General features: G+C 62.5%; 63 protein-coding genes (1 of these 63 running past the window's edge). 36 read left to right on the forward strand and 27 right to left on the reverse strand.

From position 1 onward, the window contains the following. On the forward strand, window positions 1–197 hold a 197-nt coding region (locus NKI58_RS27930), incomplete at its 5' end, for a hypothetical protein (RefSeq protein WP_352853979.1). Between the two features lie 94 nt (window positions 198–291). On the opposite strand, the gene tyrS is transcribed toward NKI58_RS27930, so the two are convergent. Next, window positions 292–1,545: a tyrosine--tRNA ligase gene (gene tyrS / locus NKI58_RS27935; RefSeq protein ID WP_023674679.1), complete on the reverse strand. Its 1,254-nt coding sequence runs from the start codon at window positions 1,543–1,545 to the stop codon at window positions 292–294. A gap of 385 nt (window positions 1,546–1,930) precedes the next feature. On the opposite strand from tyrS, the gene NKI58_RS27940 reads away from it, so the two are divergent. Beyond that, complete coding sequence (locus NKI58_RS27940; RefSeq protein ID WP_031211231.1) at window positions 1,931–2,659, forward strand: glycosyltransferase family 2 protein; 729 nt, start codon at window positions 1,931–1,933, stop codon at window positions 2,657–2,659. After that, window positions 2,652–2,984, forward strand: coding sequence for a lipid-A-disaccharide synthase N-terminal domain-containing protein (locus tag NKI58_RS27945; RefSeq protein WP_023674681.1), 333 nt, complete (start codon window positions 2,652–2,654; stop codon window positions 2,982–2,984). The genes NKI58_RS27940 and NKI58_RS27945 overlap by 8 nt, the downstream gene beginning before the upstream one ends. 41 nt (window positions 2,985–3,025) lie before the next feature. Here the strand turns inward: NKI58_RS27945 and NKI58_RS27950 are convergent, their stop codons facing one another. Both NKI58_RS27950 and NKI58_RS27955 read right to left on the reverse strand, forming a co-directional pair. Beyond that, entirely contained in the window at window positions 3,026–3,676 is a 651-nt protein-coding gene (locus tag NKI58_RS27950) for an FMN-binding negative transcriptional regulator (protein ID WP_023674682.1), read from the reverse strand. A gap of 6 nt (window positions 3,677–3,682) precedes the next feature. Next, window positions 3,683–4,357: an alpha/beta hydrolase gene (locus NKI58_RS27955; protein ID WP_023674683.1), complete on the reverse strand. Its 675-nt coding sequence runs from the start codon at window positions 4,355–4,357 to the stop codon at window positions 3,683–3,685. 290 nt (window positions 4,358–4,647) lie between these two features. Here NKI58_RS27955 and NKI58_RS27960 point away from each other — a divergent pair, with 290 nt between their 5' ends. The 7 genes from NKI58_RS27960 (at window position 4,648) to NKI58_RS27990 (ending at window position 11,808) form a co-directional block, all read left to right on the forward strand. Next, window positions 4,648–5,826 (forward strand): cysteine desulfurase family protein, encoded by a 1,179-nt coding sequence (locus NKI58_RS27960; RefSeq protein WP_023674684.1) that lies wholly within the window; start codon window positions 4,648–4,650, stop codon window positions 5,824–5,826. 188 nt (window positions 5,827–6,014) lie between these two features. Beyond that, complete coding sequence (gene sufB, locus NKI58_RS27965; protein WP_023674685.1) at window positions 6,015–7,532, forward strand: Fe-S cluster assembly protein SufB; 1,518 nt, start codon at window positions 6,015–6,017, stop codon at window positions 7,530–7,532. Next, a complete protein-coding gene (locus tag NKI58_RS27970) occupies window positions 7,529–7,945 on the forward strand; it encodes a hypothetical protein (RefSeq protein WP_352590646.1) in 417 nt (138 codons plus the stop codon). Before sufB ends, NKI58_RS27970 begins: the two co-directional genes overlap by 4 nt. After that, window positions 7,938–8,693, forward strand: coding sequence for a Fe-S cluster assembly ATPase SufC (gene sufC / locus NKI58_RS27975; protein WP_352590649.1), 756 nt, complete (start codon window positions 7,938–7,940; stop codon window positions 8,691–8,693). Before NKI58_RS27970 ends, sufC begins: the two co-directional genes overlap by 8 nt. 25 nt (window positions 8,694–8,718) lie before the next feature. Beyond that, on the forward strand, window positions 8,719–9,990 hold the full coding sequence (gene sufD / locus NKI58_RS27980) for a Fe-S cluster assembly protein SufD (protein ID WP_352590652.1): 1,272 nt from the start codon (window positions 8,719–8,721) through the stop codon (window positions 9,988–9,990). 178 nt (window positions 9,991–10,168) lie between these two features. Continuing rightward, window positions 10,169–11,410: a cysteine desulfurase gene (locus tag NKI58_RS27985; RefSeq protein WP_352788477.1), complete on the forward strand. Its 1,242-nt coding sequence runs from the start codon at window positions 10,169–10,171 to the stop codon at window positions 11,408–11,410. Between the two features lie 5 nt (window positions 11,411–11,415). Next, window positions 11,416–11,808, forward strand: coding sequence for an SUF system Fe-S cluster assembly protein (locus NKI58_RS27990; protein ID WP_352853980.1), 393 nt, complete (start codon window positions 11,416–11,418; stop codon window positions 11,806–11,808). Window positions 11,809–11,810: 2 nt separating this feature from the next. Here NKI58_RS27990 and NKI58_RS27995 read toward each other — a convergent pair whose 3' ends face one another. Then, window positions 11,811–12,347, reverse strand: a complete 537-nt coding sequence (locus NKI58_RS27995; RefSeq protein ID WP_352788481.1) for an STM3941 family protein — start codon at window positions 12,345–12,347, stop codon at window positions 11,811–11,813. Window positions 12,348–12,477: 130 nt separating this feature from the next. Here NKI58_RS27995 and sufA point away from each other — a divergent pair, with 130 nt between their 5' ends. Further along, entirely contained in the window at window positions 12,478–12,864 is a 387-nt protein-coding gene (sufA, locus tag NKI58_RS28000) for a Fe-S cluster assembly scaffold SufA (RefSeq protein ID WP_352474720.1), read from the forward strand. 11 nt (window positions 12,865–12,875) lie between these two features. Continuing rightward, the gene (locus NKI58_RS28005) at window positions 12,876–13,409 is read left to right on the forward strand and encodes a DUF2199 domain-containing protein (protein ID WP_352788484.1); all 534 of its coding nucleotides are present in this window, start codon (window positions 12,876–12,878) and stop codon (window positions 13,407–13,409) included. Here the strand turns inward: NKI58_RS28005 and NKI58_RS28010 are convergent. Beyond that, on the reverse strand, window positions 13,406–13,903 hold the full coding sequence (locus tag NKI58_RS28010) for a GFA family protein (RefSeq protein WP_352788486.1): 498 nt from the start codon (window positions 13,901–13,903) through the stop codon (window positions 13,406–13,408). The genes NKI58_RS28005 and NKI58_RS28010 overlap by 4 nt on opposite strands. Before the next feature lie 90 nt (window positions 13,904–13,993). Between NKI58_RS28010 and NKI58_RS28015 the strand changes: the two genes are divergently transcribed. Beyond that, window positions 13,994–14,317, forward strand: a complete 324-nt coding sequence (locus tag NKI58_RS28015; RefSeq protein ID WP_352788489.1) for a TfoX/Sxy family protein — start codon at window positions 13,994–13,996, stop codon at window positions 14,315–14,317. Window positions 14,318–14,351: 34 nt separating this feature from the next. On the opposite strand, the gene NKI58_RS28020 is transcribed toward NKI58_RS28015, so the two are convergent. After that, complete coding sequence (locus NKI58_RS28020) at window positions 14,352–15,284, reverse strand: PfkB family carbohydrate kinase (protein WP_352788492.1); 933 nt, start codon at window positions 15,282–15,284, stop codon at window positions 14,352–14,354. 276 nt (window positions 15,285–15,560) lie between these two features. On the opposite strand from NKI58_RS28020, the gene recA reads away from it, so the two are divergent. The 3 genes from recA to NKI58_RS28035 all read left to right on the forward strand — a co-directional run bounded on the left by recA (window position 15,561) and on the right by NKI58_RS28035 (window position 20,443). Beyond that, window positions 15,561–16,658, forward strand: coding sequence for a recombinase RecA (recA, locus tag NKI58_RS28025; RefSeq protein ID WP_023674696.1), 1,098 nt, complete (start codon window positions 15,561–15,563; stop codon window positions 16,656–16,658). Window positions 16,659–16,917: 259 nt separating this feature from the next. Continuing rightward, the gene (alaS, locus tag NKI58_RS28030; RefSeq protein WP_352788559.1) at window positions 16,918–19,584 is read left to right on the forward strand and encodes an alanine--tRNA ligase; all 2,667 of its coding nucleotides are present in this window, start codon (window positions 16,918–16,920) and stop codon (window positions 19,582–19,584) included. Window positions 19,585–19,648: 64 nt separating this feature from the next. After that, on the forward strand, window positions 19,649–20,443 hold the full coding sequence (locus tag NKI58_RS28035; protein WP_352788494.1) for a PhzF family phenazine biosynthesis protein: 795 nt from the start codon (window positions 19,649–19,651) through the stop codon (window positions 20,441–20,443). Between the two features lie 246 nt (window positions 20,444–20,689). Here the strand turns inward: NKI58_RS28035 and NKI58_RS28040 are convergent, their stop codons facing one another. Together NKI58_RS28040 and NKI58_RS28045 are read right to left on the reverse strand one after the other, a co-directional pair. Further along, window positions 20,690–21,316: a glutathione S-transferase family protein gene (locus NKI58_RS28040; RefSeq protein WP_352788497.1), complete on the reverse strand. Its 627-nt coding sequence runs from the start codon at window positions 21,314–21,316 to the stop codon at window positions 20,690–20,692. An 11-nt stretch (window positions 21,317–21,327) separates the two neighbouring features. Next, window positions 21,328–22,539, reverse strand: a complete 1,212-nt coding sequence (locus NKI58_RS28045; RefSeq protein ID WP_352788500.1) for an NADP-dependent isocitrate dehydrogenase — start codon at window positions 22,537–22,539, stop codon at window positions 21,328–21,330. 206 nt (window positions 22,540–22,745) lie between these two features. Here NKI58_RS28045 and NKI58_RS28050 point away from each other — a divergent pair, with 206 nt between their 5' ends. The 4 genes from NKI58_RS28050 (at window position 22,746) to NKI58_RS28065 (ending at window position 25,549) form a co-directional block, all read left to right on the forward strand. Next, window positions 22,746–23,612 (forward strand): RNA methyltransferase, encoded by an 867-nt coding sequence (locus NKI58_RS28050; RefSeq protein WP_352637808.1) that lies wholly within the window; start codon window positions 22,746–22,748, stop codon window positions 23,610–23,612. 80 nt (window positions 23,613–23,692) lie between these two features. Next, window positions 23,693–24,337: a DUF805 domain-containing protein gene (locus NKI58_RS28055; protein WP_352827791.1), complete on the forward strand. Its 645-nt coding sequence runs from the start codon at window positions 23,693–23,695 to the stop codon at window positions 24,335–24,337. A gap of 134 nt (window positions 24,338–24,471) precedes the next feature. Beyond that, the gene (murI, locus tag NKI58_RS28060; RefSeq protein ID WP_352788505.1) at window positions 24,472–25,284 is read left to right on the forward strand and encodes a glutamate racemase; all 813 of its coding nucleotides are present in this window, start codon (window positions 24,472–24,474) and stop codon (window positions 25,282–25,284) included. Window positions 25,285–25,360: 76 nt separating this feature from the next. Continuing rightward, window positions 25,361–25,549: a DUF3008 family protein gene (locus tag NKI58_RS28065; RefSeq protein ID WP_352788507.1), complete on the forward strand. Its 189-nt coding sequence runs from the start codon at window positions 25,361–25,363 to the stop codon at window positions 25,547–25,549. A gap of 90 nt (window positions 25,550–25,639) precedes the next feature. Here NKI58_RS28065 and NKI58_RS28070 read toward each other — a convergent pair whose 3' ends face one another. Continuing rightward, complete coding sequence (locus NKI58_RS28070) at window positions 25,640–25,852, reverse strand: hypothetical protein (protein ID WP_023674706.1); 213 nt, start codon at window positions 25,850–25,852, stop codon at window positions 25,640–25,642. Window positions 25,853–26,232: 380 nt separating this feature from the next. Here NKI58_RS28070 and rpsD point away from each other — a divergent pair, with 380 nt between their 5' ends. The 4 genes from rpsD (at window position 26,233) to NKI58_RS35630 (ending at window position 29,164) form a co-directional block, all read left to right on the forward strand. Further along, window positions 26,233–26,850: a 30S ribosomal protein S4 gene (gene rpsD / locus NKI58_RS28075; protein WP_023717376.1), complete on the forward strand. Its 618-nt coding sequence runs from the start codon at window positions 26,233–26,235 to the stop codon at window positions 26,848–26,850. 158 nt (window positions 26,851–27,008) lie between these two features. Continuing rightward, on the forward strand, window positions 27,009–27,890 hold the full coding sequence (gene ttcA / locus NKI58_RS28080; protein WP_352457797.1) for a tRNA 2-thiocytidine(32) synthetase TtcA: 882 nt from the start codon (window positions 27,009–27,011) through the stop codon (window positions 27,888–27,890). After that, complete coding sequence (locus tag NKI58_RS28085) at window positions 27,880–28,707, forward strand: inositol monophosphatase family protein (RefSeq protein WP_352576004.1); 828 nt, start codon at window positions 27,880–27,882, stop codon at window positions 28,705–28,707. Before ttcA ends, NKI58_RS28085 begins: the two co-directional genes overlap by 11 nt. A gap of 49 nt (window positions 28,708–28,756) precedes the next feature. Next, window positions 28,757–29,164: a UCP034077 family protein gene (locus NKI58_RS35630; RefSeq protein WP_502897045.1), complete on the forward strand. Its 408-nt coding sequence runs from the start codon at window positions 28,757–28,759 to the stop codon at window positions 29,162–29,164. Between the two features lie 18 nt (window positions 29,165–29,182). Here the strand turns inward: NKI58_RS35630 and NKI58_RS28095 are convergent, their stop codons facing one another. Then, a complete protein-coding gene (locus NKI58_RS28095) occupies window positions 29,183–30,382 on the reverse strand; it encodes a multidrug effflux MFS transporter (protein ID WP_502897046.1) in 1,200 nt (399 codons plus the stop codon). Between the two features lie 206 nt (window positions 30,383–30,588). Further along, window positions 30,589–30,924: a Grx4 family monothiol glutaredoxin gene (gene grxD, locus NKI58_RS28100; RefSeq protein ID WP_023674712.1), complete on the reverse strand. Its 336-nt coding sequence runs from the start codon at window positions 30,922–30,924 to the stop codon at window positions 30,589–30,591. A 163-nt stretch (window positions 30,925–31,087) separates the two neighbouring features. Between grxD and NKI58_RS28105 the strand changes: the two genes are divergently transcribed. Beyond that, complete coding sequence (locus NKI58_RS28105; protein ID WP_352788512.1) at window positions 31,088–31,894, forward strand: phosphodiester glycosidase family protein; 807 nt, start codon at window positions 31,088–31,090, stop codon at window positions 31,892–31,894. 12 nt (window positions 31,895–31,906) lie between these two features. Here the strand turns inward: NKI58_RS28105 and NKI58_RS28110 are convergent, their stop codons facing one another. The 3 genes from NKI58_RS28110 to NKI58_RS28120 all read right to left on the reverse strand — a co-directional run bounded on the left by NKI58_RS28110 (window position 31,907) and on the right by NKI58_RS28120 (window position 36,026). Continuing rightward, a complete protein-coding gene (locus tag NKI58_RS28110) occupies window positions 31,907–32,140 on the reverse strand; it encodes a BolA/IbaG family iron-sulfur metabolism protein (RefSeq protein ID WP_023674714.1) in 234 nt (77 codons plus the stop codon). An 86-nt stretch (window positions 32,141–32,226) separates the two neighbouring features. After that, on the reverse strand, window positions 32,227–34,464 hold the full coding sequence (gene purL / locus NKI58_RS28115; protein ID WP_352788561.1) for a phosphoribosylformylglycinamidine synthase subunit PurL: 2,238 nt from the start codon (window positions 34,462–34,464) through the stop codon (window positions 32,227–32,229). Window positions 34,465–34,613: 149 nt separating this feature from the next. Continuing rightward, complete coding sequence (locus NKI58_RS28120) at window positions 34,614–36,026, reverse strand: aminotransferase-like domain-containing protein (RefSeq protein ID WP_352788515.1); 1,413 nt, start codon at window positions 36,024–36,026, stop codon at window positions 34,614–34,616. A 93-nt stretch (window positions 36,027–36,119) separates the two neighbouring features. On the opposite strand from NKI58_RS28120, the gene NKI58_RS28125 reads away from it, so the two are divergent. The 3 genes from NKI58_RS28125 to NKI58_RS28135 all read left to right on the forward strand — a co-directional run bounded on the left by NKI58_RS28125 (window position 36,120) and on the right by NKI58_RS28135 (window position 37,237). Beyond that, window positions 36,120–36,371, forward strand: coding sequence for a DUF1127 domain-containing protein (locus tag NKI58_RS28125; RefSeq protein ID WP_023674717.1), 252 nt, complete (start codon window positions 36,120–36,122; stop codon window positions 36,369–36,371). A 164-nt stretch (window positions 36,372–36,535) separates the two neighbouring features. Next, complete coding sequence (locus tag NKI58_RS28130; protein WP_352570851.1) at window positions 36,536–36,838, forward strand: type II toxin-antitoxin system prevent-host-death family antitoxin; 303 nt, start codon at window positions 36,536–36,538, stop codon at window positions 36,836–36,838. Window positions 36,839–36,934: 96 nt separating this feature from the next. Then, entirely contained in the window at window positions 36,935–37,237 is a 303-nt protein-coding gene (locus tag NKI58_RS28135) for a hypothetical protein (protein ID WP_245274623.1), read from the forward strand. 22 nt (window positions 37,238–37,259) lie between these two features. Here the strand turns inward: NKI58_RS28135 and NKI58_RS28140 are convergent, their stop codons facing one another. Genes NKI58_RS28140 through purC form a run of 6 tightly spaced genes read right to left on the reverse strand, consistent with a single transcriptional unit; the run spans window position 37,260 to window position 40,769 of the window. Further along, window positions 37,260–37,907: a Pr6Pr family membrane protein gene (locus tag NKI58_RS28140; RefSeq protein ID WP_352457782.1), complete on the reverse strand. Its 648-nt coding sequence runs from the start codon at window positions 37,905–37,907 to the stop codon at window positions 37,260–37,262. 4 nt (window positions 37,908–37,911) lie between these two features. Beyond that, window positions 37,912–38,322 (reverse strand): hypothetical protein, encoded by a 411-nt coding sequence (locus NKI58_RS28145; RefSeq protein WP_352457781.1) that lies wholly within the window; start codon window positions 38,320–38,322, stop codon window positions 37,912–37,914. Between the two features lie 2 nt (window positions 38,323–38,324). Continuing rightward, a complete protein-coding gene (locus NKI58_RS28150) occupies window positions 38,325–38,990 on the reverse strand; it encodes a glutathione S-transferase family protein (protein ID WP_352457780.1) in 666 nt (221 codons plus the stop codon). A 31-nt stretch (window positions 38,991–39,021) separates the two neighbouring features. Then, entirely contained in the window at window positions 39,022–39,690 is a 669-nt protein-coding gene (gene purQ / locus NKI58_RS28155) for a phosphoribosylformylglycinamidine synthase subunit PurQ (protein WP_023674723.1), read from the reverse strand. 1 nt (window position 39,691) lies between these two features. Further along, window positions 39,692–39,934, reverse strand: coding sequence for a phosphoribosylformylglycinamidine synthase subunit PurS (purS, locus tag NKI58_RS28160; protein WP_023674724.1), 243 nt, complete (start codon window positions 39,932–39,934; stop codon window positions 39,692–39,694). A gap of 40 nt (window positions 39,935–39,974) precedes the next feature. Next, complete coding sequence (gene purC / locus NKI58_RS28165; RefSeq protein WP_023674725.1) at window positions 39,975–40,769, reverse strand: phosphoribosylaminoimidazolesuccinocarboxamide synthase; 795 nt, start codon at window positions 40,767–40,769, stop codon at window positions 39,975–39,977. 270 nt (window positions 40,770–41,039) lie between these two features. On the opposite strand from purC, the gene NKI58_RS28170 reads away from it, so the two are divergent. Both NKI58_RS28170 and NKI58_RS28175 read left to right on the forward strand, forming a co-directional pair. Further along, window positions 41,040–41,360 (forward strand): DUF1476 domain-containing protein, encoded by a 321-nt coding sequence (locus tag NKI58_RS28170; RefSeq protein WP_023674726.1) that lies wholly within the window; start codon window positions 41,040–41,042, stop codon window positions 41,358–41,360. Between the two features lie 118 nt (window positions 41,361–41,478). Continuing rightward, on the forward strand, window positions 41,479–42,252 hold the full coding sequence (locus tag NKI58_RS28175; RefSeq protein ID WP_352623638.1) for an HpcH/HpaI aldolase family protein: 774 nt from the start codon (window positions 41,479–41,481) through the stop codon (window positions 42,250–42,252). 97 nt (window positions 42,253–42,349) lie between these two features. On the opposite strand, the gene NKI58_RS28180 is transcribed toward NKI58_RS28175, so the two are convergent. Continuing rightward, a complete protein-coding gene (locus NKI58_RS28180; RefSeq protein ID WP_023674728.1) occupies window positions 42,350–42,898 on the reverse strand; it encodes an RBBP9/YdeN family alpha/beta hydrolase in 549 nt (182 codons plus the stop codon). Window positions 42,899–43,169: 271 nt separating this feature from the next. On the opposite strand from NKI58_RS28180, the gene NKI58_RS28185 reads away from it, so the two are divergent. Next, complete coding sequence (locus NKI58_RS28185; RefSeq protein ID WP_352590699.1) at window positions 43,170–43,982, forward strand: VOC family protein; 813 nt, start codon at window positions 43,170–43,172, stop codon at window positions 43,980–43,982. Between the two features lies 1 nt (window position 43,983). On the opposite strand, the gene NKI58_RS28190 is transcribed toward NKI58_RS28185, so the two are convergent. From NKI58_RS28190 to NKI58_RS28205, 4 genes are read right to left on the reverse strand one after another with little or no spacing between them, the layout of a single operon-like run. Beyond that, window positions 43,984–44,556: an RBBP9/YdeN family alpha/beta hydrolase gene (locus NKI58_RS28190; protein ID WP_352788525.1), complete on the reverse strand. Its 573-nt coding sequence runs from the start codon at window positions 44,554–44,556 to the stop codon at window positions 43,984–43,986. After that, a complete protein-coding gene (purB, locus tag NKI58_RS28195) occupies window positions 44,556–45,863 on the reverse strand; it encodes an adenylosuccinate lyase (protein WP_352788527.1) in 1,308 nt (435 codons plus the stop codon). Before purB ends, NKI58_RS28190 begins: the two co-directional genes overlap by 1 nt. Window positions 45,864–45,922: 59 nt before the next feature. After that, entirely contained in the window at window positions 45,923–46,423 is a 501-nt protein-coding gene (locus NKI58_RS28200) for a hypothetical protein (protein WP_352590708.1), read from the reverse strand. Between the two features lie 11 nt (window positions 46,424–46,434). Next, on the reverse strand, window positions 46,435–47,160 hold the full coding sequence (locus tag NKI58_RS28205; protein WP_352646818.1) for a DUF2259 domain-containing protein: 726 nt from the start codon (window positions 47,158–47,160) through the stop codon (window positions 46,435–46,437). A gap of 120 nt (window positions 47,161–47,280) precedes the next feature. On the opposite strand from NKI58_RS28205, the gene NKI58_RS28210 reads away from it, so the two are divergent. Then, window positions 47,281–47,535, forward strand: coding sequence for a DUF2171 domain-containing protein (locus NKI58_RS28210; protein ID WP_023674734.1), 255 nt, complete (start codon window positions 47,281–47,283; stop codon window positions 47,533–47,535). A gap of 46 nt (window positions 47,536–47,581) precedes the next feature. Here the strand turns inward: NKI58_RS28210 and NKI58_RS28215 are convergent, their stop codons facing one another. Together NKI58_RS28215 and NKI58_RS28220 are read right to left on the reverse strand one after the other, a co-directional pair. Then, on the reverse strand, window positions 47,582–48,601 hold the full coding sequence (locus NKI58_RS28215) for a P1 family peptidase (RefSeq protein ID WP_352637860.1): 1,020 nt from the start codon (window positions 48,599–48,601) through the stop codon (window positions 47,582–47,584). Between the two features lie 14 nt (window positions 48,602–48,615). Continuing rightward, window positions 48,616–49,689: a branched-chain amino acid ABC transporter substrate-binding protein gene (locus NKI58_RS28220; protein WP_352637839.1), complete on the reverse strand. Its 1,074-nt coding sequence runs from the start codon at window positions 49,687–49,689 to the stop codon at window positions 48,616–48,618. A gap of 179 nt (window positions 49,690–49,868) precedes the next feature. On the opposite strand from NKI58_RS28220, the gene NKI58_RS28225 reads away from it, so the two are divergent. The 4 genes from NKI58_RS28225 to NKI58_RS28240 form a co-directional block, all read left to right on the forward strand. Further along, window positions 49,869–50,363, forward strand: coding sequence for a flavin reductase (locus tag NKI58_RS28225; protein WP_352637840.1), 495 nt, complete (start codon window positions 49,869–49,871; stop codon window positions 50,361–50,363). 226 nt (window positions 50,364–50,589) lie between these two features. Continuing rightward, window positions 50,590–50,928, forward strand: a complete 339-nt coding sequence (locus NKI58_RS28230; RefSeq protein ID WP_352637841.1) for an XdhC family protein — start codon at window positions 50,590–50,592, stop codon at window positions 50,926–50,928. 6 nt (window positions 50,929–50,934) lie between these two features. Next, complete coding sequence (locus tag NKI58_RS28235; RefSeq protein WP_352637842.1) at window positions 50,935–51,639, forward strand: XdhC family protein; 705 nt, start codon at window positions 50,935–50,937, stop codon at window positions 51,637–51,639. Further along, on the forward strand, window positions 51,636–53,144 hold the 5' portion of the coding sequence (locus tag NKI58_RS28240; protein WP_352788533.1) for an NTP transferase domain-containing protein. Its footprint extends 102 nt past the window's final position; 1,509 of the gene's 1,611 nt are visible here — the first part of the coding sequence; it begins with the start codon at window positions 51,636–51,638; the stop codon falls past the right edge of the window. Before NKI58_RS28235 ends, NKI58_RS28240 begins: the two co-directional genes overlap by 4 nt.

Here is a 53,144-nt window from a genome sequence, read left to right on the forward strand (position 1 = left end):
CCGAACCACCCTCAATGCGAGCGCGACGTTCGGTTCGTGAACTCTACCTCACCCCACGCGCCCATCCCGCGCAGCGGGTTCGTTCTTCGGCCCCGAACAAGACGTTCATCGAAGCGCCGCAGAACGTCCGCTATTTGCGCTACCTGCTCGTTCCGATCGATGAGACGAATGGCATCTCGGCCATTCTCGGGAGCTAGCTGATTAACCTCGGCGGTGATTCCGAACCGAAGGTCAGCGCCGCAAGATGAAACCGGTTTCGGAAAAGATCTAACAGGAAGTGCCGGGCCCTGGTCAGACCGGCCGCACCAGAACGTGTTTCTTCTTGCCGAGCGACAGTTTCGCGACGTTTTCCGGGCCAAGGTCCTGCAGCGTCACCATCCTGCGATCGTCGGAAACTGGCTGGTCGTTGAGGCGCACGGCGCCGCCCTGGATATGCCGCCGTGCCTCGCCGTTGGACCCAGCCAGCCCGGCGGTGACGAACAGCGACAATAGGCCGACGCCGGCTTCAAGGTCGGCCCTGCCCACCTCGACGGTTGGCAGTGTTTCGGCGAGCGCCCCTTCTTCGAACGTCTTACGCGCCGTTTCGCTGGCCTCCTCTGCCGCCTCGCGGCCATGCAGCATGGCGGTGATTTCGGTGGCGAGGATCTTCTTGGCTTCGTTGATCTCCGAGCCGCCGAGCCGTTCGAGGCGTGCGACCTCGGCGAGTGGCAGGGTCGTGTAGAGCTTCAGGAAACGGCCGACATCGGCATCCTCGGTGTTGCGCCAGTATTGCCAGAAGTCGTACGGGCTCAGCATCTCCGCATCGAGCCAGACCGCGCCCGAGGCCGACTTGCCCATCTTGGCGCCGGAGGAGGTGGTGAGCAGCGGCGTCGTCAGCGCATAAAGCTGCGCGCCTTCCATGCGATGGCCGAGATCGATGCCGTTGACGATGTTGCCCCACTGGTCGGAGCCGCCCATCTGCAGCCGGCAGCCGAGACGCTTGTAGAGCTCGACGAAGTCATAGGCCTGCAGGATCATGTAGTTGAATTCGAGGAACGACAGCGACTGCTCGCGGTCCAGCCGGAGCTTGACTGAATCGAAGGCCAGCATTCGGTTGACCGAAAAATGCCGGCCGACATCGCGCAGGAAATTGACGTAGTTGATGTCCATCAGCCAGTCGGCATTGTTGATCATGACGGCGTCGTTCGGGCCGCTGCCGAATTTGAGGTAGGGCGTGAAGTTGCGGCGGATGCCGGCGAGATTGTCCTCGATGTCCTGCGGCGTCAAAAGCTTGCGCGCCTCGTCCTTGAACGACGGATCGCCGATCATCGAGGTGCCGCCGCCCATCAGCGCGATTGGCCGGTGGCCGGTCTGCTGCAGCCAGTAAAGCATCATGATCTGGATCAGCGACCCGGCATGCAGGCTCCTGGCGGTGGCGTCGAAGCCGATATAGGCGCTCACCGTTTCCGTGGCGAAAAGCTGGTCGAGGCCGGCATCGTCCGAGGTCTGGTGGATGAAACCGCGCTCGCTCATCGTGCGCAGGAAATCGGATTTGAAGGCGGACATTTTCTTTCCCGAAAAGCTTCCGGCCGAACGCGGTTCGGCTATGCATGAAGGCGGGCGTTTAGCACTCAAGCGCGATCAGCAAAAGTGGAATCCGGTTTTGCGACACCCTCTTGCCTTCTCCCCTTGTGGGAGAAGGTGGATTGGCGCGCAGCGCCAAGACGGTTGAGGGGTGTTGGACGGAGTGCCGTCGTTGCCAAGCTGAAACACCCCTCATCCGACCGCGCTTCGCGCGGCCACCTTCTCCCACAAGGGGAGAAGGGAGAACCCCAAGCGTGCGGCCTGCTTGCGTCATCGTTTCGGCTGGCGTAATGAGGCGCCGCCAACGGGTCTCATCCGCTGGACCGCACGGCATCGATCGAATGCCATATCCTATGACAGAGTCGAGATGCCGGAGATATCCATCGTCATTCCTTGCCGGAACGAGGCGGCGAACCTGCCGCTTCTGCTCGACGAGATCGGCGCCGCGATGGCCGGGCGCGACTTCGAGGTCATCGTCGTCGACGATGGCTCGACCGACGACACGCCTTCGGTGCTTGCCGCACAAGCAGCGCTTCGCCGGTTTCCGCTGCGCCATCTCAGGCATCAGAAATCCGCTGGCCAGTCGCTCTCGGTGCGTTCGGGCGCCTGGGCGGCGCGCGGCGATATCGTCGCCACCATCGACGGCGACGGCCAGAACGACCCCGGTTATATCCCAGTGTTGATAGACGCGCTGCGGCAGGCTGGTCCCGATGTCGGGGCCGCGCAGGGACAGCGTCTGAAGCGCCGCGACAGCAAGATCAAGCAGCTGGCGTCGCGTTTCGCCAACGGGCTGAGAAAGGCCATCCTGCACGACGAGACGCGGGATACCGGCTGCGGCCTCAAGGCGATCCATACCGACATTTTGAGGAAATTGCCGTTCTTCGACGGCACCCACCGCTTTGTTCCGGCGCTGGTCATCCAGGAGGGCTACCGCGTCGTCCATTGCGACGTCGTCGATCGCTCCCGCCGTCACGGCAAATCGAATTACGGCATCTTCGATCGCGGCCTGCAGGGCGTGCTTGATCTTGCCGGCGTCTGGTGGCTGCGCCGCAGGCGCCGCAGAATGCCCAAAGTAGAGGAAATCAGGCATGGGTAACGTGCTTCAGGAATTGGCGACCTGGCTTCACGATGTTTTCGTCAAGCAATTCGATGCCTGGGTTCTGCTCGGCTTCGTCGCCCAGTTCTTCTTCACCATGCGCTTTCTGGTGCAGTGGGTGGCGTCGGAAAAGGCCAAGCGCAGCGTCGTGCCGATCGCCTTCTGGTTCTTTTCGCTGTTCGGCGGCGGCCTGCTGCTGATCTACGCCATCCAGCGTCAGGATCCGGTGTTCATCGCCGGCCAGGCCATGGGCCTGTTGATCTATATCCGCAATCTCTGGCTGATCGCCAACGAGCGCAAGGCGGCGATGACGAAGGTCGATTGAGCCCTCGACCGGCCTGAAACCGGTCGAGCAAGCAATCCAGATTACTGGCCGTCCAGCCCGCCGTAGGACCTTACCAGCCGGACCATATCGGCCGAATCGGCAGTCTCGCTCTCGAGCCCCTCGGCGACACCGACGCGGTCGGCGGCCGGGCGGTTCTGGCTGACTTTCCATTTGCCGCTGATTTCGGTGATTTCGATCTCTAGGCCGACGATGCCTTTGATCTGCGACTGGATGAAGGGTGCCGGCGCGTCGGTCACCGCCCACGGCGCCGAGCGGCTGCCCTCCTGCGACATCGTCAGATCGGAAATCTGCTCGGCCAGCCAATCCTGGTCTTCGATCACCGTGACGATGCCGCGCACCTGGACGATGGCGTAGTTCCAGGTCGGTACCACCTTGCCGGTTTCACGCTTGGTCTCGTACCAGGACGGCGTCACATAGGCATCGGCGCCCTGGAAGACGACCAGCACCCGCGCCAGGGGATTGTCGGCCAAAAGCCGCCATTGCGGATTGGCCTTGGCCAAATGGGCGCGGAGCCTGCCGTTCGGTGGCACATCCGCGTCTAGAAGAAAGGGAATCGCGTTGGCGACCGGCCCCTCGACGCCGTTCGACACCAGCAGGCCAAGCGGATGCGCCCGGATCAGCCCGTGCAGGACGTCCTGCCGTGTTTCCTGGAAGTGAGGCGGTTGGTACATCGCCGATTATCTCAGCCGCTTCGGCCGTGGGTCGGACAATTCCCCGGCCAGCCGGCGATCGAGGTAGTCGGCGCATTCCTCGATCAGAAGCTCCGCATGGTTGGCAAAGAAATGGTTGGCGCCGGGCAAGGTCTTCTGGGTGATGGTAATGCCCTTTTGCGTGTGCAGCTTGTCGACCAGCCCCTGCACGTCCTTGGGCGGCGCGACCTTGTCGGCGTCGCCGTGGATGATCAGGCCGGACGACGGGCATGGCGCCAGGAACGAGAAATCATAGGTATTGGGCTGCGGCGCGACCGAGATGAAGCCCTCGATCTCCGGCCGGCGCATCAGAAGCTGCATGCCGATCCACGAGCCGAACGAATAGCCGGCAACCCAGCAGCTCTTGGAATCCGGATGCAGCGACTGCACCCAGTCGAGCGCCGCGGCGGCGTCGGACAATTCGCCGGTGCCGTGGTCGAACTCGCCCTGGCTGCGGCCGATGCCGCGGAAATTGAAGCGCAGCGTGGTGAAATTGCGCTTCTGGAACATGTAGAAGAGGTCGTAGACGATCTTGTTGTTCATCGTCCCGCCGAACTGGGGGTGCGGGTGCAGGACGATGGCAATCGGCGCGCTCTTTTCCTTCGAGGGCTGATAGCGACCCTCCAGACGGCCGGCCGGACCGGTGAAAATGACCTCAGGCATGAAATACTCCACTTGGTATAAATTTGCGCGGCGCCCGGAACAACTCTTCCTCTGGCCCCAGTCTTCCTCTGGCCCCAGTCTTCCCTAGGCCCCAGTCTTCCCTAGGCCTTGACGCAGGGCGAGGGTCTTTCTAGAAGCTAGTTTAGAATTGTTCAAAACTGGGCGGCCAAAAATTGTGTCTCGGCCACCCGCGCCGCAAGCCGCGTAAATAGGACGTCTTGCCTTGCAATTTCAAGGAAATAACGCGCTATCTTCGCGGAACGGCTTTTGAAGGGACCAGTTGGACGGAAATGGCCGGAGCACGCGCCTATCTCGACTACAACGCCAGCGTGCCGCTGCTTGCCTCGGCGCGCGCGGCCGTGGTCGCTGCGCTCGACGTCGCCGCCAACCCATCCTCGGTCCATGCCGAGGGCCGCGCTGCACGGCGGCTGATCGAGGACGCCAGGCGCGACGTGGCTCGACTGGTCAGCGCCAAAGCCGAGCATGTCGTATTCACCTCCGGCGCGACGGAAGCGGCCTCGACGCTGCTGACGCCGGACTGGCAGATGGGGCGCGGTGCTGTCCGTATGAGCCGGCTCTATGTGTCCGAGGCCGATCATCCTTGCCTGCTGAACGGCGGGCGCTTCCCAGCAGCGCAGGTGACACGGATCGGCGTCGACGCCGACGGCGTCGTCAGGCTCGACGTTTTGGCCGAGGCTCTCGTCCAGCATGACAAGGCCGAAGGCTTGCCGCTGGTGGCCATCCACGCTGCCAACAATGAAACCGGCGTGATCCAGCCGGTCGGCCGCATTGCCGAAATCGTCAAGGCGGCGGGTGGCATCCTGGTGGTCGATGCCGTGCAGGCGACCGGCCGCATTCCGCTCGATATGTCAGCGGGTTACGCAGACTATCTGATCCTCTCCTCACACAAGATCGGCGGACCCAAGGGCGTCGGCGCCATTGTCGCGGCGTCGGACCTGATGATGCCAAAACCGCTGGTCAGCGGCGGCGGCCAGGAAAAGGGCCATCGCGGCGGCACCGAAAACCTGGCGGCGATTGCCGGGTTTGGCGTGGCGGCGCGTGAGGCGCTTGCCGGCTTGCAAACGATCGAAGCGGTGCGGCAGCGTCGCGACGAAATCGAGGCGATCGTGAAAACGCTGGTTCCGGACGCGGAAATCTTCGGGACCGGCGCGCTAAGGCTTGCCAATACGACATTCTTCGCTATTGCCGACATCAAGGCCGAGACAGCGCAGATTGCCTTCGACCTGGCCGGTGTGGCGCTGTCGGCTGGATCGGCCTGTTCGTCGGGCAAAGTAGGGCCGAGTCACGTGCTGAAAGCCATGGGTTATGGTGACGGCCTCGGCGCGTTGCGCGTGTCCGTCGGCCACGCGACCAGCGCTGAAGATATCGAGCTGTTCCGTTCGGCGCTGGCGACGATCGTCGCGCGCCAAGCCGGTAAGGAAAAGGCAAGCAGGGAACGAGCCGCCTGAGCGCGGCAGACGAAATTTAGGGCCTTGCGGCCTGGTAGAGCCGTGCGTTCGCATTTGGCCGGGTGAATTTCCGGCATGAACGCACTATATGAAACTTACGCCGCCTCCGGTGCCTGATGGGTGCTCGTTTGCGGTGCCATAGTTTGAAAACTGCCGGGCCTTGACCCCGGCGTGGATGGAGAACGCTGATGCCTGCTGTGCAGGAGACGATCGATCGAGTTCGAAAGATCGATGTCGACCAGTATAAATACGGATTCCAGACCGAAATCGCGATGGACAAGGCCCCCAAGGGCCTGAGCGAAGACATTATCCGCTTCATTTCGGCGAAGAAGGACGAGCCGTCCTGGATGCTGGAATGGCGCCTGGAAGCCTATCGCCGCTGGCTGACGCTGGACGAGCCGAAATGGGCGCGCGTCCACTATCCCAAAATCGATTTCCAGGACCTCCACTATTACGCCGCGCCCAAGAGCACGCCGGGGCCGACTTCGCTCAGCGAGGTCGATCCCGAACTGCTGAAGGTCTATGAGAAGCTCGGCATTCCGCTCAGGGAACAGGAAATCCTCGCCGGCGTGCAGAAGACCGATGCGTCGGAGCTCGAGGAAGCCAGCGACAACGTCTACAAGTCGGGCCGCGTCGCCGTCGATGCGGTGTTCGATTCCGTCTCCGTCGTCACCACTTTCAAGAAGGAACTGGCGCAGGCCGGCGTCATCTTCTGCTCGATCTCGGAAGCCATCCGCGAGCATCCGGAGCTGGTGAAGAAGTATCTCGGCTCGGTCGTGCCGACCTCCGACAATTTCTACGCGACGCTGAATTCGGCGGTGTTCACCGACGGTTCGTTCGTCTTCGTGCCCAAGGGCGTGCGCTGCCCGATGGAATTGTCGACCTATTTCCGCATGAACGAGAAGAACACCGGCCAGTTCGAGCGCACGCTGATCATCGCCGAGGAGGGGGCTTACGTCTCCTATCTCGAAGGCTGCACGGCGCCGCAACGCGACGAGAATCAGCTTCATGCCGCGGTGGTCGAGCTGATCGCGCTCGATGATGCCGAGATCAAATATTCGACGGTGCAGAACTGGTATCCCGGCGACGCCGAGGGCAAGGGCGGTATCTATAATTTCGTCACCAAGCGCGGCGACTGCCGCGGCCATCGCTCGAAGATTTCGTGGACGCAGGTCGAGACCGGCTCGGCGATCACCTGGAAATATCCGAGCTGTATCCTGCGCGGCGACGATTCCAGCGGCGAGTTCTATTCGATCGCCGTCTCGAACGGCTATCAGCAGGTCGACAGCGGCACCAAGATGATCCACCTCGGCAAGAACACGTCGAGCCGCATCATCTCCAAGGGCATCGCTGCCGGCTTCTCGCAGAACACCTATCGCGGCCAGGTCTCGGCGCACCGCAAGGCGACCAACGCCCGCAACTTCACCAATTGCGATTCCCTGCTGATCGGTGACCAGTGCGGCGCGCACACCGTGCCCTACATGGAAGCCAAGAACTCGACCGCTCAGTTCGAGCATGAGGCGACCACCTCGAAGATTTCCGAGGACCAGAAGTTCTACGTCATGCAGCGCGGCATCCCGGAAGAAGAGGCGATCGCGCTGATCGTCAACGGCTTCGTCAAGGACGTCATCCAGCAGCTGCCGATGGAATTCGCCGTCGAGGCGCAGAAGCTGATCGGCATCAGCCTCGAGGGGAGCGTGGGGTGAGTGACGATGAGGCAGAGAACGGTCCGCCGTTGGTCGCACGCGTTCACCAGTTTGACAGGCATTCTGGTGAGCTACCCGACAACTATCGGGCCGACCTCGATGAGCAGATTTGCGGAGAATTGGCAACGTCGCTCGGGAACTACCTTCGAAGCTTTGCTGCCGAAAGCAAAGTTGTCGTCAGTATCGAAGTCGAAGCCAACCGAATTAGCGCTGGGCGCGAAGACGGCACGGAGTTGATGATCACAGTCTACGGCCCTGAGATTTTTGAAATCACCAGGTGGCCGAATCCCGCCGACGCCGTCGAGGACGGAAGTATGCGATTTGACTTGGCACCTGAACTTGAAAGCGACGTCGCCGTTGCCCTAGCTCGGCGATATGTAGTTAACGGAACGATAGAGCAAGAGAATGCTTGAAATCAGAAACCTGCATGCCCGCATCGTCGATGACGGCACCGAGATCATCCGCGGCCTGAACCTGACGGTCAGGGCTGGCGAGGTCGCCGCCATCATGGGCCCGAACGGCTCGGGGAAATCGACGCTGTCCTATATCCTCGCCGGCCGCGAGGACTATGAGGTCACCGATGGCGACATCCTCTACAACGGCCAGTCGATCCTCGAAATGGATCCGGCCGAGCGCGCCACCGCCGGCATCTTTCTCGCCTTCCAGTATCCGATGGAGATACCGGGCGTGGCGACGATGGAATTTTTGAAGGTGGCGATGAACGAGCAGCGCAAGGCGCGCGGCCAGGAGCCGCTGAAAATCCCGGAATTCCTCAAGCGCGTGAAGGAAGCGGCCGCCTCGCTCAACATGGACATGGCGATGCTGAAGCGGCCGCTCAATGTCGGCTTTTCCGGCGGCGAGAAGAAGCGTGCCGAGATCCTGCAGATGAAGCTGCTGGAACCAAAGCTCTGCGTGCTCGACGAGACCGATTCCGGTCTCGATATCGACGCGCTGAAGATCGTCGCGGACGGCGTCAACACGCTGCGCTCGCCGGACCGCGCCATCGTCGTCATCACCCACTACCAGCGCCTGCTCCAATACATCGTGCCGGATACGGTGCACGTGCTCTACAGGGGTCAGGTGATCAAGTCGGGCGACAAGTCGCTGGCGCTCGACCTCGAGGCCAATGGCTATGCCGGCGTGATCGGGCAAGCCGCGTGAGATGCCGGAAGGCAGGACGAAACTGATGAATATGCACACGACAACACCCCAGCGGACATTAGCCGAAACGGCGCTGATCGACGCCTTTGGCGAGCGGCTGTCGCTGCTGCCCGGTGACGGCGCGGTGATGCTGAAGCGCGACGACGCCATCGAGGCGATCAAGGGCGGCCTGCCGACGCGGCGCATCGAATCCTGGCACTATACGGACCTGCGCCGGCTGCTGACCTCGGTGCCGGACTTCGATCCGGCAGCGGTTGCGAAAGCCATTGCGCCGATCGTCGAAGGCTCCTCGGTTTTGCCGGTGCTGAACGGCGTTTCGAGCGCGAAATGGGCTGCTGTCGAGGGCGTCACGGTACAGCGCCTGTCGGAGAAGCTGACCGACGGCAGCATCGCCCCGGGGCTGGATTCCTATGGCAGCGACGACGCCATCGGCGCGCTCAACACCGCCTTTGTCGCCGACGGCTATTTCGTCGACATCGCCGACGGGGCCCAAATGGACAAGCCGCTCGAATTGCAGAATTTGCAGGCCGGTGGACAGACGCATGTACGCCTGGCCGTCCGCGTCGGTGCCGGTGCCAACGCTGTCATCGTCGAACGCCAGGCAGGCGAGGAGGCGGCGCTGGTCAGTTCGGTCAGCCAGCTTGTGCTTGGCGAGGGCGCCGAGGTGACATGGCTCATCGTGCAGGAGCAGCCGGATACGGCGACGCACCTTGCCCAGTTCAAGGCGCATCTCGGCAAGAGTTCGAAGCTGACGCTGTTCGTCATGAATGCCGGCGGCAAGCTGGTGCGCCAGGAGGTCGTTGTGAAGACGACCGGCGAGGGCGCCGAATTCACCCTGCGCGGCATCAATCTGCTCGCCGGCGACACCCATACCGACGTCACCATGGTGCTCGACCACGCCGTGCCGCATACGGCCTCGACTGAAGTCATCCGCAATGTGGTGACCGGCAAGGCGCGCGGCGTCTTCCAGGGCCGCATCAACGTCCATCAATATGCGCAGAAGACCAACGCCAAGATGGCCTGCAACACGCTGCTTCTGTCGGACGACGGCGAGTTCTCGACCAAGCCGGAACTCGAAATCTTCGCCGACGACGTCGTCTGCGGCCATGGGGCGACCGTCACCGAGATCGACCACAGCCATCTGTTTTACCTGATGGCGCGCGGCGTCGACGAGAAGACCGCGCGCGGCTTGCTGGTCAAGGCCTTCGTCGCCGAGGTAATCGAGGAACTGGACGACGAGGCAATCGTCGAGGCGCTCGAAGCACGGCTCGACGATTGGTTTTTGACGCACGGGTAGAGGTGACTGAGGGGTTGGTGCCAACACCCCTCATCCGTCGCCTTCGGCGCCACCTTCTCCCACAAGGGGAGAAGGAGAGGCGCTCTTCCTTCTCCCCTTGTGGGAGAAGGTGGCCGAGCGAAGCTCGGTCGGATGAGGGGTGCTGGACGGAATGAGGCGGTGCCTCGAGAGAGTTGTGATGGACCAGAAAGTCGAAAACATCCCCTACGACGTCGAGGCGATCCGCCGCGACTTCCCGATCCTGTCGCGGCAAGTCTACGGCAAACCGCTGGTCTATCTCGACAATGGCGCCTCGGCGCAGAAGCCACAGGCCGTGCTCGACGTTATCCAGCACGCCTATTCCCAGGAATACGCCAACGTCCATCGCGGCCTGCATTTCCTGTCGAATGCCGCGACCGACGCCTATGAGAAGGCGCGCGAGACGGTGCGCCGTTTCCTCAATGCGCCGAGCACCGACAACATCGTCTTCACCTCGAACACCACGGCGGCGATCAACACGGTCGCCTATGGTTTCGGCATGCCGAACATCGGCGAAGGCGACGAGATCGTGCTCTCGATTATGGAGCATCATTCCAACATCGTGCCGTGGCATTTCATCCGCGAGCGGCAGGGCGCCAAGCTGGTCTGGGTACCGGTCGACGATCTCGGCGTCTTCCATATCGAGGAATTCGAGAAACGGCTGACCGACCGCACCAGGCTCGTCGCCATCACCCACATGTCGAATGCACTGGGCACGGTGACGCCGATCAAGGAGATCGTGCGCATCGCTCATGCGCGCGGCATTCCGGTGCTGGTCGACGGCAGCCAGAGCGCCGTGCACATGCCGATCGACGTGCAGGATCTCGACTGCGATTTCTTCGTCTTCACCGGCCACAAGGTCTATGGCCCGTCGGGCATCGGCGTGCTCTACGGCAAGAAGGATATTCTGGAGCGCATGCGCCCGTTCATGGGCGGTGGCGAAATGATCGAGGAGGTGACGCAAGATATCGTCACCTACAACGATCCGCCGCACCGTTTCGAGGCCGGCACGCCGCCGATCGTCCAGGCGATCGGGCTGGGTGCTGCGCTCGAATACATGGAAAAGATCGGCCGCGAGGGCATCGCCGCGCACGAGGCCGATCTGAAGGATTATGCGCATCAAAAACTGCGCGCCATCAATTCACTGCGCATCTTCGGCGATGCGCCCGGCAAGGGCGCCATCATCTCGTTCGAGCTGCAGGGCATCCACGCCCATGACGTGTCGATGGTCATCGACCGGCAGGGCGTGGCGGTCCGCGCCGGCACGCATTGCGCCCAGCCGCTGTTGAAACGCTTCGGCGTAACATCCACATGCAGGGCGTCGTTCGGCATGTACAATACCAGGGCCGAAGTCGATGCTTTGGCCGATGCGCTGGAAAAGGCGCGAAAGTTCTTCGGGTGACGATCATGGATGATGCCAGCCATACCGCCGAGACCACTTCCGAAACGGCCACCAATGCGGCGGTTTCCGGATCGGCTATTCCCGCCGACGAATTGGCGCGGCTGACCGACGACATCGTCTCGGCGCTGAAGACGGTCTATGACCCGGAAATCCCGGCCGACATCTATGAGCTCGGCCTGGTCTACAAGATCGATATCGAGGACGACCGCTCGGTCAAGATCGACATGACGCTGACCGCGCCGGCCTGCCCGGTGGCCGGCGAAATGCCGGGCTGGGTCGAAAACGCCGTCGGCGCCGTCGAAGGCGTTTCCGGCGTCGAGGTTAACATGACCTTCGACCCGCCCTGGTCGCCCGACCGAATGTCGGAAGAGGCACAGGTGGCGGTTGGGTGGTATTGAACTTAGTCGACCTTGGCGCCGTATGTTTGGGCATAAGCCGTGATCGCTGAGAACAGCTCGTCAAACTTGACGTCGAGGTCTCCCGTGCCAATACACATTGCGTCTAGATCCATCGCTCTATTGGGACCCCGACTCCAGCGCGCCATTTTGGTCAAAGACGGGCTCTGCCAGACGCTCTCTAGGACTTCTACCAAAAGGAACTTTTGTCGCCGGTAACTCCGCTCAGAAATGTGCTTGACGACACTCCATGGAATGAACTCTGCTGACAGGCGGACGTCCCAAAAGCCCTTAGGCGACAAAACTAGCGTCGGCCGTTTCAAATCGAAAAGACGCCCCACAGCGATCACAAAAGTGCCGGTGAACGATATGGCCGTTATCCAACCGAGAAATTGCCTGAAGCTACTTGGAGCGATATTCGGCACTAGGCGCCATCCAATTGCAATGCCTAAAGTTGCCATTGCCACTGATAAAGCGGCAACCAGGCTGAGCCGAGCAGGAGATGACCGAAATTCAACTGTTCGATTGGTGTCAAGCGGCATTCAGTTTCGCCATAGTTCGATTGTCGCCAACTGAAATTACATCCAAATTGGTTGCAGTGAGCAGAAAACTTCACCATCTTAGGCGAGAATGATCCGCAGGCCTTGAACCCGCGTGAAAGTGGAGAACGATATGGGACGCTTTGCCGTCATCACCATGACCGAAAAGGCCGCCGACCGGGTGCGCGAGATCGTTGCGACCCGTGAGAATGCCCATGGCATTCGCCTTGGCATCAAGAAGGGCGGCTGCGCCGGCATGGAATATACGGTCGATCTGGTGACCGAGCCGAACACCAAGGACGACCATATCGAGCGCGATGGCGCCCATGTCTATGTCGCGCCGGAGGCGGCACTTTTCCTGTTCGGCACCGAGATGGATTTCGAGCAGACGACTTTGCGCACCGGCTTCACCTTCCGCAACCCGAACCAGAGCTCGGCCTGCGGCTGCGGCGAATCGGTCGAATTGAAGCCGGCCGATCTGAAGGCACTGGCCGAAGCACGCGAAGCAAGCGCGGCTTAGCGTCACTGGTGATGAGTGCCGAGGCATATCGCTGGCGGTGTGCCTGTTGCGGTCAGGAATATACCGGGCTTCCAACAGATATGGCGTTCGGTGCGCCCGTGGACACGGACACGCTTGACGATGCCGCTCGAGCGACCTTTCGTAAGAATGAAGATTTCTGCGAGGTGCGCCGTGCGTCGGGGGTAACCGATCGGTTTGTTCGTTGCTTGCTGCCTCTGCCAGTGCCTCAGCTATCCAGCGAGTTCTGTTTCGGCGTATGGATGTCGGTCTCGGAAAAAAGCTTGGATCTATACCGAGATGGATATGACAGTGGCCAGTATGAAGAAGAACTCTGTTTTGGATACCTGATGCACAACATTCCTGAGTATCCAGGCTCGTTGCATCTGCATGCCAATGTTGTATTTCAGCCCGGTGATCAGCGTCCGAAGGTGTTTCTGCATGATGCAGATCATCCCTTGGTTGCGGCCCAACGCAGTGGGGTGGATGTGGCGCAGATAGAGCGCTGGGTGGCTCTCACGCACCGACCTAAGGCCGGGAGCAGCTAATCCACCCACATCCCCGTTCGCTTGTGCCAGTCTGCGATCGACTCCTCCGGGTAGACATCGAAAACCTTGTCGCCCTTGCCGATGTCGGGCTCGACCCAGTTCGCCTTGTATTTCAGCATCAGATGCACCTTCTCCGGCGGCTTTGGCAGGTCTGTGTCGATCGCCGAGGCAAACGGATGCACCAGCTCCGGCCAGGTCGGATCGTAGAGCCAGAGTGCCGTCCCGCATTTCGTGCAGAAGTTCCGCTCGCCCGTCGAGATCTCGCGTTGCGGGTGCTCGTCGTCCTCGATCTCGGCGCGGTAGACGCCGAGATGGCGCTTGCCCTGGATTTTCAGCGTCTTGTAATCGGCGCCGAGATTGATGGCGAAACCGCCGCCGCCCTGCTGCTTGCGGCAGATCGAGCAGTAGCACAGCATGAACGGCACCGGCGTGTGGCTTTCCACCTCGAAACGCACGGCATTGCACCGGCAGGACCCTTTGAGCAGAAGCGGCATGAAAAACTCCGACGAAATTGATTCTGAACTTGTCAGGATGGTGCCGGTTGCGTCGATGACAAGGGGAAATCCGGGTGACATGATCGCCGCATGGACAACGAGCGCATAGAAGAGCTTTTCGAAGGCCTCGGCCCGGTCAGCATCCGCAAGCTGTTCGGCGGCAAGGGCATCTATTTCGACGGCGTCATCGTCGCCATCGTCATCCGTGGCGAATTGATGCTGAAGGCCGACGCCGAAAGCGCACCGGATTTCGAAGCGGCCGGCTGCCGGCAATGGACCTATACCGGCTCGCGCCACGGCAAGCTCGTGTCGATGCCCTATTGGAGCGTTCCCGACAGCGCATTCGACGATCCCGACGAGATGGTGATCTGGGCGCGCCGCGCCTACGAGGCAGGACGGCGCGCCGGAAAATAGGCTGCGTCATGCTTTGGCAATTCCGGGCCGCACTTCACGCCAGGTCCCGCGCCTCGGGCACGAGCGCCAGCGCCTCGGCAAAGCTGGCGCTGGTGAAGGCGGCGCGCTCGACGGCGAGCATAGCTGCGGCAATGCCTTCGCGCAGTGCCGCGCGTAGCGTCAGGCCGCGCAGCAGGGCAACGATCGTGGCGCCTGCCAATGCGTCGCCGGCGCCGGCAGTATCGGTCCGCTTTTGTAGCGGCGGTGGCGAGATCGAGAACGCGCTCAATTCGTCAAAACCGAGCACTGGTTCGTCGCCGGCGGTGATCACGCCGCTTTTCAGCCCGGCGCGTCTTAGGCCGTCGACGATGCCTTGATCGTCAGCATCGATGCCGACGCCGGCGAGCACGCCGGCCTCCTGCCGGTTCATGAAGGCCAGCGCCAGACGGTCGAGCACCGGCATCAGCCGCGCCGCCTTATTGGGCGAGACCGCAAGCGCAAACACCGGCTTGTCGGCGGCGAGTGCCGCCAGCCGCCCCAGCGCGGTCGACGGCAGGTTGGCGTCGCACAGCACCGCGTCGGCCGAACCGATCGCTTCCCGCACCTTGGCGCGGCGGATCTGCTTGGGAAGCGCCAGCTCGTAGAGCACCATGTCGGCAAGGCCGGCGATCAGCCCGCCGTCGCTATCGATCAGCATCGTATGGCTTGGCGTTGCTCGGTCGAGGAACACCGCCGACAGGTCGGCAATGCCGGCCTCGGTGACGGCGCGTAAAACCGTGTCGCCAAGGGCATCGCCGCCGCGCACCGAAAGCAGCGAGGCCGAGGCGCCGCGTCGCACCGCACAGCGCAAGGCGTTGAAGACGGCACCGCCGACATGCTCGCGCATCGTGCCGGGGTTGGAAGCGGCCGGCACGAAGGCGCCGGCAACCCGGCCGCGCCGCTCGATATAGGCGCCGCCCACGGCCAGGATCGTCGGGGATTTGATCATGCCGTCAAAATGCCCTTTAGCTGTTGCCCGGAGAGACTAGGTCGCCGGGCGGAACCCTGCAATCGCGGGTCCGATTCGGCTGGTGACGGCAACGGCGCCGCATGCGAGGCGAGACACATCGGAAGCAATAATTGCGAAACAAAAATAGAACAAATAGGGATATGCGTTATTTTTCAAACCCTTGGTGCTCATTGACAAATGAGAACAAATGAGGTACATTCTTTTAAGGATTGCGGGATTGTCCGGCCTCCATTGACGACCACGGGGTGATGTATCATGGCTCAGAATTCTTTGCGGCTTGTAGAGGACAAAGCGGTGGACAAATCAAAGGCTCTGGATGCGGCGCTGTCGCAAATCGAGCGTGCCTTCGGCAAGGGCTCGATCATGCGGCTCGGCGCGAACGAGCAGGTCGTCGAGATCGAAACGGTGCCGACCGGCTCGCTTGGGCTGGACATCGCGCTTGGCGTCGGCGGCCTGCCGCGCGGCCGCATCGTCGAGATCTACGGGCCGGAAAGCTCGGGCAAGACGACGCTGGCGCTGCACACGGTGGCCGAAGCCCAGAAGAAGGGCGGCATCTGCGCCTTCGTCGATGCCGAGCACGCGCTCGACCCGGTCTATGCCCGCAAGCTCGGCGTCGATCTCGAAAACCTTTTGATCTCGCAGCCCGATACCGGCGAGCAGGCGCTGGAGATCTGCGACACGCTGGTGCGCTCCGGCGCCATCGACGTGCTGGTGGTCGATTCGGTGGCGGCGTTGACGCCGCGGGCGGAAATCGAAGGCGAGATGGGCGATTCGCTGCCCGGCCTGCAGGCCCGCCTGATGAGCCAGGCACTGCGCAAGCTCACCGCCTCGATCTCGCGCTCCAACACCATGGTCATCTTCATCAACCAGATCCGCATGAAGATCGGCGTCATGTTCGGTTCGCCCGAGACGACGACCGGCGGCAATGCGTTGAAATTCTATGCCTCGGTCCGCCTCGACATCCGCCGCATCGGCTCGGTCAAGGATCGCGACGAGGTCGTCGGCAACCAGACCCGCGTCAAGGTCGTCAAGAACAAGCTGGCGCCGCCCTTCAAGGTGGTCGAGTTCGACATCATGTATGGCGAGGGCGTCTCCAAGACCGGCGAGCTGGTCGATCTCGGCGTCAAGGCGGGCGTGGTCGAAAAGTCGGGCGCCTGGTTCTCCTACAATTCGCAGCGTCTTGGCCAGGGCCGCGAAAACGCAAAACTGTTCCTGCGCGACAATCCCGACACGGCGCGCGAGATCGAGCTGGCGCTACGGCAGAATGCCGGGCTGATCGCTGAGAAATTCCTTGAGAACGGCGGCTCCGAAAGCAGCGACGACGGTTTCGAGGACGACGCTGGGGTGATGTAGGGCAGGCGACGCCTCGCTGAGCCTCAGCCAGGTTTCGATTTGATGTTTTGATTTTGAGTTTGCGTAATCGATGCGTTTCGAACCGCCGGCCCTGGGCCGGCGGTTCGCGTTTGACGGCGAGGCAGACGCATTTCAAGGCGCTGGTGAAAGCCGGGATTTGAGCCCATTTGGTGTTTCTGGACAGGCTGCGGTGCGACCGCTAAAAGGCCATGTCTATTTTCCGCCGGCAGCCGGCGGTTCTCTCGAAAAGGCAGTATTCATGAGTGGCGTCAACGAGATCCGGTCGGCATTTCTCGACTATTTTCGCAAGGAAGGTCACGAGGTCGTCGCGTCAAGCCCGCTGGTGCCGCGCAACGACCCGACGCTGATGTTCACCAATGCCGGCATGGTGCAGTTCAAGAACGTTTTCACCGGTCTGGAGAAGCGGCCGTATTCGCGCGCCACGACTGCCCAGAAGAGTGTTCGCGCCGGCGGCAAGCACAACGACCTCGACAATGTCGGCTACACCGCGCGCCACCTGACCTTCTTCGAGATGCTCGGCAATTTCTCCTTCGGCGACTATTTCAAGGAGCGGGCCATAGAGCTTGCCTGGAACCTGATCACCAGGGAGTTCGGGCTGAAGAAGGACAAGCTGCTGGTCACCGTCTACCACACCGACGACGAGGCGGCCTCGTACTGGAAGAAGATCGCCGGCCTTTCGGACGATCGCATCATCCGCATCGCGACTTCGGACAATTTCTGGGCAATGGGCGACACTGGACCTTGCGGGCCGTGTTCGGAGATATTCATCGACCGTGGCGAGCATATCTGGGGCGGCCCTCCCGGCAGCCCCGAGGAGGATGGCGACCGTTTCCTTGAATTCTGGAACCTGGTGTTCATGCAGTACGAACAGGTGACGAAGGAGGAGCGCGTCGACCTGCCGCGTCCGTCGATCGACACGGGCATGGGCCTCGAGCGCATGGCCTCCATCCTGCAAGGCGTTGAAAGCGTCTTCGAAACCGACCTGTTCCGCCACCTCATCGACGCCGCATCGTCGGCGCTCGGCCGCGGTCCGGATGCGGACGCCGTCGCATCGTTGCGCGTCATCGCCGACCATTCGCGTTCGTCCTGCTTCCTGGTCGCCGACGGCGTGCTGCCGTCCAACGAAGGCCGCGGCTACGTGCTTCGTCGTATCATGCGCCGCGCCATGCGCCACGCGCAGTTGCTCGGCGCCCGTGATCCGCTGATGTGGCGCCTGGTGCCGGCACTGGTCCGCGAGATGGGCCAAGCCTACCCGGAACTGGTGCGCGGCGAACAGATGATCACCGAAACGCTGAAGCTTGAGGAAACTCGTTTCCGCAAGACGCTGGTGCGCGGCTTGGGCTTGCTTTCGGAGGCGACGGAAAAGCTGGCCTCCGGCGACATGCTGGATGGCGAGACAGCGTTCAAGCTCTACGACACCTATGGCTTTCCGCTCGATCTGACGCAGGACGCGCTGCGTCAGCGCAACATCTCGGTCAACCTTGCCGGCTTCACCGAGGCGATGGAGCGGCAGAAGGAAGAGGCGCGCAAAAGCTGGGCCGGCTCCGGCGACGTGGCGACCGAGACGGTATGGTTTCCGGTGCGCGAGAACGCCGGCGCCACCGAGTTCCTCGGCTATGAGACCGAGCAGGCGGAAGGCCTCATCCAGGCGCTGGTCAGGGACGGCAAGACCGTCGACAGTGCCGGCAAAGGCGACGCCGTTGCCGTGGTTGTCAACCAGACGCCGTTCTATGGCGAGTCCGGTGGCCAGATGGGCGATACCGGCGTCATTTCAGGCGACGGGTTCTCGATCGAAATATCCGATACCCAGAAGAAGGCCGATGGGCTTTTCGTCCATCTCGGCAAGGTGGCCAACGGCACGGTCAAGACGGGCGCGACCGTCGAGCTGAAGGTGGACCACGCGCGCCGCACCAGACTGCGCGCGAATCATTCCGCCACGCATCTGATCCATGAGGCGCTGCGCGAGTTGCTGGGCACCCATGTGGCGCAGAAGGGCTCGCTGGTCGCGCCCGAACGTCTGCGCTTCGACATCTCCCACAACAAGCCGATCTCGCCTGACGAGCTCGAGGAGGTCGAGCGTATGGCAAACGAAATCGTCGTTCAGAATAGCCCTGTAACCACGCGGCTGATGTCTGTCGACGACGCCATTGCCGAAGGCGCCATGGCGCTGTTTGGCGAGAAATATGGCGATGAAGTGCGCGTCGTTTCGATGGGCACGGGCTTGCATGGCGCCAAGGCCAACCGGCCTTATTCGGTCGAGCTATGCGGCGGCACGCATGTTAGGGCGACCGGCGATATCGGCCTGGTGCGCATCGTGTCCGACAGCGCGGTCGCTGCCGGCGTGCGCCGCATCGAGGCGTTGACCGGCGAGGCGGCCAGAAAGCATCTCGACGAACAGGACAAGCGGTTGAAGGCGGCCGCCGCCGCGTTGAAGATTTCGCCGGCCGATGTGCCGGCCCGCGTCGAGGCGCTGCTGGACGAACGCAAGAAGCTCGAAAAGGAGCTGATCGAGGCGCGCAAGAAGCTGGCGCTGGGCGATCGCTCGCCAGCCGGAGTGCCTGCGGAAAACGAAACCATTGCCGGTGTCGGTTTTCTCGGCAAGGCGGTATCGGGCGTCTCGCCAAAGGATCTTAAGCCGTTGGCCGATGCCGGCAAGAAGTCGCTCGGCTCCGGCATCGTCGTCTTTGTCGGCGCCGGCGAGGACAACAAGGCAAGCGTCGTCGTCGCCGTCACCGATGATCTGGCCGGCCGCTTCAACGCCATCGATCTGGTGCGCGTCGCGTCCGCGGCATTGGGGGGGCAGGGCGGCGGCGGGCGACCCGATATGGCTCAGGCCGGCGGCCCGGACGCCTCGAAGGCCGAAGACGCGATCGCTGCGGTGAAGGCGGCTCTCGAAGCGGCGTGAACCTGCACCGGGAGCGGCACGGCCGAAACGGCGCGCCGCCCAGCGGATATCTTTGAGGGCCGATATGCCGACGCTGACGATGTATCAGGTCGATGCCTTTGCCGAACGGGCCTTCCAGGGTAACCCTGCCGCCGTTCTCCTTTTAGAGGAATGGCTGTCGGAGCAGGTAATGCAGGCCATCGCCAACGAAAACAATCTTGCTGAAACCGCGTTTGTGCGGCCGAATGGCAAAGGTTGGGATTTGCGCTGGTTCACGCCGGTCCACGAAGTCGACTTCTGCGGCCACGCCACTCTTGCGGCCGCCCATGTGCTGGCTACGGAATACAATGGTCAGGGCGAAATGGCCTTCGCCACCCGGGTCGGCGAGCTGCGGGTTTCCCGGTGGGAAGGGGGCTATCAGCTCGATCTGCCTTGTTTTCCGCCGCAGCCCGTCGAGGAAGAGCTGAACTCGGCGCTGCAAGCGATATTGCCTCAGCGGCCGGTTGCGAGCTTCCGCAATTTCGAGAACCTGTTTGTCGAGCTTGCCGACGAGACAACCGTGCGATCTTTCGTTCCCGATCTGCTCAGGATCGGACGTTTTCATCCTCTCGGCCTGGTTATTACCGCGCCTGGGCGAGCCCACGATTTCGTCTCCCGTTACTTTGTGCCCGGGGCGGGCATTCCCGAGGATCCGGTAACCGGCTCCATTCATGCGACGCTGGTGCCTTATTGGTCTGAAAAACTCGGCAAGACGCATCTGTCGGCATTCCAATGCTCGCAGCGCGGCGGGCATTTGCTATGCAAACTGGCCGGAGATCGCGTGCTGATCACAGGCCGTGCGAAGACCTTCATGAAGGCGGAGATCTACCTTCCCGATTGAGCGGCTTGCGAGGCAGAGAAGGCAAGGATCTGGGAGAATTTGTCGCCAGCCTCGGCGGGACAGCACCCCCCTCTGTCCTGCCGGACATCTCCCCCTCAAGGGGGGAGATTGGATGTCACGATTGCCTTCGCCACTTGTCAATGATTGAAGAAAAGCGGGGCAATGAACCTGCCAATCTCCCCCCTTGAGGGGGAGATGTCCGGCAGGACAGAGGGGGGTGCTGTCCCTCGGCCTCTCGTATCTTTGTCACCCTGCCTTTTCGGTTTTCGCAAAACTCGCGCGTTGAGTGATGCGCGCATACCAATCCCGAATCTCGGCAAACTCGGCCAGCAGGGCTTGTCCCTCGGCGACCTTGACGAAATAGCCGATGATCGGTGCGGCGTGCAGGTCGGCCAGCGTCAGGTCCGGTCCCAACAGCCAAGGCCCTTCGGCTTTCAGCGAAGAGAGCGCCTGAAATGCCGTTCTTGCCTGCCGCAACCCGTTGGCGATCAGGGCTTCGTCGGGCGGCGTTTTTTCCAGCCGCTCGACAGCGACATCCCAGACCATGGTCCTGTAGGCGTAGGCGTCGAGCAGGCCGGTGATCTGGTTCAGGCGTGCTCGAGGCCGGGCTTCGACCGGTTGCAGCGCCGGGCCGCCAAAGGCTTCGTCGACATAGCGGGCAATCGCGCCGGTCTCGTAGAGGCGAAAGCCGTCATGCTCGAAGGCCGGGATGCGGCCGAACGGCTGGTGCTCGAAGTACCAGCCGGGAATGCCGTCTGCGGCAAAGACGTCGACGGGCACGAGCTCGTAGCCGACACCCTTTTCCTCCAGCACCAGCTGCACGATGCGCACATAGACGCTGTAGTCCGCGCCGTAGACGACGGGCTTGCCCATGCCGGTTGGGCTCAGGCCATCGCTTTCTGCAAATTCTCGTCGATCTTGTCGAGGAAGCCGGTGGTCGAAAGCCATGGCTGGTCGGGGCCGATCAGCAGCGACAGGTCCTTGGTCATGAAGCCGGACTCGACCGTCTGGATGCAGACCTTTTCCAGGGTCTCGGCAAAGCGCTTCAGTTCGGCATTGTCGTCGAGCTTGGCGCGATGCGCGAGGCCGCGCGTCCAGGCAAAGATCGAGGCGATCGAATTGGTCGAGGTCTCCTCGCGCTTCTGGTGCTGGCGATAGTGGCGGGTGACGGTGCCGTGCGCGGCTTCCGCCTCGACGGTCTTGCCGTCCGGCGTCATCAGCACCGAGGTCATCAGGCCGAGCGAGCCGAAGCCTTGCGCCACCGTGTCGGACTGCACGTCGCCGTCATAATTCTTGCAGGCCCAGACATAGCCACCCGACCATTTCAGGCTCGAGGCCACCATGTCGTCGATCAGCCGGTGCTCGTACCAGAGTTTCTTCGCTTTGAATTCTGCTTCGAACTCCGCCTCGTAGACCTCCTGGAAGATGTCCTTGAAGCGTCCGTCATAGGCTTTGAGGATGGTGTTCTTGGTCGAGAGGTAGACGGGGTAATTGCGCAGCAGGCCGTAGTTCAGGGAGGCGCGGGCGAATTCGCGGATCGATTCGTCGAGATTGTACATGGCCATGGCGACGCCGGCGCCAGGTGCGTCGAAGACGTCGTGCTCGATCACCTGGCCGTCCTCGCCGACGAATTTGATCGTCAGCTTGCCCTTGCCGGGGAAGCGGAAGTCGGTGGCGCGGTACTGGTCGCCGAAGGCGTGGCGGCCGACGATGATCGGCTTGGTCCAGCCGGGCACCAGCCGCGGCACGTTCTTCATGATGATCGGCTCGCGAAAGATGGTGCCGCCGAGGATGTTGCGGATGGTGCCGTTCGGCGACTTCCACATCTTCTTCAGCTTGAATTCCTCGACGCGCTGCTCGTCGGGCGTGATCGTCGCGCATTTCACGCCGACGCCGTATTTCTTGATGGCGTTGGCCGAATCGATGGTCACCTGGTCGTTGGTGGCGTCGCGGTGCTCGATGCCGAGGTCGTAATATTCGAGCTTGAGGTCGAGATAAGGGTGGATCAGCTTGTCCTTGATGAACTGCCAGATGATGCGGGTCATCTCGTCGCCGTCGAGTTCGACGACCGGGTTCGCCACCTTGATCTTCGCCATGGAAAGAATGCCTCGCTTTTGGGGAACGGAACGGCCTTGCCCGCACGGCTGCCGGCCCTGGGATGCGGCCCGTATATCAAAGGCTTTTTGGCCGCGCAAACGGCGAACCGCGCCGTAGTGTCGGCATTCCTTGCGAAAGCTTCATTTTCGCCGCCAAATGTGGCAGGGGACTGCGAAATGCCGCAAACAGCAGTTCACTGACAACCATGGCCGCTACCCAGGATCCCGAAACCCCTCTTGCCTCCGGAACTCCAGCGTCCGGACCGGCGATCATCCTGGTCGAGCCGCAGCTCGGCGAGAATATCGGCATGGTTGCACGCGCCATGGCCAATTTCGGCCTTTCCGAGCTGCGGCTCGTCAATCCGCGCGACGGCTGGCCGAGCGAGAAGGCGCGTGCCGCCGCAAGCCGCGCCGACCACGTCATCGATGCCGTCAAGGTATTCGATGACCTGGCCTCGGCGGTTGCCGATTTGAACTTCGTCTTCGCCACCACGGCGCGCGCGCGCGACAATTTCAAGCCGGTGCGCGGTCCGGTCGAGGCGGGCAGGGCGCTGCGGGCGCGGCAGCGGGCCGGCCAGCGCACCGGCATCCTGTTCGGCCGCGAGCGCTTCGGCCTCTATAATGACGAGGTCGGCCTTGCCGACGAGATCGTCACCTTCCCCGTCGATCCAGCCTTCTCCTCGCTCAACATCGCCCAGGCGGCCCTGCTGATGTCCTATGAATGGATGAAGTCCGGCCTGGAAGACGAGACCAGGACCAACTTCTCCGGCCCCGAAATGCCGCCGGCTGCCAAGGAAGAATTGCACGGCCTGTTTGCGTATCTGGAAGGTGCACTGGAGGCGCGCGGCTATTTCCGCCCGGCAGCGAAGAAGCCGAAGATGGTCGACAATTTGCGTGCAGTGCTGACCCGCGCCGGCTTTGCCGAGCCGGAGCTTAAGGTGCTGCGCGGCATAATATCATCGCTGGACAGGTTCTCGCCGGCCATGCCGCGCGGCGACGGATCGCCCGGCGACGATCCAAGGCGGCTCCCGGCGGCCGCGGCACGCGCTGCGAGGGCGAAAGACAAAGACTAGCCTCGGAACTGCCCATACCTCACCAGTAACCGAATGTTATTTGGTGTGATCCATTGTCTGGAAAACGATGGATCCTTTCGATGTTCAATTCAAATATCGGGCGTCTTCGCTTTTTTTTCTATTCCGCGGCCTTGCTGGTTGCGGAAATCGTGACCGTTGTGCTGTGCGTCGTGCTGACCATCGGCATCGAGGGTTTGGCCAATTCAAAGCCCGGACCTTCCAGGGAAGGGCTGGCCGCAGCCGTTCTCGTCGCCTCGCTGGTGATCGTTCTGTTACGCGCGAATTTCGCCTGGCGTCGAAGCCGCGACGCGCAAGGGTCGGGTTGGATCCTTTGGTCGTATATCGTGTTCTCGACGCTGTTTGCGATCCTGCAGGCCGGCACTGTTCTTGTCGTGAAATTCGACGGCGAAGATTCGCATTCCGGCCTTAACCTGTTGGGATTAGCTCTTGTCGGGCTGTGGGCCGTCATCTTGGCGGGCAAGCCGGCGGGCGGTGGCTCTGCGGATATGGCGTCATCCCTGAGCTTCGACGATTTCGACCCGCCCGGGCCGCTGCGCGGCACCGCGGCGCTCCATTCAGAGTCAGCCGCCGGCGCGACGGCCCAGGCTGCGGCCTACGCCATGCGCGCCGCACCGGTGCCGTCGAACCAACCTGCATCTCAACCTGCATCTCCGGCGAACGGCCGGCCGCGGGCCGGCGGCTTCGGCAAGCGCGGCCTTGTGTGACCGTCTCGCCGCATCAAGGCCATGATGGTTCCAGATAGAAGCGTCAGAGATAAAGCCATCGCCGACGCAAAGGATGGGCCCGCCTTCTCTCTTTCGAGCCCACGTGATCCCAGCCCTTAGTGAATTCAATGACGATGACCGATCCATCAAGCGCCCGTCCGATCCTGATGTTCGATTCCGGCATTGGCGGCCTCACCGTGCTGCGTGAGGCGCGCGTGCTGATGCCTGACCGCCGCTTCATCTATGTCGCCGACGACGCGGCGTTCCCCTTCGGCGCCTGGGAGGAACCGGCGCTGAGAACACATATCCTGGAGTTGTTCGCCAGGCTGCTCGACCGGTTTTCGCCGGCCATTTCGGTCATCGCCTGCAACACCGCCTCGACACTGGTCATAGATGCGTTGCGCGAGAGGTTTCCCGGCCACCCTTTCGTCGGCACCGTGCCGGCCATCAAGCCGGCGGCGGAACGCACGCGCTCAGGCCTGGTTTCGGTGCTGGCGACGCCCGGCACCGTCAAGCGCCAGTACACGCGCGACCTGATCAGCAAATGGGCGCAGAAATGCCATGTCCGCCTGGTCGGCAGCGACAGGCTGGCGGGATTGGCCGAAGCCTATATGCGCGATGGTTTTGTCGACGAGGACGCCGTGCGCGCAGAGATCGCGCCGTGCTTCGTCGAGCATGACGGGCTGCGCACCGACATCATCGTGCTTGCCTGCACCCATTATCCGTTTTTGGCCAACCGCATGCGCAAGACAGCACCGTGGCCGGTCGACTGGCTCGACCCGGCCGAGGCGATCGCACGCCGCGCGCTCTCGCTGCTTGCCGATACCGAGGCCGGTTATCGCAGAGAGGCACTGCCGGAAGGCGCCGACCTCGCATTCTTCACCTCGAACAGCGCCGATTTTCCGACGCGCCGGCTGATGCAGGGATTTGGCTTGGCGATATCCTGACCGCAAGCAATTTTCGCTTTGGGAACATCACACCAGACAATGCGTTTTCCTCTCATCGGAAACGGGAGAAACCATCATGCCAGCCACCTCAAAAGCCCAGCAGAAAGCGGCCGGCGCGGCATTGTCAGCCAAGCGCGGCGAGACCAAGAAGGGCGCGCTCAAAGGCGCGTCGAAGGGAATGTATAAATCCATGAGCGAAAAACAGCTCGAGGAGTTCGCCGAGACCAGGCGCAAGGGCCTGCCGGAAAAGAAGTCGAAACACTGATCGACTGACCATTCTGGCGGCGGGTGCCGGTCGATAAAAGGCCCGCGGCTGAGCCGCGGGCCATGAAGTCTCAACGGGCGAGGACGAAAATTACCAGTTCCAGCCCCACCCGCAGCGCCGCACTTTGTAGCGGATAACCTTGCGATGACCGTGGCGCCACACCACCTTCTTCTTGACCACGATGCGGCAGACCTGGTGATGCCTGTGCCCATGCCAATGCCGGGCCTGCGCCGGCTCGGGCGCGACCGCCATCGTGCCGGCCATCACCGCGGCTCCTACCAACGTAAGGAAGAACTTCTTCATGCGAATTCCAGCTCCTCTGACTTCAGTCCCTTCCTGATGCCGCTGGCGCAACCTCCCGCCACATCCGGCACGTTCTACAACCGTAACACTATCCGGTTCGGCGATTCGCGCCAGCCAGAAGCTTGACAGCGGTTAAATCTCCGTTTAACCAGCCCACCAACACCGGGCCGCAATGCCCGGTGGTTTTCTTTATGTGTGCAAGACGTTTGGGAAGCCGGTTTTACTTTCCTTATGTCTTGTTTGAAATGACGTGTCCCGTGGGTTTTCCGTCGCGTTGCGTGGAAAACCCTGTCAGGTCTCGAAAACGGAGGCCAGAGGAGGGCGCGTTTCCTTCACCCGGACCATGAGGTTCCGGGTGCATTGTTTTGAAAGGGAATGCGATGAGCAAGCGCGAATCCGCGAAGTACAAGATCGACCGCCGTCTTGGCGAAAACATCTGGGGCCGCCCGAAGTCCCCGGTCAACAAGCGTGAATACGGCCCCGGCCAGCACGGCCAGCGCCGCAAGGGCAAGCTTTCCGATTTCGGCCTGCAGCTGCGCGCCAAGCAGAAGCTGAAGGGCCACTATGGCGACGTTTCGGAAAAGCAGTTCCGCAAGGTCTATGAAGAGGCGGACCGCCGCAAGGGCGACACCTCGGAGAACCTGATCGGCCTGCTCGAATCGCGCCTCGACGCAGTCGTCTACCGCGCCAAGTTCGTGCCGACCATCTTTGCGGCGCGCCAGTTCGTCAATCATGGCCACGTCAACGTCAACGGCAAGCGCGTCAACATCGGCTCGTACCGCTGCAAGCCGGGCGATGTCATCGAAGTGCGCGAGAAGTCGAAGCAGCTGGTCATTGTGCTGGAATCGGTGGGCCTGGCCGAGCGCGACGTGCCCGATTACATCGAGGCCGATCACAACAAGATGACCGCGGCTTTCACGCGCATCCCCGGCCTGGCGGACGTTCCGTTTGCCGTGCAGATGGAACCGAACCTGGTCGTCGAGTTCTATTCGCGCTGATCGGCGCGTTCGTCGCGATACAATCGAAGGCCGCCCGTCGAGGCGGCCTTTTCTTTTTCGTTCCTTTTCCGCGGCGTGATTCCGAAATCGATTTCGATTTTCGGTCCGATGCGCTACTGCGGGCGGCAACAGGATCTTGGGGCCGACGCGCCGTGAACATGCAGCCAGACGCCGAAACGCTCGAACCGGTCGCCGACGCCGAAGGCGGCTTTCATCCTCTGTTTGCCGATGTGCCGTCCTCCGTCGAGTTCAACAAGCTGCGCAAACGGCTGTTGCGGCTTGCCCGCCAGGCGATCGACGATTTCTCCATGGTGAGGCCCGGCGACCGTTGGCTGGTCGCTCTGTCGGGCGGCAAGGATTCCTACGGCCTGCTTGCCGTTCTGCTCGATCTCAAATGGCGCGGGCTGCTGCCGGTCGAGCTGTTGGCCTGCAATCTCGACCAGGGCCAGCCGAACTTTCCCAAGCACATATTGCCCGATTATCTCGATAGATATGCCATTCCGCATCGCATCGAATATCAGGACACCTATTCGGTGGTCACCGACAAGCTGGCCGAGGGCAGCACCTATTGCTCGCTGTGCTCGCGGCTACGGCGCGGCCATCTCTATCGCATTGCCCGCGAGGAGGGCTGCTCGGCGCTGGTGCTCGGCCACCACCGCGAGGACATACTGGAAACCTTCTTCATGAACCTGTTCCATGGCGGGCGCCTGGCCGCCATGCCGCCGAAGCTGCTCAATGACGAAGGCGATGTCATGGTGCTGCGGCCGCTCGCCTATTGTGCGGAAGCCGATCTCGAGAAATTCGCCGGCGCCATGAAATTCCCGATCATTCCGTGCGATCTGTGCGGTAGCCAGGAAGGCCTGCAGCGCAACGCCATGAAGGCGATGCTCGACGACATCGAGAAGCGCATGCCCGGCCGCAAGGACACGATGATCCACGCCATGACCAATGTGCGGCGTTCGCATCTGCTCGACAGGAAGCTGTTCGATTTCGCCGCCCTCAACGAAACCCTCACCACCAGGCGTCCCGATGACATTTGACGATAGCGCGATCGACTGGCTTGCCGACCTTCTGTCGGAAGCCGCCGTCGCCGAGATCATGCCACGCTTTCGCCGGTTGAGCGAGGGCGACGTCCGTCGCAAGACCTCGGCCGCAGATCTCGTCACCGAGGCCGACGTCAATGCCGAACGGCTCATCACCGCCAGGCTGCGCCAGCGTTATCCCCACGCAATGATCGTCGGCGAGGAGGCCTGCTCCGACGACCCGACGCTGCTCGACGGTCTCGGCGATGCCGAACTCGCCTTCGTCATCGACCCGGTCGACGGCACCTTCAACTTCGCCTCCGGCGTGCCGCTGTTCGGCGTCATGCTTGGCGTCGTGATCAAGGGCGAGACGGTCGCCGGCATCATTCACGATCCCGTCGGCAAGGATTGGCTGATCGGCGTTAGTGGCGCCGGCAGCCATATCCGCCATGCCCATGGCGATCTGGAAAAGGTCCATGTCGCCAAACCGGCGCCGATGTCGGAAATGACCGGTGCGGTCTCATGGCACTATGTGCCCGAGCCGGACCGCTCACGTTTGGCGCGCAACCAGACCAAGTCGCTATCGCAGTTCAATTATCGCTGCGCCGCCCATGAATACCGCCTGCTGGCCAGCGGCCACGGCCATTTCGTCGTCTACAACAAGCTGATGCCTTGGGACCACTTGGCCGGCGTGCTGATCCATGCGGAGGCCGGCGGCCATGCCGCGCGCTTCGACGGCAGCGCCTATCTGCCGTCGCATGTCGGGGGTGGCCTGCTGGTCGCACCGGACCGGGAGAGCTGGCGGGAGCTGCGCCGTGAGCTCTGGGCGGAATAGCTCTTCGCTGCCAAAGTTGTCCAATCTTGTGCGAAACCGGAGATCTCGAATGAAACCTCGGTCCGCAATTGTTGCAACGGCCTTTGCCCTTGCCTTGGTTGCCGGTGTCCATGAAACAAGAGCTGGGGAACGCGCATGTCGCAGTCCCGACTCCGTCGACACCATAGACGAGATGTTCTCCGCGATCTTCGCCTGTTGGAAGCCGCCGCGCGGAAGCGCGGGCATGACCCTGACGCTGCAGTTCTCAATTCGCCGAAACGGCACGCTTATTGGCAAGCCGCGCGCCACTTTCTCCCATCTAGGGGACGATGGTCCGCTCAACCGGGCCTTCGTGGCTTCCGTCCTCGAGGCGCTCGACAAGGCTCTTCCACTGCCCGTTTCGGACAGTATGGGTGGAGCAATCGCAGGACGTACGCTGTTCCCTCGCTTCACCGCGGTCAGTGAGGGTGCATCCTAGGCGCACGCGCAATGTGCATTAGACCGGCGGGTTATGCGGCTGGAACAGTCTGCCGCGCTCGGCCAGCAGGATCATCAGCAGCGCCGCCACGGACACGCTGCAGAATCCGGCGGCCAGCGGCGTCACCGTGCCGTTGAAGGCTTGGCCGATCAGCGTGCCGAGTATGCCGCCAAGAAATGTCTGCATGAACCCGAGGATCGACGACGCAGTGCCGGCCAGGTGCCCCAGTGGCTCCATGGCGAGCGCGTTGAAGTTCGCGCCGAGCGCGCCGAACGGGACCATGGCGCAGGCAAAGAAGGTAATGAAGAGCCAGAGCGGCATCTTTATTTCGATGGAAACGACCAGCCAGGCAAGGCTGATGGCCAGAAACAGCAGCAGCGCGCTTTGCGACAGACGGCGCATGCCGATGCGGCCGACGAGGCGCGAGTTGAGGTAGTTCGAAAAAGCAAGCACGCCGGCAACCCCCGCGAAGATGACGGGGAACATCTCGCCGACATTGAACACGCTGACATAGATCTGCTGGGCCGAGGCGATGAAGCCGAACATGGCGCCGAAGATGAAGGTGCTGGCGAAGGCGTAGCAGAGCGCGATGCGGTTGGTGAGAACGATGCGGAAGCCGCCGATGATGGAGGACAGCGTCAGCGGCCGGCGATATTCGGGGTGTAGTGTCTCGGGCAGGCGCAGCAGCGACCAGGCGGACACGATCAGCGCGCCGGCTGCCATGGTGACGAAGATCACATGCCAGGTCGCAAACAGCATGATGAACTGGCCGATACCGGGCGCCACCACCGGAATGGCCATGAACACCATGAAGATCAAGGACATGACTTCGGCCATGCGCCTTCCGTCGAACGTATCGCGCACGATCGAGACGGCAATGACGCGCGTCGCCGCCGCACCGATGCCTTGCACGGCCCGGCATAGCAGAAGCGTGGTGAATGACGGGGCGATTGCCGCAGCGCCGGCCGCCAGGACGTAGATCACCAGCCCTGCGACAAGCGGCGCGCGGCGCCCGAAGCGGTCCGAGATCGGCCCGAAGAACAGCTGTCCGCCGCCAAAGCCAAGGATATAGGCGGTGACAACATATTGCCGGTGGTTTTCATTTTCGATGCCAAGCGAAGCGCCGATCTGCTGCAGCGCCGGCAAAATAATGTCGATGGCCAGCGAATTGAGCGCCATCAGCGCCGCGCACAGCGCAATGAATTCCCAGCGCGGAATAGGCAAGGTGCTTGCCTTTTGCTGCGCTTGTGCTTGCTGATCCACGGCCAGTCCGATCCTCAAACGAAAATGCGCCGGCTGGCCGACGCATCCATTCGTTGATTGCCCGATAATGGGCAGAACTTTTTGCCAAGGTGGGGCTGCCCCGGCGCTTAGCGCATGACCCCCGAAAATCGCAGGCGGAAGGTCATACGCAGAAACAGAAGTCAGGCGGCGCCTTTGACGCTGACGCCCTTTTCGACGAGGAAGGTCTGCAGTTCGCCCGCCTGGAACATCTCGCGGATGATGTCGCAGCCGCCGACGAACTCGCCCTTGACGTAGAGCTGCGGGATGGTCGGCCAGTTTGAATAGTCCTTGATGCCTTGCCGCAGCTCGGCCGACGTCAGCACGTCGACGCCCTTATAGTCGGCGCCGATATAGTCGAGGATCTGCACGACCTGGCCGGAAAATCCGCATTGCGGGAAGCCGGGCGTGCCCTTCATGAAGAGAACGACGTCGTTGCCCTTCACTTCATTGTCGATGTAGTCGTTGATGCCGCTCATGGAATACCCTTTCATGCCTGTGGGAGTCAGGCTCGAACATTACCCTTCAAATAAACCCATGGGTTGCGCGAAACAAGATGTTTGCCGCCTTGCCATGCAAATGGCGCAAAGGAACGTCTGATCTTGGGCCAAGAGCGTTGGCCACCATCTTTCCCGAGGCGCGATGAAAAGACGATATCTCGCCGGGTTCCTCCTCGCCGTTCTGGTCGCCGCATTGGTCTTGATCTGGTGGGCCACGTCGCCGAGACAGCCAACGCTGGTCGTCGGCGGTGAATTGCCGGCGCCGTGCCGCGATGCGAGCTTCGAGGCGGTCGCCTATGTCGCCTGCGAGATCGATCTGCGCCGCTATGACGTCGGTGTGTTCCACACAGGCCTCGACGGCAAGGCTTTCGGTTCACTGGACAAATTCGACAAGGCGATGGCGGATCAGGGCCGGACGGTGCTGCTCGCCACGAACGCCGGCATGTACCACCAAGACCTGACCCCAGTCGGCCTTCTCGTTGAAGACGGCCAGGAGAAGGCGCCGATCAACGTCGCCGACAGCGGAGGCAATTTCTTCCTGAAACCGAATGGCGTATTCCTGGTCCGCAAGGACGGCAAGGCGGCGGTCATGGAGACGAACGCCTATACCGCCGCCAGGCCGGACGTGATGTTCGCCACGCAATCCGGCCCGATGCTGGTGATCGACGGCGGGCTTCATCCCCGTTTCGAGCAGAACAGCACGTCGCGCTATATCCGCAACGGAGTCGGCGTGCGTGACGAAAACACCGTCGTGCTGGCGATCTCACGCTCTGAAGTCAGCCTCGGCAGCTTCGCACGACTGTTTCGAGACGCGCTCGATTGTCCCAACGCGCTTTTCTTCGACGGGGCCGTTTCGGCGCTGTCGAACGGCGAGCGGATGATTGTTGGTGGAAAGTATCCGGCGGGGCCGATCATTGCCGTGACCGGTAAGAAGCTTGCGAGCCGGTAACTGCAAGAGAGCTCAGTCCGGCACGCTGGTCTGCAGTGCAAGCGCGTGCAGTACGCCGCCCATGTTGCCCTTCAGCGCGTCATAGACCATCTGGTGCTGCTGGACGCGGCTTTTGCCACGAAAGCTTTCGGCCACCACCTCAGCCGCATAATGGTCGCCGTCGCCGGCCAGGTCGCGAATCGTCACCTTGGCGTCCGGAATGCCTTCCTTGATCAGCCGTTCGATGTCGTGGGCGTCCATTGCCATGTGAGGATTCCTTGTTCAGGTCGTGATCTCATAGATATGGTCGAAATGGCGGATGAACCACAGGGAAAGGGGCCCACTCGATCACATCACGGGTCCACGACCTCATTTGCCATGAAGCGAGGGAACCAGGATTCGTGGGCGGCCGTCAATTCGCTGACCGGTATCGCACGCGCCTCGCCCAGCTTCAGTTCGCTGCCGCCGGTCGAGCCGATCCACGGCGCAAAAACGCCGAGCTTGTTTTGCTGTTCGCGAATGGCGTCCCATTGCTCGCTCTGCGGGTCGATCGACAGCGTCAGCAGATAACGGCCCTGGTCCTCGCCGAACCAGACCGGGATCGGATCTGTACCGATCAGGCCGGGGATGGTCGCACCGATGCCTGAGGCCATCGCCATCTCGGCCAGCGCCACCGCGATGCCGCCGTCGGAAACGTCATGCGCCGCGGTAACGACACCGGAGGCGATCAGTGCCCGCACATGGTCGCCGACCCGCTTCTCGTGGCCGAGATCGACCGGCGGCGGCGGGCCGTCGGCGCGGCCATGAATGTCGCGCATATAGGCGGACTGGCCAAGATGCGTTCCCCACATGCTCGGCGCGCCGACCAGCACGATCATCTGGCCTTCGGCGGCAAAACCGATCCGTACCATCTTCGACCAGTCGGCAATCAATCCGACGCCGCCAATGGTCGGTGTCGGCAGGATGCCTTGGCCGTTGGTCTCATTGTAGAGCGAGACGTTGCCGGAGACGATCGGGAAGCCAAGCGCCCGGCAGGCATCGCCGATGCCTTTCACGGCACCAACCAGCTGGCCCATGATCTCCGGCCGTTCCGGATTGCCGAAATTGAGATTGTCGGTGGCCGCGAGCGGCAGAGCGCCGGTGGCGGTAAGATTGCGCCAGCATTCGGCAACCGCCTGCTTGCCGCCCTCGTAAGGGTCGGCCTCGCAATAGCGCGGCGTCACGTCGGAGGAGAAGGCGAGCGCCTTGGTCGGATGACCGTCGACGCGCACGACACCGGCGTCGCCGCCGGGAAGCTGCAGGGAATTGCCCTGGATCAGCGTGTCGTACTGCTCCCACACCCAGCGGCGCGAGGAAAGGTCCGGTCCGCCCAGCAGCTTGAGCAGTGCGTCGGCCACATCGGTTCGCGGTGCATCGCCGGCCAGCGGCGCCGGCTTCTTCGGCTCGACCCAGGGACGGTCATATTCCGGCGCCTGGTCGCCGAGATCCTTGATCGGCAGATTGGCAACCTCGTCGCCCTGATGCAGCACGCGGAAGCGCAGATCGTCGGTGGTCTTGCCGACGATGGCAAAATCAAGGCCCCATTTGTGGAAGATCGCCTCGGCCTGTTTTTCCTTTTCGGGGCGCAGCACCATCAGCATGCGCTCCTGGCTCTCCGAAAGCATCATCTCATAGGCGCTCATGCGCTCTTCACGCACCGGCACCTTGTCGAGATCGAGCTCGATGCCGAGGTCGCCCTTGGCGCCCATCTCGACCGCCGAGCAGGTGAGGCCGGCGGCACCCATGTCCTGGATGGCGATAACGGCGCCGGACGCCATCAGTTCGAGGCAGGCTTCGAGCAGGCATTTTTCGGTGAAGGGATCGCCAACCTGGACCGTGGGCCGCTTCTCGTCGATCTTGTCGTCGAACTCTGCCGAGGCCATGGTGGCGCCGCCGACGCCGTCGCGCCCGGTCTTGGCGCCGAGATAGACGACCGGCAGGCCGACGCCCTTGGCCTCGGACAGAAAGATTGCGTCCGTCTTCGCGAGGCCCGCGGCAAACGCATTGACCAGGATATTGCCGTTGTAGCGGGCGTCGAAATTGACCTCGCCGCCGACCGTCGGCACGCCGAAGGAATTGCCGTAGCCACCGACGCCGGAAACGACGCCGGCAACCAGATGCCTGGTTTTGGGGTGGTCCGGCGCGCCGAAGCGCAGCGCGTTCATCGCCGCGATCGGTCGCGCGCCCATGGTGAAGACATCGCGCAGGATGCCGCCGACGCCGGTCGCGGCACCCTGATAGGGCTCGATGTAGGAGGGGTGGTTGTGGCTCTCCATCTTGAAGACGACGCAGTCGCCGTCGCCGATATCGACCACGCCGGCATTCTCGCCCGGGCCCTGGATGACTTGCGGCCCGGTGGTCGGCAGCGTGCGCAGCCACTTCTTCGAGGATTTGTAGGAACAATGCTCGTTCCACATCGCCGAAAAAATACCGAGTTCGGTAAAGCTCGGTTCGCGCCCGACGAGGTCGAGGATGCGCTGGTACTCGTCGGGCTTCAGCCCGTGCGCGGCAATGAGTTCCGGAGTGATCGGCACGGAATTGGAAATGGTCATGATCGGCAATTTATGTCCTTGGGATCGAGTCCCGTCTTATCGCAAGCTTTGCAGCCGATACACCCCGTCGGATGACTAAAACGACGGAAAGCAACAACTGGCCGCAAGTAGCGAGAGATCGCCACTCGACCCGCCGGTTTCAAGCCGGTTCAGGAAAAGCTGTCGTAGCCGGCGCGGCCTTCGTCCAGAAGCCGCCGGATCACTGCGACGCCGTGCGCAATATCGTCCCGCTGTCGCGGCTGCGAGATGCCAAACCGCACGCCGTGAAAGGCCTGGTCGGAACGTCCCGCCTTGAACTCGTCCTCGTCGTCGATGAGCACGCCATGTTCGAGGCAAGCCTGCTTGAAAGTGCCGGAAAGCCATGGGTCGGGCAAGGTGAGCCAGACGAACGGCACATTATCCAGCGCCTTGAACTCGAAGCCGTCGAGTGTCTCGCGCACGATCGCGATGCGTGCACCGATCTCGGCAATGCTGCGTTTGCGCATCTCAGCGGCCTGACCGGACAGCACCAGCCGGCTGCCCACCTCCGCCAGCAGAAAGGGCAGGCCGCCCGTCATCATCTTGTGGGCGACCCGGATGCGGTGACGATAGGCCGGCGGGCAAGCGAGCCACCCGCCGCGAACACCCGCCGCGACCGATTTCGAGAGGCCGCCGGCAACGATGGTCCGTTCGGGAGCATATTCGGCCAATAAAGGTGTCGGGTCGTCGGTCAGTCCGCCGTAGAGATCGTCCTCGATCAGGACGACGTTATATTGACGGGCGATACGCGCGATTGCCTCGCGGCGCGCGGCAGACAGCGTTGTCAGCGTCGGGTTCTTGGCCGTCGGCATCAAAAACATCATCTTCGGATGCTTTTGTGCGCAGACGCGCTCGAAATCCTCGGGATCGATGCCCTCGTCATCAGCCGCCACCAGCGCGGTCCGGCGACCGATCAGGCCGGCACTGCGGGAGATCTGCGAATAGGTGAGGTGTTCGAAGACGACATAGTCGCCGGGGGCGGTGAGCCCCGCAATGGTTGCCATCACCGCGGCGTGGGTGCCGAGCGTGGGAACGATTGCATCCGCCGCCGGGCGATAGGAATTGCGCGACAGCCAGCGCCTGCCGGCTTCGAACCAGCGGTCCGGGAAATCACGAGTATAGCTTGAAATCTCATGCGGATGGTCTTGCGCCGTGCGTGTCAACACGTCAGCGACGATGGCACCCTGGCCGACATCCGGTGCGGCCGTGCTATCGAAGCGCAGTTTGTCGCCGGGCGCATCCATATAGCGCGTGCCTTGTTCGACCGGCCCCAGGAAATCCGGCTTTGCGCTCTCCGACTGTTGAGCGATAACATAGGTTCCGCGGCCGACCTCGCCGCTGACCAATCCCCGCTCGCGCAGCAATTGATAGGCCCTGCCGACCGTGCCGACAGTCGTGCCGATGTCGTATGCCAAATCGCGCTGCGGCGGCAGCTTTGCCCCTGCACCGATCAGGCCGCGGTCGATGTCCGTCTCGATGGAATCGGCAAGCCGCTGATAGAGCGGGCCAGTGCCGGCTGTAAGGTCTGGAAGCCAAGTTGTCATGGTGACAATTTTTTACATTGCACCGAAATGAGAGTCAATACATATGAAGCGGGCTGTACAAAAGGGCACAATTGCAATCTTGGCAGAAAGAAAATGGGTACAATAGAGACAATCCGCTACGCGGCAGTTGAATTGCAGGTGCAGGTGGCGCGCCCGCCGGGCAGGCCGACCTATGTCAGTCGGCTGGTGCGTACGCTCAGATCCTTCGCGAGGTGGATCGACGGGTTAATGGATCGCCGGCGCAGCCGGCTGGTCCTGCTCGAGATGACTGACGACCAGCTCAAGGACATCGGTATCTCGCGTTGCGATGCCCATCGTGAGGGGCTGAGGGCGTTTTGGGACTGAGAGCAGCCGGATGCTCCGTCTCGAACGTCGCGTGGCATATCGGCGGTTAGACGAGAGCGTCAATATCGACATCGGAACCAACGCGATCTTCTTCATCACTGAGATACCATCCTCCTTCGTGCCCTCACAGCATTCGCTCGCGACGTCTCCAGTGAATAGGGGTATTGCTGAAAACAGCTAATTCCCTTATTTTGGGGATAACGAAGGAGATGACCGTGGCAAGTTTCACCCTCACAGATCTCGGCAACAAATCCGGCGAGGTTGTTGAGGCCGCGTTCCGCGGCCCTGTTGACATTACCAAGCGCGGCAAGCGCAAGTTCGTTCTCCTGACGGCAGAGCAGTTCGACCGCATCACCAGTCGCAGCGCGCAACGGGCACACCGCGTCGAGGATCTGTCGGCCGAGGAACGCGACAGGCTTCTAACCGGCCTCGACGCAGTCGCGCGAGATGATGTTCGGGATGACTGAACCCGGCCACGGACAGATCATTCTTATTCCTATTTGTGGGCAAGGGAATATGACCGGGGCGAGGAAAGCGGACGCAAGGCGCGGCCGACTTGCGTTATGCTGATCGTTGCCGGCAAGAATGGCCGCAAGCAGGCCCTGCTCTTTCCAATCACGAGCCAGCCGCCACGACCTGGCGCGCACTATGTTGAGATTCCTGAGACCGAGGCCCGCCGCGCCACCCTCTTTACCCCAGCCTGGGTTATCGTCGACGAATTCAACACCGATGATCTCGCGACGAGCTGGGCGCTCGAAGATGCCAAGCCGCTCGGCCAATTCACGCGCAAGTTCATGTCACGGATCGCTGGCGAAGCTGCTGCGGCGATCCGTGCAGGCGCCGCGCGAACCGTGCCAAGACGCTAAAGGCTGCCGCGGCGGGAGCGCATCATCGCGGATGAACGCCCGCCGCCCTGATCCGCGTGACACCGTGGTCCACAAGCACCGCCACGATGCACAGCATCAGAAAGAGCCCGGTGATGGCCAGAGCCGAGACGGCGACGCTGGTCGCGCCGTTCTTGGCGAGATCGAGGAACGGGTAGGGCACTTCACCGGCAATCGGCGCCCGCAGCAGCGCGTAGGCCAGATAGGCGATCGGATAGATCATCCACCAGGAGATGTCGCGCCACCGCGTCGAGCCGTCGGCGCCTGCCACAAGCCACCACAGCACGAACAACACCGGCGTCACATAGTGCAGGAGCACATCGCAGAGCAGGAACAGCCCTTGCGGCTGCCAAAGCTGCGCCAGGACCGTTGCATAAACGATGAGGACCAGCGTTATGGCGACGGCTACGCCCGCCCGCATCCGTGGCGCGGAAAAGGCCGGAAACCAGGCATAACCCGTCGACGACAGCAACGAGGCATGGACGAGCACCGCGCCGATGTTGGTGAGGATGGTGAAGAAGCTGAAATAGAAGACCAGCGAGCCGGCAAAGCCGCGGCCGGCTTCCATTGATGCCGGGACGGTGATGCAGAGCTGCAGGACGAGCCCGGCCAGGCCGACGACCAGACCGGTGATCTGCAGCACGCGACCCATTGGGCTAGGCAGCAGCGCCGCAGGCCGGATTGCCCGCCTGCCAGCGGGCAATGTCCGAGCCGATGCGGGCGCCGAGCGGTTCCGCCATCAATGGGCCGAACACGTCGACGCGGCTCGAATTGCCTTGCGCCTGCACGACCAGCAACGGCTTTCCACCATAATGTTTGGCCGGCACCAGCAGGAAGCGCGGCGTGCCGCTGAACGAATTCAGCTCGTTGGCCATCTGGTAAGATTTGAAGGCAGGGTCCTTGCTGGCGATCCAGCATTTGTGGGCAGCTATTGCCACCTGCTCCATGGCAAGCAGTGACGCACTCTTGCCCGCCGGCGCCGGCGCGCTCTTCGGGCCTGACTGGCAGGAGGCGAGTACAAGCCCGGCTGCAGTAGCGACGGCGAGGCGCGTGGTCGTCGGTCTCATGTTCAAGCGGCGCCCATCTCGAGTTCGGACAGAAAGATCTTCAGACCGTCTGTCATCTCACCCCAGACGCGCGACAGCGCCGGATGCTGCAAGGCTATTTGCTCGTAGGCATCGAATTTCGGATAGGCGTCAAGCAAATCGGGGCGGCCCATCGTTGTCCTGAAATTGTTGAAGACGAAGCGGGTCGGCGTCAACCACGCATCGGCAAAGGAGATGTCGTCGCCGAGCGCGAACGGGCCATGCGCCATGCGGGCCTCGATTGCCGCAAGCCCGTGATGCAATCGGGCGAACTGTGCCTTGATCTCCGCCTCGTTGCGCTGCGGCACGAAATGGAGCTCGAACAGCTTCATCGTCGGGGCGAGCACGTCGAGGTCGGTGATGCGCGCGAACATGCGCACCAGCGCCCGGTCCTTCGAGTCCCTCGGCAGCAGCGCCGGCTCGGGAAAGCGCTCCTCCAGATATTCGGCGATGACCACCGATTCGACGATCGTTTCGCCGGAGCCGGTGATCAGCACCGGAATCCGGTTCAACGGCGAGATGGCACGAAACGCCTCCGGGATGGGAAACCCCGGCGGCGGTGCAATGAGCTTGAGCGGCACGTTCTTGATGTAGGCCAACGCCCGCACGATCGACGAATAGGGCGACAACGGCCGCGAATAGAGTTTCATGACCGTGGCTCCAGGAGGAAAATTGAAGGCATCAAGCAGCGATGCCCAGCGCGCTTTCGAACAGCGCCCGGCCGTCGCTGCCGCCATGCGCCGCTTCGATCAGGTTCTCGGGATGCGGCATCAGGCCGAGCACGTTGCCGCGGCCGTTGACGATGCCGGCAATGTCGTTGATCGAGCCGTTGGGATTGGTGCCTTCGGCATAGCGGAACACCACCTGGCCTTCGCCTTCGAGGCGGGCCAGCGTTTCGGCATCGGCAAAATAATTGCCGTCATGGTGCGCCACCGGCGCCCGGATGATCTGGCCCGGCTGGTAGCGGCGGGTGAACATCGTGTTGGCATTGGCGATCTGCAGCTTCACCTGACGGCAGACGAATTTCAGCGAGGTATTGCGCATCAATGCGCCCGGCAGCAAGCCGGCCTCGACCAGGATTTGGAAGCCGTTGCAGACGCCGATGACCGTGACGCCCTTGGCCGCCTTTTCGGCCACAGCCCGCATTACTGGCATGCGCGCGGCAATGGCGCCGCAGCGCAGATAATCGCCGAACGAAAAGCCGCCGGGAATGGCGATCAGGTCGACATCGGGAATTTCGGTGTCGGTCTGCCAGACGGTGACCGGCGGCGTGCCGGAAATCTTGGTCAGCGCCGCGATCATGTCGCGGTCGCGATTGAGGCCTGGGAGCAGGACGACGGCTGATTTCACCTCAGGCGATCTCCACCGCGTAATTCTCAATCACTGTATTCGCCAGAAGCTTGTCGCACATGGCTTTCAGATCGGCCTCGGCCTTGGCGCTGTCGCTCTCGGCCAATTCGACGTCGAAAACCTTGCCTTGCCGCACCTGGCCGACGCCGCCGAAACCCATTCCGGACAGCGCGTGCTCGATTGCCTTGCCTTGTGGGTCTAGCACGCCGTTCTTGAGGGTTACGGTAATGCGGGCCTTGATCACGCTGGACATGCTCCTGTTCACCTGTTGAGCGGGCAAGCCGTCAGTGCGGCTTACCTTTGACACCGTCGGTCGATGCGACGAGCACCGGCCCGGCCGGACGCGGTGGCTCGTTCTCGTTCATGATGCCGAGACGGCGGGCAACTTCCTGATAAGCCTCGACCAGCCCGCCCATGTCGCGGCGGAAGCGGTCCTTGTCGAGCTTGTCCTGCGTCGCCACGTCCCACAGCCGGCAGGAATCCGGCGAGATCTCGTCGGCAACGACGATGCGCATCATGTCGCCTTCGAACAGGCGGCCGCATTCGATCTTGAAATCGACGAGCTGGATGCCGACACCCATGAACAGGCCGGAAAGGAAGTCGTTGACGCGAATGGCCAGCGCCATGACATCGTCGATCTCCTGCGGGCTCGCCCAGCCGAAGGCGGTGATGTGCTCTTCCGAGACCATCGGATCGTCGAGCGCATCGGCCTTGTAATAGAATTCGATGATCGAGCGCGGCAGCACGGTGCCTTCCTCGATGCCCAGGCGCTTGGCCAGCGAGCCGGCGGCGACGTTGCGCACCACCACTTCGAGCGGGATGATCTCGACTTCCTTGATCAACTGCTCGCGCATGTTGAGCCGGCGGATGAAGTGGGTCGGAATGCCCATCCGGTTGAGATGGTTGAAGATGTGCTCGGAAATGCGGTTGTTGAGCACGCCTTTGCCATCGACGATTTCATGCTTCTTCTTGTTGAAAGCGGTAGCGTCGTCCTTGAAGAACTGGATCAGCGTGCCAGGCTCCGGTCCCTCATAAAGGATCTTGGCCTTGCCTTCATAAATGCGGCGGCGATTTTTCATCTGATTTTTCTCTGGATTTGCGGGCAGGCGGCAAGCGACCAGTTCCTGTCCGTCTGCCTAAAATAAGATGGCGACGGTGGGGTTCAATGCCGGTGTCTATCCCAATCGCACTGTTTGCTCAATCGGCAAATCCTTTCAATCAACCGCTTTCGGGCACCGAAATGCCGCAGCGCAGCAAGCAATGTAGCATATTGACCGGCCGGCGCCCTTTTGGTTTGTGCTCCGGCAACACATATTGGCACAACGAATCGGATTTCACGGAGGGATGCCATGAGCAGCATGAAAGACCGCGAAGAGGGCTTTGAGCGCAAATTCGCATTCGACGAGGAACTTCGGTTCAAGGCTGCGGCACGCCGCAACAGAGCGCTCGGCCTGTGGGCTGCCGAAAAGCTCGGCAAGTCCGGCGCCGATGCCGACGCTTATGCCAGGGAAGTGGTCGTCAGCGACATCGAGGAAGCCGGCGATCACGACGTTTTCCGCAAGATACGCAAGGATTTCGATGCGGCCGGCATCGACCAGTCGGACCATCAGATCCGCCGCACCATGGATGAATTGATGGCGCAGGCGATCGAGCAGATCAAGAACACCTGATCCCCATCGATACTCTTCGAATGCTGGACCAATCGACCGCCCGGCCTCACCGGGCGGTTTTTCTTTGCCTTTGCGGTCATTTCCGGCTGAATTGCTGCAAGCAAAGAGGAAATCGCCAATGTCCCTGAAGTCACGCCTTGCGGCCGACGAGACGCTGTTCACCGCATGGTCCGGCGTGCCGGATGCCTTGACGGTCGAGATACTGGCCAGGCAAGGGTTCGACGCGGTTACGCTCGATATGCAGCATGGTGGGCATCACGAGGATAGCGTGCTGCGCGGGCTTGTGCCGGTGCTGGCCGCCAACAAGCCGGCTTTGGTACGCATCCCGGTCGGCCGCTTCGACATGGCCAGCCGTGCGCTTGACTTCGGCGCCGAGGCGGTGATCGCCCCGATGGTGAATTCGGTGGCGGACGCAAAGCTGTTTGCTGCCGCAATGAAATACCCGCCACTCGGCGAGCGCTCCTGGGGCCCGACCTATGCTTTTCCGCGCCATGGCAAGGGCGACTATGCCGACTGGCTGCGCGATAGCAACCAGCGCACCATGGCGTTCGCCATGGTCGAAACGCGGGCCGCGCTTGATGCACTCGACGGCATCCTCGACACGCCGGGCATCGACGGTATCTTCCTTGGCCCGTCGGATTTCTCGATCGCCTGGTCGCAGGGCACCACCGTCAGTTCGACGCTGGAGAGCATGATGGGGACCGTCGCCTCGATCGCCGAGCGCACCCGCAAAGCCGGCAAGCATGCGGCGATCTATGTGATGGAACCGGCCATCGCCGGTCGCGTGGTGTCGATGGGTTACCGGCTGCTGGCGATGGGTTCCGAGCATTCGCTGATTTCGCTTGGGGCAAAGACCCTGCTGAGCAGCGTCAGGGATTCGATCGCTTCCTAGAGCAATTCCAGAAAAGTGTGAAACGGTTTTCCGTCCGGAATTGCGTCAAAACAAAGAGATAGAGCGGTTCGCCGTTTCCGTGAAGCGGTGAACCGCTCTAGAGATCCGTCAGGAATTTTGCGAACGTCATCGAGCCTTCAGGCCAGGGGCCGAAGCCGGAATCCGCGTTGAGATGACCGGCATCCCCGGCGTCGATGAACAGCGAGCCCCACGCCCCGGCAATGTCCTCGGCGACGCCGAAGGCGCAGAACGGGTCGTTGCGGCTGGCGATCACCACCGACGGAAACGGCAGCGGGTCGCGCGGATAGGGGCCGAAGGTCATCAGGTGCCTCGGCTTTATCTCTGGATTGGCGACATCGGGCGGCGCCACGAAGAAAGCGCCGGCGACCGGCCTCTCGAACCGAGGCAATGCTTGAATGACCGCCGCGACGCCAAGCGAATGGGCGACGATGACGACCGGCCGCTCGGCCTCGTTAACCGCCTTGGCGACACCGGCCGTCCAATCCTCGCGCACCGGCTTCGACCATTCCGCCTGTTCGACGCGGCGCGCTGTCGATAGTTTCGACTGCCAGCGGCTCTGCCAATGATCGGGGCCGGAATTGGTGTAGCCCGGCACGATGAGAATATCTGCTTCCCTGACTTTCATGGCGCGCATGTAGCGAGAGGCGCTGTCGGGTGCAACCGGGTATGAACTCAACAGCGACACGCAAACGGCCGCTCACGAGCCCGGTTCTGCTCGCTATTGTGAACACCCTGTTCGCTTCTTGCGCTCTTGTGTGAACGATCGCGATCAACGATCTGTCGCCAGGAAAGAATGGCTGTTCCGAGATTTTGGCACGGACATGGCGTAGAATGATTGATGGCGCCGGATTGCTCTGTTGGAAGCTTGTCGAGCGCCGCCTGAACGGAGCACTTTGATGAGCGAACTGCCTTTTGCCGCGACGACCCCGGTCAGCGTTGCCCGCGTCGGCTTGCGGGCGCGCGATGCAGACAATCTCGCTGCCTACTATCGCAAAGTCGTCGGTTTGCAGGAACTGAGCCGCGCCGGCGGCACGATTACGCTCGGCGCAGTCAATCGCCCTTTGCTCGACATCGAAGCGGATCCGGCCGCGAAACCCGATGACCCGCGCAGCGCCGGTCTTTTCCACACCGCCTTCCTGCTACCCAGCCGGGCCGATCTCGGCCGCTGGATCAATCACGCCATCGCCGGCAAGATCGGCATCGAGGGCGCATCCGATCATCTGGTCAGCGAGGCTCTTTACCTAACCGATCCGGAAGGCAACGGCATCGAGATCTATGCCGACCGCCGTCCGCAGGACTGGAAATGGAACGGTGACAAGATAGCGATGGCGACGGAGCGGCTGAACATTCCGTCGGTCGTTGCCGAGGTGCCGGCCGGCGACACCGGCTGGCAGGGCGCGCCGGAAAACAGCATTATCGGCCACGTCCATTTGCGGGTCGGCAGGCCGGAAGAAGCCGAAGCATGGTGGCATCAGGAGTTCGGTTTCGACACAGTGGCAAAGTACGGTGGCGCGGCGGTGTTCCTGTCGTCCGGCGGCTATCATCACCACATTGGCGCAAATGCGTGGCAGAGCGCGGGCGCCGGTCGCCGCGATCCCGCCCGCTCCGGCTTGGCCTGGGTCGAGATGCGCTCGGACAATGCCGCAAGCGAGACCACCCGCGAGGATCCGTGGGGCACGGTAATAAGGACGGTTCCCGGTAAGGCGTAGGTTAGAGGTTCGCTTTTTCGAGCAAGCGGCCAAGCATGAGCAGGCCCGCTGGCCATACGCCCAGGCGGGCCTCGTTTCCCATATGGCCGAGATCGCCGGCATCGGCGATATCCGCGCCCCAGGCTGCGGCAAAAGCGGTCGCCTTGTCGAAGGTGACGCGTGGGTCGCTGCGGCTCGCCACCACCAATGTCGGGAAGGGCAGGCGCTTCAGCGGCATCGGCGCGAACGGGCGCACCGCGTCGAATGAGGGATCGGCATCGTCGACATTGGTCGCGGCAACCAGGAATGCCGCCGCGACCTTGTCGAGTTGGCCTTGACTGGCCCCAGCAGCCCACTTCACCGCCGTCGCCACCGCCAGCGAATGCGCAAGCAGCACGACGCGGCGCGGAGCGGCGGCCACCGCGGCATCCACCTGGCCGATCCAGTCTTCAGGCTTTGGCCGGTCCCACTCGGCCTGCAGCACGCGGTTCGAATTGGGGAACACCCGGCACCAATGCGACATCCAATGATCCGGCCCGGAATTGCCGCGCCCGGGCAGGGCGAGGAAATCGAAATCTCCGGCCGACGAAATCATCAGGCTTCTCCAAACACTCGGCTAAAGATCGTATCGACGTGCTTGGTATGATAGCCCAAGTCGAATTTCTCGCGGATCTCGGCCTCGGGCAAGGCTGCGACAACATCCTTGTCGGCCAAAAGTTCCTCAAGAAAATCAGCGCCTTGCTCCCATACCTTCATGGCGTTGCGCTGCACCAGCCGGTAGGCGTCCTCGCGCGAAACACCGGCTTGCGTCAGCGCCAGCAGCACGCGCTGCGAATGCACAAGGCCACGGAATTTGTTCATGTTCTTCAGCATGTTGTCGGGGTAGACCAGCAGTTTGTCGACGACGCTGGTCAGGCGTGAGAGCGCGAAATCGAGCGTCACCGTCGCGTCGGGCCCGATCATGCGCTCGACCGAGGAATGCGAGATGTCGCGCTCGTGCCACAGCGCCACATTCTCCATTGCCGGCAATGCGAAGGAGCGCACCATGCGGGCAAGGCCGGTGAGGTTCTCGGTCAGCACCGGGTTGCGCTTGTGCGGCATCGCCGACGAGCCCTTCTGTCCGGGTGAAAAGTACTCTTCTGCTTCAAGTACCTCGGTGCGCTGCAGATGGCGCACCTCGATCGCCAGCCGCTCGATCGACGAGGCGATCACGCCGAGCGTGGCGAAGAACATCGCGTGGCGGTCGCGCGGGATCACCTGCGTCGACACCGGCTCCGGCTTCAGTCCGAGTTTCTTGGCCACGTATTCTTCGACATAAGGGTCGATATTGGCGAAGGTGCCGACCGCACCAGAGATGGCGCAGGTGGCGATGTCCTCGCGTGCATGCACCAGCCTCTCGCGGCAACGCGAGAATTCGGCATAGGCCTGCGCCAGCTTGACGCCGAAGGTGGTCGGCTCGGCATGGATGCCGTGGCTGCGGCCGATGGTGATGGTGTCCTTGTGCTCGAAGGCGCGGCGCTTGAGCGCCGCCAGCAGCCCGTCAATGTCGGCCAGCAGGATGTCGCTGGCGCGGGTGAGCAGCACGGCAAAACAGGTGTCGAGAACGTCGGAGGATGTCATGCCCTGGTGGATGAAGCGGGCATCCGGCCCGACGAATTCGGCAAGATGGGTGAGAAAGGCGATGACGTCATGCTTGGTGACCCGCTCGATCTCGTCGATGGCGTCGACGTCGAACTTCGCCGCTCCGCCTTTCTCCCAGATGGTCTTGGCGGCCTCCTTCGGGATGACGCCGAGCTCGGCCAATGCGTCGCAGGCGTAGGCCTCGATCTCGAACCAGATGCGGAACCGGGTTTCGGGCGACCAGATGGCCACCATTTCCGGCCGGGAGTAGCGAGGGATCATCAGTCGGTCCTGACTTGCGAGAGCATTTGCCCGCGTCCTATCAGAGGCAGGCAAAATGCTCAACGTTGCTGGCGCGCAAACCAGACACTGGCGACAGCGAGCGCAATGAAACCGAGCGGAAAATACAGCCGGATGCCAAGGACGACGAACTGATAGAGCGCCGTCAACATCGTGAACACGAACTGGAAAACCCAGGTGATGGTGAGCGCGGGTGCATGCCATTGGACGTAGTAGGAGCGGTATTGCAGCCCAAAGAGGCCGCCGGTGAAGGTAATTGTCGCGGCGAGAAGGCAGACGAAGGCGGCGGCGACGGCGATTTCCCAGTGGCGTCCGAGCGAGACGAGCCGCGCCATAAACAGCCCAACCGGGAAGGCCAGCGCGCCGCCGGCAGCATAAAGCAGCGAGACGAAGCGGATCTTTACCGGGGTCTCCCAATCGTACAACAGCAGATTGAGCAGCGCGCTGGCGCCCATCGCCATGGCCCACAACAAGGCACCGGCAAATGCCGTGCGCAGCGGCGGCAAGGAGCGGCGGAGACGATGCAGGGCGCGATAGCGCATGGCGGGGAACGTCACAGGCGACCGGTTACCGCGATCCAGCGATAGTCCGGCCCTTCGAAGCCGTATTGGCGCACCGCGATCAGCACGGCATAGGTGCTGACGCTATCCAGCGAAAATGTCTGAACCGCGCCGATCTGGTACCCATTCGGACAGCCTCTGCTTTGCGGGATCGATTTGTCCTCGTGAATGATCCTCGTCTGGCCGCCATCCTTCGCCTCGATGCGCAGCAGGCGAAAGCCATTGATCTCGCCCTGGCTCTGGCAGCGTTCGGTGTCGTTCATGCCGATCTGGTCGAGCCGGAACTCGAGCGGATCGTCGACCGGCGAGAAGATCGGGCGCGGATTGACCACCATGCGGAAGGGATCGGCAGAAAGCTCGGTCACCGGGTTGAAGCCGGCGGTGATGCCGCGATTTGCCGTGAGTTCCGCCTGACTGACGATCGCTTCGCCCCTTTGCCGGGCCTGCAGCCGCGCTGCGGCCACCGTGGCATTCTCGTCGTCGAGCCGGACACGTATCGGCGAGCCCTTCAGGAAACTGTCGTCGGCCGTGTCGATATAATAGCGGTTGGCATAGGGAAATCCCGATCCGTCCTGGACGCCATATTCCTCGAAGGCAAAGACCCCGCCATCACGGCTGAAGCCGAGGACATCAAGCTCGGCGACATCGCCTGCGTGGGCGGCGACCAAAGTTGCAAGCTGGGCAAGCAGGCAGACGGCAAACAGGGCAAGATTTCGCATGGGGCTTTCCATTCCGGCAGTCGATGCCGTTAAATTCCCTATCACGATGCATTGATTCAAAATGTTTAGAGCGTCCTTTGCGCGTCCAAAAGGACGCGCGGCGCTCTAAGGGAGTCCCCCATGACAGATGCAGCCAAGATTCGCGAACGTATGGAAGTGATCGGCGCCGACGGCGTCCATGTCGGTACCGTCGACAAGGTTGACGGAGATCGCATAAAGCTGACCAAGCGCGACAGCGGCGAGGGCGCTCACAGGGGCCATCACCACTTCATTCCTCTCAGCCTTGTCGCCGAGGTCGAGGGCCAGAAGGTGCGGCTGTCGGCAAACTCGGATGTTGCGGTCACGTTCGAGGAAGAAAAATCCGAACCCACCTGATCATAATCCAGTCTGATTACGGCTCACCCGAATGAGCGTTGCGCGTTCAGCGCGACGACCAGACCGGGAACAGATCGCCCTCGGCCGGCGTCGCGGCAAAGACGCCGCGGCTGATGGCGCGCGCCATCGTGGCGCCGGCCGCGGCGTAGAGATCGACGGCATCGTTGGGTGCGAGCTCGATGCCGCTCTTGCCCGTTGCCAGCGCGAAGACCAGATCGCCGTCTGCGGGCGTATGCGTCGGCCAAATGGCACGGACAAAGCCGTCATGCGCCGATATCGCCAGGCGTTTGGCGGCGGCCTTCGTGAGTACCGCATCGGTGGCGATCACGGCGATGGTCGTGTTGGCGCCGGTTTCCGCCTGCTCTGCCGCATGCTTGTCACGGAACTTCAGCAGGACCTTTCTGGCATCGTCAGGCATCGGGTAGGGATAGCCTAACCCGCCGAACTCGTCGCCGATCTCGAACGGCGCCGCCCAGAAATGGCGGGTCCCGGCGACCGTCACCGAGCCGGTCGGGTTGACGGCGGCGAGCGCGCCGATGGTGACGCCGCTGTCCAGCGCCGTCGAGGCCGAGCCGAGCCCGCCCTTCAGGCCGGAGCTCAGCGCGCCGGCACCCGCGCCGGCGGTGCCGAGCGCAAAGTCGATCGCGGCGGCTTGCGCGGCTTCGTAGCCGAGGTCGCGGTAAGGCGGATACCGGCCCCAATCCTTGTCGCCGCCATTGCGCAGATCGAACAGGATCGCCGCCGGCACGATCGGCACGCGAAAGCCGCCAACCTCGACGCCGATGCCTCTTTCGCGCAACGCCGCCTGCACCCCCGACGCGGCGTCGAGGCCAAAGGCCGAACCGCCGGAAAGCACCACGGCATGGATGGCGTGGATCGAATTGTGCGGCTCGAGCAGGTCGGTTTCGCGGGTGCCTGGCGCACCGCCCAGGATTTGCACGCCGGCCACGGCCGGTTCGTCGCAGATGACGGTGGTCACACCGGATTTCAGCTTCGCATTCGCCGCATTGCCGACACGCAGGCCGGCGACGTCGGTGATGAGATTGCGCGGACCCGTACGGAACATCCCCGTGCTGGACATCATTGGCTCTCCGCCGGCACGAAACGGCCGCCGTCGAAACGGTAGGCTCGATAAGGATTTTGCGTCAGGTCACCTTTTTCGTCAAAGCGGATCGGTCCGATCGCCGTGGTGAAGTCATGCGCGGTCAGCACGTTGGCTAGCCTCTCGCCGGAGCTTTGCGGCAATGCTGAAGCCGCCTTGGCGATCTCGACCGCGGCATAGGCGGGAAGCGTGTAACCTTCCGGCACGATATTTTGTCCGGCAAAGCTCTGCAACACCTTGGGGTCGGCGACATCGGCCCATTCGGGCGGCGCGATCATCAGCGTGCCGACGGCATAAGGCACGTCACCGAGCGGCGCGCGCAACGCTTCGCCGCCGGCAAACACCATGCCGGTATTTAGCTGGCCAGCATCCCGGCCCATAATGGCGATATCATCGCCGTCGCCGCCGGCAAAGACATGCGTTGCGCCGGCTTTCTTCAGCCGGCCGATCAGGCCGATCTGGTTGTCGAGCTGCGGCCGGAACGTGTCGACGAACACCGGCTTCAGAGCCGCTTGCTCGGCGGCTGCCCGAAACGTCTCGGCCATTTCGCGGCCATAGATCGTGCCGTCGTCGACTATGGCGAACAGCTCGGTCTGCCATAGGCGGGTGAGGATGGCAGCGACGGCATTGCGCTCGTCGTCGCCGCGCGGCCCGAGACGATAGATCGGCCATCCGGTCTTGGCGCGCCGGTCGGTCAGGCTTTCCGTGCGAACGCCGACGGTGATCACCGGTATGCCGGCATCCTTGAGGATCGGCAGAGCCGCCTCGATTGCGTCGGTGCACAAAAACCCGATGACGACGTTGACCTTGGCCGCGGTGAACTCCCGCGCGGCGGCGGCGCCACCGTCGGCCGTGCAGGCGTCATCGATCGTCTTGATTTCGGCATCGTTCGCTTCAGCCGCCATTGTCGCGCCGGCCTCGATCTGTTTGCCGAGGATCGCCGACGGCCCCGACAAAGGTGCCGCGACGCCGACCAGCAGCGTCTCGGCATTTGCACTGCAGGCGACCGAGAGCCAGGCCAGCACCGCTATCGTGGTTGTCCAAGGTCGCATGCGAGCGAAGAATTCCTCCACGCCGGTCGCGTGGTTGCCGGCGCCAATGCCGTCAAGACCTAAAGGCTGGCCAGCTTTGGCGCAACACGCGAATTCGGGATATAGGTCAAGCACTTCGCTTGTGGCCTGCAATATCCCCCCATATATAACGGTTGGTTCTGACTAGTGGAAAATCATCGGTGCTGAAGAAGAATGACATCGGGCCGCAGGCCTACCGCGACGCGATGGCCCATTTTGCTGGCCATGTGCATGTAGTCACCACCGATGGCCCTGCCGGCAGGCGCGGGGCGACGGTGATCGCGGCCTGCTCGGTGTCGGACACGCCGCCAACCATCCTGGTTTGCCTCAATCGTGAAAATCCCAAGAACGAGCCGTTCGTGGAAAACGGCAAATTTGCCCTGAACACGCTGGCTTCGGATCAGGAGCCGCTGTCGATCGGCTTTTCCGGCATCACCGGCCTGCCGGTCGAGGAGCGTTTCGCGTTGGCCGAATGGGATGTGATCTCGACCGGTGCGCCGACGTTGAAGGGCGCGCTCGCCGTCTTCGACTGCGAGCTGATCGACACCAAGGATCTGGCCACCCACCGTGTGCTTTTTGGCAAGGTGACAGGTTTGCGCGTCGGCGATAATTTGCGGCCGCTGATTTATCACAACCGCGGCTATCACGCTCTGTAGAGGCTTTTAGATGGCCGCGCCCGCGGAGACAGAATGACCGAGTTGAAAACCGCGTCCGGCGCCGCGGACGATCGACGAGACGCTCGATCCGGTTGACCCGTGCGGATTGTGTGGCGGACCGGTCGCTGGCGACCGTGTTGTTTTTATGCGTTCGGTCAACCCGCGGCGGTGGATCGAGGCTGGCGTGAAGCGCGTCGCATAACCACATGTCTGCCAGGGAGAAATCATGGAACACAGTATCTATCTCGATGAGGCTCGCGACCCGCTGATCATCGCGGAGGGCTGGATGAAGGACGGCAAGGATGTCGCCATTGCCACCGTGGTCGAGACCTGGGGCTCGGCGCCGCGCCCGGTCGGCAGCCACCTGGTCATCGACGCCGAAGGCAATTTCCACGGCTCCGTCTCGGGCGGCTGCGTCGAAGGCGCCGTAGTCACCGAGGCGGTCGAGGTTATCGATAGCGGCAAGGCCAAAATGCTCGAATTCGGCGTCGCAGACGAGACCGCCTGGCAAGTCGGCCTGTCCTGCGGCGGCCGCATCAAGGTCTATGTTGAAAGATTGGGCTGATTCTCGATGGATCCTTACGCGCTGAAGACACTCAACGCCGAACGTCGTGCCCGCCGCGCGGCGATTTTGGTAACCGATCTTGGCGACGGCCGCGACCGTATCGTGCGCGAGAGCGACCAGGTTGCCGGCGAACTCGGGGCGGCCGTCGCCAAGGCATTTCGCACGGGCAATTCCGGTTCGGTCGAAGCTGAGGGACGGACCTTCTTCCTCAACGCACATCTGCCGCAGCCGCGCCTGGTAGTGATCGGCGCCGTCCACATCAGCCAGGCGCTGGCACCGATGGCCAGGATCGCCGGCTATCCCGTAGAGATCATCGACCCGCGCACGGCGTTTGCCACGTCCGACCGCTTTCCCGATATCGCGCTACATGCCGAATGGCCGGAGGATGTGCTGAATCGCCAGCCGCTCGACGGCTATACGGCGCTGGCTGCCCTCACTCATGATCCGAAGATCGACGATTTCGCGCTGAAGGCGGCGCTCGACGCCGGCTGCTTTTATGTCGGCGCGCTCGGCAGCCGCAAGACCCACGCCAAACGTGTGGAACGCCTGCTGGCTTCGGGAGCGACCGCCGACCAGATCGCCCGCATTCATGCCCCGATCGGCCTCGACATTGGGGCTGCCAGCCCGGCCGAGATCGCCGTCGCGGTGTTGGCGCAAGCGATCCACGCCTTTCGCTCCCGTGGTCTCGAATCCAAAGGCGCGGTCGCGTGAAATTTGGTCCCGTTGCGATCGATACGGCCGAAGGGGCAGTGCTTGCGCACGCCACCACGGTCGGAGAGCGCCGCTTCCGCAAGGCGCACAGGCTAAGCGCCGGGGATGTGTCCCTGTTGAAGGCCGCTGGCGTTTCCGAGGTCGTAGCGGCGGTGTTGGCGCCCGATGATCTCAGCGAGGACGTCGCTGCCGAAAAGATCGCCGCATCCATGATCCATCGCAACATCGAGGCGAGGCCCGCCGCGACAGGTAGGGTCAACCTCCACGCGCAGGCTGCCGGCATGTTCACCGTCGACGCGGCGATGATCGACGCCATCAACGCCGTCGATCCGACGATCACCATCGCCACGCTGGCGCAGCATGCGCCGGTCGAAAAAGGTCAGATGGTAGCAACGGTGAAGATCATCCCATTTGCGGTCGCCTCCGCTTTGGTCGATGCCCTGGCAAGGATCTGCGCCGGCGGCGAGATATTTGCGGTCAACGCCTATCAGCCGGTGCGCGTCGGCGTCATCCAGACGGTGCTGCCCGGCATCAAACCCAGCGTGCTCGACAAGACGCTGCGCGTCACCGAAGCGCGCCTGGCGCGTTCGGGCGGCAGGCTGACGGCGGAGCGTCGAACCCCGCATGAAATTATCCCCGTCGCCGACGCTGTGGCCTCGCTGATCCGCGACAACGATATGGTGGTTATCTTCGGCGCCTCGGCGATGGCCGATTTCGGCGACGTCGTTCCTGCTGCGATCGAAAGGGCGGGCGGCACTGTCATCCGCGCCGGTATGCCGGTCGATCCCGGCAATCTATTGGTGCTCGGCACACTCGGCGGCAAGCGCATCATCGGTGCGCCGGGCTGCGCCCGCAGTCCCAAGGAGAACGGCTTCGACTGGGTGCTCGACCGGCTGATCGCCGGTCTCGACGTGACCGCCAGGGATATTGCCGGCATGGGTGTCGGCGGGCTGTTGATGGAAATTCCGACGCGGCCGCAACCGCGCGAGCCGTTGCCGGCCAAAGCCGAACCAAAGATCGAGATCGTGCTTCTGGCCGCCGGCCGCTCCAGCCGCATGGGCGGGCCGAACAAGCTCTTGGCACTGTTCGATGGCAAGCCCCTGGTCCGCCGCACCGCCGAACGCGCGGTCGGTTCGAAAGCCGCGGCCACCATCGTCGTCACCGGCCACCAGAGCGAGCGCGTGCGCAGTGCACTGTCTGGCCTCGATGTGACCTTCGCCGACAATCCGGATTTCGCCGAGGGTCTGTCTTCGTCGCTGAAGGCCGGCATCGCCAAGATTTCCGGCGACGCCGCCGGCGCCATGATTGTCCTCGGCGATATGCCCGGCGTCGCCTCGGCCGACCTCGACAGGCTGATCGAGGCGTTCCGCAGGTCCGAAGGCCGATCAGTGGTGCGGGCCTCGCACGATGGGCGGCGCGGCAATCCGGTGCTGCTGCCGCGTTCGCTGTTTGCCGCGATCGCTCACCTCGAAGGCGATACCGGCGCCCGCCATCTGGTCGAGGCC

This window comes from Mesorhizobium sp. M0522 (assembly GCF_040321085.1).
In the GTDB taxonomy this organism is placed as follows: Bacteria; Pseudomonadota; Alphaproteobacteria; order Rhizobiales; family Rhizobiaceae; genus Mesorhizobium.

Excerpts from the sequence above, each read along its gene's own strand:
- tyrS (WP_023674679.1), bottom strand. The coding sequence starts at position 1,545 with ATGTCCGCCTTCAAATCCGATTTCCTGCGCACGATGAGCGAGCGCGGT.
- NKI58_RS27940 (WP_031211231.1), top strand. The coding sequence starts at position 1,931 with ATGCCGGAGATATCCATCGTCATTCCTTGCCGGAACGAGGCGGCGAAC.
- NKI58_RS27945 (WP_023674681.1), top strand. The coding sequence starts at position 2,652 with ATGGGTAACGTGCTTCAGGAATTGGCGACCTGGCTTCACGATGTTTTC.
- NKI58_RS27950 (WP_023674682.1), bottom strand. The coding sequence starts at position 3,676 with ATGTACCAACCGCCTCACTTCCAGGAAACACGGCAGGACGTCCTGCAC.
- NKI58_RS27955 (WP_023674683.1), bottom strand. The coding sequence starts at position 4,357 with ATGCCTGAGGTCATTTTCACCGGTCCGGCCGGCCGTCTGGAGGGTCGC.
- NKI58_RS27960 (WP_023674684.1), top strand. The coding sequence starts at position 4,648 with ATGGCCGGAGCACGCGCCTATCTCGACTACAACGCCAGCGTGCCGCTG.
- sufB (WP_023674685.1), top strand. The coding sequence starts at position 6,015 with ATGCCTGCTGTGCAGGAGACGATCGATCGAGTTCGAAAGATCGATGTC.
- sufC (WP_352590649.1), top strand. The coding sequence starts at position 7,938 with ATGCTTGAAATCAGAAACCTGCATGCCCGCATCGTCGATGACGGCACC.
- sufD (WP_352590652.1), top strand. The coding sequence starts at position 8,719 with ATGAATATGCACACGACAACACCCCAGCGGACATTAGCCGAAACGGCG.
- NKI58_RS27985 (WP_352788477.1), top strand. The coding sequence starts at position 10,169 with ATGGACCAGAAAGTCGAAAACATCCCCTACGACGTCGAGGCGATCCGC.
- NKI58_RS27990 (WP_352853980.1), top strand. The coding sequence starts at position 11,416 with ATGGATGATGCCAGCCATACCGCCGAGACCACTTCCGAAACGGCCACC.
- NKI58_RS27995 (WP_352788481.1), bottom strand. The coding sequence starts at position 12,347 with ATGCCGCTTGACACCAATCGAACAGTTGAATTTCGGTCATCTCCTGCT.
- sufA (WP_352474720.1), top strand. The coding sequence starts at position 12,478 with ATGGGACGCTTTGCCGTCATCACCATGACCGAAAAGGCCGCCGACCGG.
- NKI58_RS28005 (WP_352788484.1), top strand. The coding sequence starts at position 12,876 with ATGAGTGCCGAGGCATATCGCTGGCGGTGTGCCTGTTGCGGTCAGGAA.
- NKI58_RS28010 (WP_352788486.1), bottom strand. The coding sequence starts at position 13,903 with ATGCCGCTTCTGCTCAAAGGGTCCTGCCGGTGCAATGCCGTGCGTTTC.
- NKI58_RS28015 (WP_352788489.1), top strand. The coding sequence starts at position 13,994 with ATGGACAACGAGCGCATAGAAGAGCTTTTCGAAGGCCTCGGCCCGGTC.
- NKI58_RS28020 (WP_352788492.1), bottom strand. The coding sequence starts at position 15,284 with ATGATCAAATCCCCGACGATCCTGGCCGTGGGCGGCGCCTATATCGAG.
- recA (WP_023674696.1), top strand. The coding sequence starts at position 15,561 with ATGGCTCAGAATTCTTTGCGGCTTGTAGAGGACAAAGCGGTGGACAAA.
- alaS (WP_352788559.1), top strand. The coding sequence starts at position 16,918 with ATGAGTGGCGTCAACGAGATCCGGTCGGCATTTCTCGACTATTTTCGC.
- NKI58_RS28035 (WP_352788494.1), top strand. The coding sequence starts at position 19,649 with ATGCCGACGCTGACGATGTATCAGGTCGATGCCTTTGCCGAACGGGCC.
- NKI58_RS28040 (WP_352788497.1), bottom strand. The coding sequence starts at position 21,316 with ATGGGCAAGCCCGTCGTCTACGGCGCGGACTACAGCGTCTATGTGCGC.
- NKI58_RS28045 (WP_352788500.1), bottom strand. The coding sequence starts at position 22,539 with ATGGCGAAGATCAAGGTGGCGAACCCGGTCGTCGAACTCGACGGCGAC.
- NKI58_RS28050 (WP_352637808.1), top strand. The coding sequence starts at position 22,746 with ATGGCCGCTACCCAGGATCCCGAAACCCCTCTTGCCTCCGGAACTCCA.
- NKI58_RS28055 (WP_352827791.1), top strand. The coding sequence starts at position 23,693 with ATGTTCAATTCAAATATCGGGCGTCTTCGCTTTTTTTTCTATTCCGCG.
- murI (WP_352788505.1), top strand. The coding sequence starts at position 24,472 with ATGACCGATCCATCAAGCGCCCGTCCGATCCTGATGTTCGATTCCGGC.
- NKI58_RS28065 (WP_352788507.1), top strand. The coding sequence starts at position 25,361 with ATGCCAGCCACCTCAAAAGCCCAGCAGAAAGCGGCCGGCGCGGCATTG.
- NKI58_RS28070 (WP_023674706.1), bottom strand. The coding sequence starts at position 25,852 with ATGAAGAAGTTCTTCCTTACGTTGGTAGGAGCCGCGGTGATGGCCGGC.
- rpsD (WP_023717376.1), top strand. The coding sequence starts at position 26,233 with ATGAGCAAGCGCGAATCCGCGAAGTACAAGATCGACCGCCGTCTTGGC.
- ttcA (WP_352457797.1), top strand. The coding sequence starts at position 27,009 with ATGCAGCCAGACGCCGAAACGCTCGAACCGGTCGCCGACGCCGAAGGC.
- NKI58_RS28085 (WP_352576004.1), top strand. The coding sequence starts at position 27,880 with ATGACATTTGACGATAGCGCGATCGACTGGCTTGCCGACCTTCTGTCG.
- NKI58_RS35630 (WP_502897045.1), top strand. The coding sequence starts at position 28,757 with ATGAAACCTCGGTCCGCAATTGTTGCAACGGCCTTTGCCCTTGCCTTG.
- grxD (WP_023674712.1), bottom strand. The coding sequence starts at position 30,924 with ATGAGCGGCATCAACGACTACATCGACAATGAAGTGAAGGGCAACGAC.
- NKI58_RS28105 (WP_352788512.1), top strand. The coding sequence starts at position 31,088 with ATGAAAAGACGATATCTCGCCGGGTTCCTCCTCGCCGTTCTGGTCGCC.
- NKI58_RS28110 (WP_023674714.1), bottom strand. The coding sequence starts at position 32,140 with ATGGCAATGGACGCCCACGACATCGAACGGCTGATCAAGGAAGGCATT.
- purL (WP_352788561.1), bottom strand. The coding sequence starts at position 34,464 with ATGACCATTTCCAATTCCGTGCCGATCACTCCGGAACTCATTGCCGCG.
- NKI58_RS28120 (WP_352788515.1), bottom strand. The coding sequence starts at position 36,026 with ATGACAACTTGGCTTCCAGACCTTACAGCCGGCACTGGCCCGCTCTAT.
- NKI58_RS28125 (WP_023674717.1), top strand. The coding sequence starts at position 36,120 with ATGGGTACAATAGAGACAATCCGCTACGCGGCAGTTGAATTGCAGGTG.
- NKI58_RS28135 (WP_245274623.1), top strand. The coding sequence starts at position 36,935 with ATGCTGATCGTTGCCGGCAAGAATGGCCGCAAGCAGGCCCTGCTCTTT.
- NKI58_RS28140 (WP_352457782.1), bottom strand. The coding sequence starts at position 37,907 with ATGGGTCGCGTGCTGCAGATCACCGGTCTGGTCGTCGGCCTGGCCGGG.
- NKI58_RS28145 (WP_352457781.1), bottom strand. The coding sequence starts at position 38,322 with ATGAGACCGACGACCACGCGCCTCGCCGTCGCTACTGCAGCCGGGCTT.
- NKI58_RS28150 (WP_352457780.1), bottom strand. The coding sequence starts at position 38,990 with ATGAAACTCTATTCGCGGCCGTTGTCGCCCTATTCGTCGATCGTGCGG.
- purC (WP_023674725.1), bottom strand. The coding sequence starts at position 40,769 with ATGAAAAATCGCCGCCGCATTTATGAAGGCAAGGCCAAGATCCTTTAT.
- NKI58_RS28170 (WP_023674726.1), top strand. The coding sequence starts at position 41,040 with ATGAGCAGCATGAAAGACCGCGAAGAGGGCTTTGAGCGCAAATTCGCA.
- NKI58_RS28175 (WP_352623638.1), top strand. The coding sequence starts at position 41,479 with ATGTCCCTGAAGTCACGCCTTGCGGCCGACGAGACGCTGTTCACCGCA.
- NKI58_RS28180 (WP_023674728.1), bottom strand. The coding sequence starts at position 42,898 with ATGAAAGTCAGGGAAGCAGATATTCTCATCGTGCCGGGCTACACCAAT.
- NKI58_RS28185 (WP_352590699.1), top strand. The coding sequence starts at position 43,170 with ATGAGCGAACTGCCTTTTGCCGCGACGACCCCGGTCAGCGTTGCCCGC.
- NKI58_RS28190 (WP_352788525.1), bottom strand. The coding sequence starts at position 44,556 with ATGATTTCGTCGGCCGGAGATTTCGATTTCCTCGCCCTGCCCGGGCGC.
- purB (WP_352788527.1), bottom strand. The coding sequence starts at position 45,863 with ATGATCCCTCGCTACTCCCGGCCGGAAATGGTGGCCATCTGGTCGCCC.
- NKI58_RS28200 (WP_352590708.1), bottom strand. The coding sequence starts at position 46,423 with ATGCGCTATCGCGCCCTGCATCGTCTCCGCCGCTCCTTGCCGCCGCTG.
- NKI58_RS28205 (WP_352646818.1), bottom strand. The coding sequence starts at position 47,160 with ATGCGAAATCTTGCCCTGTTTGCCGTCTGCCTGCTTGCCCAGCTTGCA.
- NKI58_RS28210 (WP_023674734.1), top strand. The coding sequence starts at position 47,281 with ATGACAGATGCAGCCAAGATTCGCGAACGTATGGAAGTGATCGGCGCC.
- NKI58_RS28215 (WP_352637860.1), bottom strand. The coding sequence starts at position 48,601 with ATGTTCCGTACGGGTCCGCGCAATCTCATCACCGACGTCGCCGGCCTG.
- NKI58_RS28220 (WP_352637839.1), bottom strand. The coding sequence starts at position 49,689 with ATGCGACCTTGGACAACCACGATAGCGGTGCTGGCCTGGCTCTCGGTC.
- NKI58_RS28230 (WP_352637841.1), top strand. The coding sequence starts at position 50,590 with ATGGAACACAGTATCTATCTCGATGAGGCTCGCGACCCGCTGATCATC.
- NKI58_RS28235 (WP_352637842.1), top strand. The coding sequence starts at position 50,935 with ATGGATCCTTACGCGCTGAAGACACTCAACGCCGAACGTCGTGCCCGC.